This window comes from bacterium, from assembly GCA_026708015.1.
GTDB lineage: Bacteria > Actinomycetota > Acidimicrobiia > Acidimicrobiales > Bin134 > Poriferisocius.
This window is the reverse complement of the sequence record JAPOVT010000034.1, coordinates 1-52139: the sequence shown is the minus strand read 5'-3', so window position 1 is coordinate 52139 and position 52139 is coordinate 1. Positions and strand designations below refer to the sequence as shown.

54 protein-coding genes and 3 pseudogenes are annotated in these 52139 nt (G+C 64.5%); 31 read left to right on the top strand and 26 right to left on the bottom strand.

Features of this window, described 5'->3' with window-relative positions:
* Positions 1 to 129: type II toxin-antitoxin system prevent-host-death family antitoxin (locus tag OXG30_07735; GenBank protein MCY4134788.1), on the bottom strand; the 129-nt coding region annotated here is incomplete at its 3' end.
* Positions 130 to 198: 69 nt separating this feature from the next.
* On the opposite strand from OXG30_07735, the gene OXG30_07730 reads away from it, so the two are divergent.
* The 3 genes from OXG30_07730 (at position 199) to OXG30_07720 (ending at position 2734) form a co-directional block, all read left to right on the top strand.
* A complete protein-coding gene (locus OXG30_07730; protein ID MCY4134787.1) occupies positions 199 to 741 on the top strand; it encodes a hypothetical protein in 543 nt (180 codons plus the stop codon).
* A gap of 12 nt (positions 742 to 753) precedes the next feature.
* Positions 754 to 1200 carry a nucleic acid-binding protein gene (locus OXG30_07725; protein MCY4134786.1) on the top strand — a complete coding sequence of 149 codons (447 nt, stop codon included), beginning with the start codon at positions 754 to 756 and terminating at the stop codon, positions 1198 to 1200.
* A gap of 124 nt (positions 1201 to 1324) precedes the next feature.
* Positions 1325 to 2734, top strand: coding sequence for a magnesium chelatase (locus OXG30_07720; protein ID MCY4134785.1), 1410 nt, complete (start codon positions 1325 to 1327; stop codon positions 2732 to 2734).
* Positions 2735 to 2743: 9 nt separating this feature from the next.
* Here OXG30_07720 and OXG30_07715 read toward each other — a convergent pair whose 3' ends face one another.
* The gene (locus OXG30_07715; GenBank protein MCY4134784.1) at positions 2744 to 3973 is read right to left on the bottom strand and encodes a family 1 glycosylhydrolase; all 1230 of its coding nucleotides are present in this window, start codon (positions 3971 to 3973) and stop codon (positions 2744 to 2746) included.
* Positions 3974 to 4007: 34 nt separating this feature from the next.
* On the opposite strand from OXG30_07715, the gene OXG30_07710 reads away from it, so the two are divergent.
* The 4 genes from OXG30_07710 to OXG30_07695 all read left to right on the top strand — a co-directional run bounded on the left by OXG30_07710 (position 4008) and on the right by OXG30_07695 (position 7688).
* Complete coding sequence (locus tag OXG30_07710) at positions 4008 to 6107, top strand: hypothetical protein (protein MCY4134783.1); 2100 nt, start codon at positions 4008 to 4010, stop codon at positions 6105 to 6107.
* Positions 6108 to 6283: 176 nt separating this feature from the next.
* On the top strand, positions 6284 to 6601 hold the full coding sequence (locus tag OXG30_07705; protein ID MCY4134782.1) for a WhiB family transcriptional regulator: 318 nt from the start codon (positions 6284 to 6286) through the stop codon (positions 6599 to 6601).
* Positions 6602 to 6656: 55 nt separating this feature from the next.
* Positions 6657 to 6836, top strand: coding sequence for a twin-arginine translocase TatA/TatE family subunit (gene tatA / locus OXG30_07700; GenBank protein MCY4134781.1), 180 nt, complete (start codon positions 6657 to 6659; stop codon positions 6834 to 6836).
* Positions 6837 to 6848: 12 nt separating this feature from the next.
* Entirely contained in the window at positions 6849 to 7688 is an 840-nt protein-coding gene (locus OXG30_07695) for a sugar phosphate isomerase/epimerase (protein ID MCY4134780.1), read from the top strand.
* An 18-nt stretch (positions 7689 to 7706) separates the two neighbouring features.
* On the opposite strand, the gene OXG30_07690 is transcribed toward OXG30_07695, so the two are convergent.
* Entirely contained in the window at positions 7707 to 7916 is a 210-nt protein-coding gene (locus OXG30_07690; GenBank protein ID MCY4134779.1) for a WhiB family transcriptional regulator, read from the bottom strand.
* Positions 7917 to 8153: 237 nt separating this feature from the next.
* Between OXG30_07690 and OXG30_07685 the strand changes: the two genes are divergently transcribed.
* The 11 genes from OXG30_07685 to OXG30_07635 all read left to right on the top strand — a co-directional run bounded on the left by OXG30_07685 (position 8154) and on the right by OXG30_07635 (position 18891).
* Positions 8154 to 8447 (top strand): hypothetical protein, encoded by a 294-nt coding sequence (locus tag OXG30_07685; GenBank protein MCY4134778.1) that lies wholly within the window; start codon positions 8154 to 8156, stop codon positions 8445 to 8447.
* An 18-nt stretch (positions 8448 to 8465) separates the two neighbouring features.
* Positions 8466 to 10532: a polyphosphate kinase 1 gene (gene ppk1 / locus OXG30_07680; protein ID MCY4134777.1), complete on the top strand. Its 2067-nt coding sequence runs from the start codon at positions 8466 to 8468 to the stop codon at positions 10530 to 10532.
* 67 nt (positions 10533 to 10599) lie between these two features.
* Positions 10600 to 11028 carry an NUDIX hydrolase gene (locus OXG30_07675; GenBank protein MCY4134776.1) on the top strand — a complete coding sequence of 143 codons (429 nt, stop codon included), beginning with the start codon at positions 10600 to 10602 and terminating at the stop codon, positions 11026 to 11028.
* 140 nt (positions 11029 to 11168) lie between these two features.
* A complete protein-coding gene (locus OXG30_07670) occupies positions 11169 to 12140 on the top strand; it encodes a substrate-binding domain-containing protein (GenBank protein ID MCY4134775.1) in 972 nt (323 codons plus the stop codon).
* Positions 12137 to 13066 carry a phosphate ABC transporter permease subunit PstC gene (gene pstC / locus OXG30_07665; GenBank protein ID MCY4134774.1) on the top strand — a complete coding sequence of 310 codons (930 nt, stop codon included), beginning with the start codon at positions 12137 to 12139 and terminating at the stop codon, positions 13064 to 13066. The genes OXG30_07670 and pstC overlap by 4 nt, the downstream gene beginning before the upstream one ends.
* Positions 13066 to 14022, top strand: coding sequence for a phosphate ABC transporter permease PstA (gene pstA, locus OXG30_07660; GenBank protein MCY4134773.1), 957 nt, complete (start codon positions 13066 to 13068; stop codon positions 14020 to 14022). The genes pstC and pstA overlap by 1 nt, the downstream gene beginning before the upstream one ends.
* 24 nt (positions 14023 to 14046) lie before the next feature.
* Complete coding sequence (pstB, locus tag OXG30_07655) at positions 14047 to 14925, top strand: phosphate ABC transporter ATP-binding protein PstB (protein ID MCY4134772.1); 879 nt, start codon at positions 14047 to 14049, stop codon at positions 14923 to 14925.
* 20 nt (positions 14926 to 14945) lie between these two features.
* A complete protein-coding gene (phoU, locus tag OXG30_07650) occupies positions 14946 to 15665 on the top strand; it encodes a phosphate signaling complex protein PhoU (GenBank protein MCY4134771.1) in 720 nt (239 codons plus the stop codon).
* 46 nt (positions 15666 to 15711) lie between these two features.
* On the top strand, positions 15712 to 16863 hold the full coding sequence (locus OXG30_07645; GenBank protein ID MCY4134770.1) for an ATP-binding protein: 1152 nt from the start codon (positions 15712 to 15714) through the stop codon (positions 16861 to 16863).
* Positions 16860 to 17585 carry a response regulator transcription factor gene (locus tag OXG30_07640; GenBank protein MCY4134769.1) on the top strand — a complete coding sequence of 242 codons (726 nt, stop codon included), beginning with the start codon at positions 16860 to 16862 and terminating at the stop codon, positions 17583 to 17585. Before OXG30_07645 ends, OXG30_07640 begins: the two co-directional genes overlap by 4 nt.
* Before the next feature lie 10 nt (positions 17586 to 17595).
* Positions 17596 to 18891, top strand: a complete 1296-nt coding sequence (locus tag OXG30_07635; protein ID MCY4134768.1) for a hypothetical protein — start codon at positions 17596 to 17598, stop codon at positions 18889 to 18891.
* Here the strand turns inward: OXG30_07635 and OXG30_07630 are convergent.
* On the bottom strand, positions 18830 to 20008 hold the full coding sequence (locus tag OXG30_07630) for a zinc-dependent metalloprotease (GenBank protein ID MCY4134767.1): 1179 nt from the start codon (positions 20006 to 20008) through the stop codon (positions 18830 to 18832). The genes OXG30_07635 and OXG30_07630 overlap by 62 nt on opposite strands.
* A gap of 91 nt (positions 20009 to 20099) precedes the next feature.
* Between OXG30_07630 and OXG30_07625 the strand changes: the two genes are divergently transcribed.
* Together OXG30_07625 and OXG30_07620 are read left to right on the top strand one after the other, a co-directional pair.
* Positions 20100 to 20591 carry a molybdenum cofactor biosynthesis protein MoaE gene (locus OXG30_07625; protein MCY4134766.1) on the top strand — a complete coding sequence of 164 codons (492 nt, stop codon included), beginning with the start codon at positions 20100 to 20102 and terminating at the stop codon, positions 20589 to 20591.
* A 3-nt stretch (positions 20592 to 20594) separates the two neighbouring features.
* Positions 20595 to 21590, top strand: coding sequence for a rod shape-determining protein (locus OXG30_07620; GenBank protein MCY4134765.1), 996 nt, complete (start codon positions 20595 to 20597; stop codon positions 21588 to 21590).
* Between the two features lie 26 nt (positions 21591 to 21616).
* Here OXG30_07620 and OXG30_07615 read toward each other — a convergent pair whose 3' ends face one another.
* Positions 21617 to 22225 (bottom strand): HEAT repeat domain-containing protein, encoded by a 609-nt coding sequence (locus OXG30_07615; protein ID MCY4134764.1) that lies wholly within the window; start codon positions 22223 to 22225, stop codon positions 21617 to 21619.
* A complete protein-coding gene (locus tag OXG30_07610) occupies positions 22222 to 22509 on the bottom strand; it encodes a hypothetical protein (protein ID MCY4134763.1) in 288 nt (95 codons plus the stop codon). Before OXG30_07610 ends, OXG30_07615 begins: the two co-directional genes overlap by 4 nt.
* Before the next feature lie 78 nt (positions 22510 to 22587).
* Between OXG30_07610 and OXG30_07605 the strand changes: the two genes are divergently transcribed.
* From OXG30_07605 to OXG30_07595, 3 genes are read left to right on the top strand one after another with little or no spacing between them, the layout of a single operon-like run.
* Positions 22588 to 23640 carry a PDZ domain-containing protein gene (locus OXG30_07605; protein ID MCY4134762.1) on the top strand — a complete coding sequence of 351 codons (1053 nt, stop codon included), beginning with the start codon at positions 22588 to 22590 and terminating at the stop codon, positions 23638 to 23640.
* A gap of 19 nt (positions 23641 to 23659) precedes the next feature.
* The gene (locus tag OXG30_07600; protein MCY4134761.1) at positions 23660 to 24733 is read left to right on the top strand and encodes a hypothetical protein; all 1074 of its coding nucleotides are present in this window, start codon (positions 23660 to 23662) and stop codon (positions 24731 to 24733) included.
* 12 nt (positions 24734 to 24745) lie between these two features.
* The gene (locus OXG30_07595) at positions 24746 to 27754 is read left to right on the top strand and encodes a UPF0182 family protein (protein MCY4134760.1); all 3009 of its coding nucleotides are present in this window, start codon (positions 24746 to 24748) and stop codon (positions 27752 to 27754) included.
* Positions 27755 to 27768: 14 nt separating this feature from the next.
* On the opposite strand, the gene OXG30_07590 is transcribed toward OXG30_07595, so the two are convergent.
* From OXG30_07590 to OXG30_07545, 10 genes and pseudogenes are all read right to left on the bottom strand, one after another.
* Entirely contained in the window at positions 27769 to 28239 is a 471-nt protein-coding gene (locus OXG30_07590; protein ID MCY4134759.1) for a 2,4'-dihydroxyacetophenone dioxygenase family protein, read from the bottom strand.
* A gap of 42 nt (positions 28240 to 28281) precedes the next feature.
* On the bottom strand, positions 28282 to 28980 hold the full coding sequence (locus OXG30_07585) for a hypothetical protein (GenBank protein MCY4134758.1): 699 nt from the start codon (positions 28978 to 28980) through the stop codon (positions 28282 to 28284).
* A 19-nt stretch (positions 28981 to 28999) separates the two neighbouring features.
* The gene (locus tag OXG30_07580) at positions 29000 to 29935 is read right to left on the bottom strand and encodes an ABC transporter ATP-binding protein (protein MCY4134757.1); all 936 of its coding nucleotides are present in this window, start codon (positions 29933 to 29935) and stop codon (positions 29000 to 29002) included.
* The gene (locus tag OXG30_07575; protein MCY4134756.1) at positions 29932 to 30804 is read right to left on the bottom strand and encodes an ABC transporter permease subunit; all 873 of its coding nucleotides are present in this window, start codon (positions 30802 to 30804) and stop codon (positions 29932 to 29934) included. The genes OXG30_07580 and OXG30_07575 overlap by 4 nt, the downstream gene beginning before the upstream one ends.
* Positions 30801 to 31706 carry an ABC transporter ATP-binding protein gene (locus OXG30_07570; protein ID MCY4134755.1) on the bottom strand — a complete coding sequence of 302 codons (906 nt, stop codon included), beginning with the start codon at positions 31704 to 31706 and terminating at the stop codon, positions 30801 to 30803. The genes OXG30_07575 and OXG30_07570 overlap by 4 nt, the downstream gene beginning before the upstream one ends.
* 11 nt (positions 31707 to 31717) lie before the next feature.
* Positions 31718 to 32704 (bottom strand): ABC transporter ATP-binding protein, encoded by a 987-nt coding sequence (locus OXG30_07565; protein MCY4134754.1) that lies wholly within the window; start codon positions 32702 to 32704, stop codon positions 31718 to 31720.
* Between the two features lie 108 nt (positions 32705 to 32812).
* A pseudogene (locus OXG30_07560) lies at positions 32813 to 33793 on the bottom strand (ABC transporter ATP-binding protein).
* Entirely contained in the window at positions 33790 to 34698 is a 909-nt protein-coding gene (locus OXG30_07555; GenBank protein ID MCY4134753.1) for an ABC transporter permease, read from the bottom strand. The pseudogene OXG30_07560 and the gene OXG30_07555 overlap by 4 nt, the downstream one beginning before the upstream one ends.
* Before the next feature lie 50 nt (positions 34699 to 34748).
* On the bottom strand, positions 34749 to 35732 hold the full coding sequence (locus OXG30_07550) for an ABC transporter permease (GenBank protein ID MCY4134752.1): 984 nt from the start codon (positions 35730 to 35732) through the stop codon (positions 34749 to 34751).
* 11 nt (positions 35733 to 35743) lie between these two features.
* Entirely contained in the window at positions 35744 to 37429 is a 1686-nt protein-coding gene (locus OXG30_07545) for an ABC transporter family substrate-binding protein (GenBank protein ID MCY4134751.1), read from the bottom strand.
* 183 nt (positions 37430 to 37612) lie between these two features.
* On the opposite strand from OXG30_07545, the gene OXG30_07540 reads away from it, so the two are divergent.
* A complete protein-coding gene (locus tag OXG30_07540; GenBank protein MCY4134750.1) occupies positions 37613 to 37879 on the top strand; it encodes a hypothetical protein in 267 nt (88 codons plus the stop codon).
* Positions 37880 to 37979: 100 nt separating this feature from the next.
* A pseudogene (locus OXG30_07535) lies at positions 37980 to 38180 on the top strand (hypothetical protein).
* 12 nt (positions 38181 to 38192) lie between these two features.
* Here OXG30_07535 and OXG30_07530 read toward each other — a convergent pair.
* From OXG30_07530 to OXG30_07510, 5 genes and pseudogenes are all read right to left on the bottom strand, one after another.
* Positions 38193 to 38585 (bottom strand): PIN domain-containing protein, encoded by a 393-nt coding sequence (locus tag OXG30_07530; GenBank protein ID MCY4134749.1) that lies wholly within the window; start codon positions 38583 to 38585, stop codon positions 38193 to 38195.
* Positions 38582 to 38821 carry a hypothetical protein gene (locus tag OXG30_07525; protein ID MCY4134748.1) on the bottom strand — a complete coding sequence of 80 codons (240 nt, stop codon included), beginning with the start codon at positions 38819 to 38821 and terminating at the stop codon, positions 38582 to 38584. The genes OXG30_07530 and OXG30_07525 overlap by 4 nt, the downstream gene beginning before the upstream one ends.
* Before the next feature lie 181 nt (positions 38822 to 39002).
* Positions 39003 to 39209 (bottom strand): annotated as a pseudogene (locus tag OXG30_07520) (leucine zipper domain-containing protein).
* A gap of 133 nt (positions 39210 to 39342) precedes the next feature.
* Entirely contained in the window at positions 39343 to 39510 is a 168-nt protein-coding gene (locus OXG30_07515) for a hypothetical protein (GenBank protein MCY4134747.1), read from the bottom strand.
* Positions 39507 to 39749 carry a hypothetical protein gene (locus tag OXG30_07510; protein ID MCY4134746.1) on the bottom strand — a complete coding sequence of 81 codons (243 nt, stop codon included), beginning with the start codon at positions 39747 to 39749 and terminating at the stop codon, positions 39507 to 39509. The genes OXG30_07515 and OXG30_07510 overlap by 4 nt, the downstream gene beginning before the upstream one ends.
* Positions 39750 to 39911: 162 nt before the next feature.
* Here OXG30_07510 and OXG30_07505 point away from each other — a divergent pair, with 162 nt between their 5' ends.
* Together OXG30_07505 and OXG30_07500 are read left to right on the top strand one after the other, a co-directional pair.
* Positions 39912 to 40373: a PIN domain-containing protein gene (locus OXG30_07505; GenBank protein ID MCY4134745.1), complete on the top strand. Its 462-nt coding sequence runs from the start codon at positions 39912 to 39914 to the stop codon at positions 40371 to 40373.
* 19 nt (positions 40374 to 40392) lie between these two features.
* On the top strand, positions 40393 to 40530 hold the full coding sequence (locus OXG30_07500; GenBank protein MCY4134744.1) for a hypothetical protein: 138 nt from the start codon (positions 40393 to 40395) through the stop codon (positions 40528 to 40530).
* A gap of 72 nt (positions 40531 to 40602) precedes the next feature.
* On the opposite strand, the gene otsB is transcribed toward OXG30_07500, so the two are convergent.
* The 5 genes from otsB to OXG30_07475 form a co-directional block, all read right to left on the bottom strand.
* A complete protein-coding gene (gene otsB / locus OXG30_07495; GenBank protein ID MCY4134743.1) occupies positions 40603 to 43155 on the bottom strand; it encodes a trehalose-phosphatase in 2553 nt (850 codons plus the stop codon).
* Entirely contained in the window at positions 43152 to 44552 is a 1401-nt protein-coding gene (locus tag OXG30_07490; protein ID MCY4134742.1) for a trehalose-6-phosphate synthase, read from the bottom strand. Before OXG30_07490 ends, otsB begins: the two co-directional genes overlap by 4 nt.
* A 127-nt stretch (positions 44553 to 44679) precedes the next feature.
* A complete protein-coding gene (locus tag OXG30_07485) occupies positions 44680 to 46914 on the bottom strand; it encodes an arylsulfatase (protein ID MCY4134741.1) in 2235 nt (744 codons plus the stop codon).
* Positions 46915 to 46992: 78 nt separating this feature from the next.
* Positions 46993 to 47370, bottom strand: coding sequence for a PIN domain nuclease (locus OXG30_07480; protein ID MCY4134740.1), 378 nt, complete (start codon positions 47368 to 47370; stop codon positions 46993 to 46995).
* Positions 47367 to 47681, bottom strand: a complete 315-nt coding sequence (locus OXG30_07475; protein MCY4134739.1) for a hypothetical protein — start codon at positions 47679 to 47681, stop codon at positions 47367 to 47369. The genes OXG30_07480 and OXG30_07475 overlap by 4 nt, the downstream gene beginning before the upstream one ends.
* A gap of 135 nt (positions 47682 to 47816) precedes the next feature.
* Between OXG30_07475 and OXG30_07470 the strand changes: the two genes are divergently transcribed.
* The 4 genes from OXG30_07470 (at position 47817) to OXG30_07455 (ending at position 51964) form a co-directional block, all read left to right on the top strand.
* Complete coding sequence (locus OXG30_07470) at positions 47817 to 48986, top strand: pyridoxal phosphate-dependent aminotransferase (protein MCY4134738.1); 1170 nt, start codon at positions 47817 to 47819, stop codon at positions 48984 to 48986.
* A complete protein-coding gene (locus OXG30_07465; protein ID MCY4134737.1) occupies positions 48983 to 49747 on the top strand; it encodes a carbon-nitrogen family hydrolase in 765 nt (254 codons plus the stop codon). The genes OXG30_07470 and OXG30_07465 overlap by 4 nt, the downstream gene beginning before the upstream one ends.
* Before the next feature lie 6 nt (positions 49748 to 49753).
* Positions 49754 to 50914: an MFS transporter gene (locus OXG30_07460; protein ID MCY4134736.1), complete on the top strand. Its 1161-nt coding sequence runs from the start codon at positions 49754 to 49756 to the stop codon at positions 50912 to 50914.
* A 180-nt stretch (positions 50915 to 51094) separates the two neighbouring features.
* A complete protein-coding gene (locus OXG30_07455; GenBank protein MCY4134735.1) occupies positions 51095 to 51964 on the top strand; it encodes a hypothetical protein in 870 nt (289 codons plus the stop codon).
* Positions 51965 to 52139 lie beyond the last annotated feature (175 nt).

The following is a 52139-nucleotide window of genomic DNA, read 5'->3' as shown; positions in this document are numbered from 1 at the left end:
GGCAGGCCAGTCAACCGGCAAGTCTCCGGCGGCCACGACCAGCGGGGTTCCCGCCGGGGCGATGATGAACGGCTCGCCCTGAACCGCACCCTCAACCAGCTTCGAGAGGTGGGTCTTGGCCTCATGCATGTTGTGGTGAGTGGCATAGCAGAGAGTCGATTGGTAGACATCCGAAAATAGAAGGTCTAAGTTAGCCCTATGGATACACCGCGCCTTGGAGGCACCACCTTCGTAGACATCTACGACTTCAAGCGCGATTCCCACGCGGCCAAGTACGTGGTTGAGTTGGATTGCCGACCTGAGGCCGCTGAACGGCTCTTTTGGTTGATCAACGATCCTGCGCACGAACAACGGCTGGTTGACGCGGAGATGAACGGCATGCCCGCCCTGGCCGGAGTTGCCCGGTTTCTGGAAGACGACCCGATAATCGGTGAAGTCCTCGAAACCGACCCGGCCAGCCTCCGCTTTCGCCAGACCCTCGGCGTGGCCATCAAGTTGAAGATGGCCAAGCTGGGCTGGCAGACCACCGGCAAGAAAGGTGCCGTCAGGGGGTCCCGCCACTTCACCAAAGCCGAGCGCTATGCCCAAGAGGAGCTCGATGATGATGCTTACCGAGAGCGCGCCCTCGCTGCTATGGAACGTGTGAGGAACATGGGCAGCAAGCGCGAGCAGGAAGAAACCGGGCGCTACCTGATGGAGGCCTTGGCGGAGACGCGCCGCGCTGAAGGCCGCCCCTTCTAGCAAGGCCTTTTGGTGTTGCTCGTTCTGGACAGCGGCCCGCTGGGGCTGCTGAGCGATCCGAAGATGAGCCCACATTCACAGCAAGTTGACGATTGGGCTACGGATCGACTGAGGGCCGGAGATCGGCTGGCCGTTCCCGAAATAGCCGACTACGAGATCAGGAGGGAGTTGCTGCGAGCCGGCAAGAAACCCGGCATCGCTCGACTCGACGAGTTATGCGCTGGCTACCTCTATTTGCCGCTCACCACACCGGTGATGCACGCCGCCGCCATGCTGTGGGCCGATGCCTGCAATGCCGGTGGCCCAACCGCTCACCCTCACGCTCTCGACGGGGACGTGATCCTCGCCGCCCAAGCCAGGAGCGCCCAGGCTGCCTACGGCCGCGAGACCGTGGTGGCCACCTCCAACGTCGAGCACCTCGCCCGCTACACCGACGCCCGCCTCTGGTCCGACATCTGAGTAGGCGTCAGCTACCCGAAAATCACTGCGTCGTAGCGGTTGGCGGCTTCGACGGGTCCGGTGAGGCGCAGGTAGATGGTAACGCTCACACCGCCAAACAATCGCAAGCTAGGGTTCAACACCTATGTCGCAACCCTCCACGCTCGGAGAGCTCAAAGAAGCCGGCTGGCAATCCGTCTCGGTCAAGCACGAGATCCGCCGTAACGCGATCGCACGCATAAGAGCCGGCGAAGACTTGTTCCCCGGCATCTGGGGCTATGAAGACACCGTCATCCCCCAGATGGAGACCGCCCTGCTAGCCGGCCACGACGTCATTTTCCTCGGCGAACGCGGTCAGGCCAAGACCCGGATGATCCGCCTGGTGTTAGACCTGCTCGACGAGTGGCTCCCCATCGTGGCCGGCTCCGAGGTGAATGACGACCCCTACAACCCAGTCTCCAAGCACGCCAAAGACGTGATCGCCGCTGAGGGCGACGACACCCCTCTGTCCTGGGTACACCGCAGCGAGCGCTACGGCGAGAAGCTGGCCACGCCCGACACCTCCATCGCCGACCTCATCGGCGAGGTCGATCCCATCAAAGTGGCCGAGGGCCGCTACCTCTCCGATGAGCTCACCATCCACTACGGCCTGGTGCCCCGCACCAACCGGGGGGTGTTCGCTATCAACGAGCTGCCCGATCTGGCTGAGCGCATCCAGGTGGGCCTGCTGAATGTGCTGGAGGAACGCGACGTGCAGATCCGGGGCCACAAGATTCGCCTGCCCTTGGACATCTTGCTGTTCGCCTCGGCCAATCCCGAGGACTACACCAACCGGGGCCGCATCATCACCCCGCTGAAGGACCGCTTCGGCGCCCAGATCCGCACCCACTACCCCACTGACGTGGACATCGAGATGGACATCACCGAGCAGGAGGCCACGATGCCCGAGGCCGACATGCCGGTGGTGATGCCCGACTTCATGGGCGAGGTGCTGGTATATCTCAGCCAGCTGGCCCGCCAGAGCCCCCACATCAACCAGCGCTCGGGGGTGTCGGTGCGGCTGACCGTGTCCAACTATGAGACGCTGGCCGCCGCGGCCATCCGGCGGGCGCTGCGCACCGGCGAGGCCTCTGCTGTGCCCCGGGTGACCGACTTGGACGCTCTCGACCCCTCTACTTTGGGCAAGATCGAGATCGAGACCATCGACGACGGTCGGGACGGCGAGATCGTGGACAACCTCCGCAAAGAGGCGGTCCGCCTGACCTTCAGGGATGCGGTGGACCACGACGTGCAGCACGAGGTGGTTGAAGCCTTCGAAGAGGGCCGGGTAGTCAACGCGGGAGACGACATCTCCTCGGTCGACTACGCCGCTCTGGTGGAAGATGTGCCGGCCTTCTCCAGCGCTCTGGCCGCTCTGGGCTATGAACCCGGCGACCTGGAGAACCCGGCACTGGTGGCCAGCGGCATCGAGTTCGTGCTGGAGGGCCTCCACCTCTCCAAGCGACTCAACAAGGAATCGGTGGCTGGCGCGGCCGTGTACCGGGGCAGGACCTAGCGGCAGGACCTAGCCGTCTCTTTCGATCCCCCGGATGCGGTCGCGCAGTGTGAAGGCGGCATCTTTGGGATTGCGGTCCCGATCGAAGAGGCCGCGGGCTGATGACCTGCCCAGGTTCCACTGGTAGCCGTCTACCGCGGTGTCGGCGAAGAACCCCACCACATTGATCCCGTCGGCCTTTGCCGCGTCGACCTGATCTAGCGTCCGACCGAGGAGCTGGTCGCGCCAGGTCTCGTCGGTGGTGGACACGCCGGTACCGGCTACCGCCAACGGCAGATCGCCCAGCATGTCGGCCAGACGGGCCAGCGCCCGGCCCAGCTCCTCGGGTTCGGGGGCCAGCCCCGAGTCATCGCACCGAGCGGTGACCGGATACGGACCAAGTCGGCCGTGCTGGTCCACGGCCGTCGGAGCGTCGAAGCACATGCCCACCACGTCGAGGGCCTCTCGGAATTCCTCGCGGGCCACCACCGGCCGATCGGGCACTGCGATCTCTCCGTCGGTCAGCGCCGAGGTCCAGCTCTGCCACAGCAGGCGGTCCCACCAGCCCTGCCAGGCAAAAGTGTCGGCCCGCTGGTCGGCGGCGAACACGGTGTGGAGGCCGAACACCCCCATGATCGGCTGGCTCCCGCTGCGGAGCAGTCGACAGGCCTCGAACATGGCCTCAAGCCCGTGCTGGGCCGCCTCCACACCGTCGGCAACGCTGCGCCGTCCCGGAGGGCGCAGGGCCAGAATGCGGCTCCGCACCGCCCAGCCCACCGGGTCCTCCACCGGCACCCAACCGGCCACCCGGTCGGAGAACCACTCGCCGCAGCGGTCCACCCATCGGGCCCACCACAGCGTCCGCCCCTGCCGGGTGCTCCAACCGCCCTCGTCGTCGGCAAACCACCCCGGCAGCGTGGTGTTCTGAAGCACCAGCCAAACTTGCAGCCCGGCGTCGCGGGCCGCGGCCAGCATGTCCAGATATCGGTCCACGGCGTCGTGGTCCAGCTTGCCGGGCTCGGGCTCCACCCGGGCCCACTCCACCGGAAGCCGGCAATGGGTGAAACCCCACTCGGCCAACAGCTCCAAGTCGGCCCGGAAGTCGATGCCGAATCCGCACCCCTCACCTGATCGGGGTGCCCGCCCCTCTCGCTCCCACACCGACCAGTCCGCCGCGGGGCTCACTCCCTCCAACGACACTGAGTCCGCGGTCCACCCCCAGGCGAACTCGTCGGCTCTATCGCTCTGGGGATCAGCCACCCTGTTCAGGATATTGATAGGGTAGGTTGACGGGATGCTTCGGAGATGGCGAAGGGCTCGTCGTCGTTCAGCCCACCGGGTGGCCTACTCCCGCTGGGACGGATCCCAGACCGGGTTCGACTTCTCCACCTCCGACCTGTTCGCCCAGATGAACGACGATCTCCTCTACCACGGAGACGTGAATGCCGCCCTACGACGGCTTCTCCAGCAGGGCTTCGAGGTCGATGGCCAGCAGGTGCAGGGGCTGCGGGAGATGATGGAGCAGCTCCGCCGTCAGCGCCAGGAGCGCCTAGAGCAGCACGACCTCGGCGGGGTCTACGACGACATCGCCCAGGAGCTGCGCGACGTGGTCGATATGGAGCATGACGCCCTCGACGACCTGGCTTCCTCAGCAGCCGAGTCGGGTGACGAGCGCCGGGCGGCCATCACCGAAGAGACCGTGGACCAGCGCCGGTTCCAACTCGACATGCTGCCCCCCGACCTGGCCGGCCAGATCAAAGAACTGGAGAACTACCAGTTCACCTCATCGGAGGCCCAGCAGCGGTTTGACGACCTAGTGGAGCAGCTCCGCCAGCAGCTCATGCAGAATTACGTCAACCAGATGACCGACGGCATGAACAACCTCTCCCCTGAGGACTTGGCCCGGGCCAAGGACATGATGGCTGAGCTGAACAGCCTGCTGGAGAAGCGCCAGATGGCCAATGACCAGCTTCCCGCCGACATCACCGATCCAGCCGAGCGCAACCGGATGCTGGACGAGAGCCTCCAATCCGACTTCGACAGCTTCATGGAGCGCTTCGGCGACTTCTTCCCCGAGAACCCCCGCACGCTGACCGAGCTGCTGGAAGTGATGGCCCGGCGCATGGCGGCCATGTCGGCCATGATGGCGTCGATGACGCCCGAGCAGCGGGCGCAGCTCCAGGGCTTGGCCGAGCAGCTTTTGCAGGACATGGACCTGCGCTGGCAGGTGGATCAGCTGTCACAGAACCTCCAGGCCATGTTCCCCGATGCCGGCTGGGACCGGTCTTACGACTTCAGCGGAGCCGATCCGCTCGACTTCGCCTCGGCGGCCCAGATGATGCAGGAACTAGGCGATCTAGACCAGATCGACAACCTGCTGCGGGGGGCCAACAACCCCGGAGCGCTGGCTGAGGTGGACATCGACCGAGCCCGAGAGCTGCTGGGAGACGAGGCGGCCCAGAGCCTCGAGCAAATGGCCGATCTGGCCAAGCGGCTGGAAGAGGCCGGATTGATCGAGAACCGGGAGGGGCGTCTGGAGCTCACCCCCCGGGCGATCCGCCAGATCGGCCAAAACGCCCTTTCGGACCTCTTCAAGAAACTCCAGCAAGACCGAGTGGGCCAGCACACTATGGAGATGTTCGGCGGGGGCCACGAGCGGGAGTACCATACCAAGCCCTACGAGTTCGGCGATCCCTTCAACCTGGACATCGAGCGAACTATCCGCAACGCCATCCAGCGCACCGGGGGCGGCACCCCGGTGGGGCTGTCACCCGACGACTTCGAGGTTGAGCGCACCGAGAACATCGTGAGGTCGTCCACCGTGCTGATGCTCGACCTGTCGCTGTCGATGCCGATGAGGGACAACTTCCTGCCGGCCAAGAAGGTGGCCATGGCCCTCCACTCCCTCATCAGCTCGCAGTACCCCCGGGACTTCCTGGGCATCGTGGGATTCAGCGAGGTCGCCCGGGAGGTCAAGCCCGAGCAGCTTCCCGAGGTGTCGTGGGATTTCGTGTACGGCACCAACATGCAGCACGGGTTCATGCTGGCCCGCCAGATGCTGGCCCGACACAGCGGCACCAAACAGATCATCATGGTCACCGACGGGGAGCCCACCGCCCATGTGGACGATGACGGTAGGCCCTTCTTCTCCTACCCCCCGGCTCGGGTGACGGTGGAGAAGACCCTGGAGCAAGTGATGCGGGCCACCCGGGAGGGCATTCGCATCAACACGTTCATGTTGGACGCCACCTCCTACCTCACCAACTTCATCGAGCAGATCTCGAAGATGAACGGGGGACGGGCATTCTTCACCACGCCGGAGACCCTGGGCGATTACGTGCTGGTGGATTTCGTGGAGCACAAGCGCAAGCTTTTGGGCGGCCGCCCCCTCTAGGGCGGCCTGGGAAATTATTGGCGGATTGAGAAATTTCTTCTTGCGTTTGGCGCAGTTCCATGCCAAGGTTACGTTATTGAAATTACAAGCACGTTGTTTCCTATCCCCCGGCCGATCAGGCCGAAGGCGGGAGGCAGCGGGCAGGGGGCGACACTTTCCAATTCCAGGAGGGCGCAATGAAACTGGTGGAGACGACTGCGAAACCTTCGCAGACCGACGATGACGGACGGGCGTGGCAAGCGCTGGCCAACTGCCTGGGGGTGGACCCCGACCTGTTCTTTCCCGAGCGGGGGGCATCCACCCGTGAGGCCAAGGAGGTCTGCCGGGCCTGCGTTGTGCGCGAGGAGTGCTTGGAGTACGCCATTGTGAACGGCGAGAAGTTCGGTATTTGGGGTGGCATGAGCGAGCGGGAGCGGCGCCGGGTCCGCCGGGCCCGGGGACTCACCCGAGTTCGGGAGCCACTGAAAGCGGTGGCCGATACCTCTGGTGCCTGAGTCGAGCTGATTCCCGCGTGACGCACACCCCGCGGTTTCGGGGTAGCCTGAGCCTATGAATCTTGGCGCTACGGAGTTGATCATCGTGTTGGTCATCCTGCTCGTGCTGTTTGGCGGAGCCAAGCTTCCCAAGCTGGCCCGCTCGCTGGGCCGAGCCCAGAAAGAGTTCAAAGAGGGCGTCACCGAGGGCACGAAAACCGAAGAGAACACTGAAGAAAAGCCCAAAGACGCCTAGCATCCCCCCCTGATGTCAGAAAATACCTCTGATGAGCTGGTCATGTCGTTGGGCACGCTTTGTGTCAATCCCTTCGAGTTGTCTTTCGACCAGTTGGAGTCGTCTTTAGCTGCCACCGCTGACGCGGGCTACACCGGAATCAGCATTTGGCCCTTCGTACTGGGAATGGCTGGTGTCGACACGCCCTGGTTGGTCGACCGACTTCAAGAGCTTGAGCTAACCCATCCGGTGGCCGAAGCTACCTTTGGCTGGCTGAACCCCGACTGTGACGCGGCCGCGGCCGAGGTTGCCAATCTGAGCGAGTATGCCAACGCCGTGGGCAGCCGGGAATTGGTGGCGGTCACGATGGAGGCCACGCTGCCGCCCATGGACGATGTTGTGTCCCGCTTCTGCACCCTGTGCCAATCAGCAGCGGAAGCTGGGTTGAAAGTGAGCATGGAGTTTCTGCCCTGGACTGGCATACCCGACTTGGCCACCGCGTGGGAGATCATCGAGCGGGCCGACTGCGACAACAGCGGCATCATGGTCGACACATGGCATTGGTTCCGCCAACCCGGCGGCCCCAACCCCGATCTGCTGCGCCAGATTCCCGCCGAAAAGCTGCGGGTAGTTCAGCTCTGCGATGCTGCCGCTGAGCTGCCCGGCGACATGGACGTCGCCACCGAGACAATGACTGCCCGCCTGCTCCCCGGCGATGGTGCAGTCGACTTTGCCGAGGTCCTCGGTATCATCACCGGGTCTGGTGCCACTCCGATTTGGTTCCCCGAGGTTTTCAGCACCCCTCTGGCCGCGGCCGGTCCCCAGACCATGGCCCCCCAAGTGCTGGACGCTTCCCGATCAGTAATGCCATAGAGCCCGATTGGGGCGGCCTCACGCCGCGGCTTGGCGCAGCAACCGGCGGCGTTGTCGCTCGGAGCGCCCGCCCCACACTCCGTGCTTAATTCGGTTGCACAGCGCGTAGGCCAGGCAAGCATCCTGCACCAGGCACTCCTGGCAGATTCTCTTGGCTTTTTCCACCCCGAGCCCATCGCTCGGGAAGAAGACGTCGGGCGACTCATCGACGCACCTGCCGTAAGCCATCCAGCTCTCGCTCATGGGACCTCCATCGGTTACATGCCCCCGCATGTATGACGCCCCACCGCAGCCAAAAGTTCCCTCCGAAGAGGAATTTCAAGAGCTATCGGCCGTCCGGTCGTCATCATAGCGGTGGATTTGATGCCAGGGGAGTCGCCCAGGCGCTGAACGAAAGAGCGCATTCGGGATATAGCCGGGCGGCGGCTAGACTGGTACGGCCCCATTTCCCACAGGAGCAGCAAAATGACTGACACCATGGATGCCCTGCCCGAGCCGCCAGCAGGGAACGTCAAGGTGGTTTACATGGGACCAGTAGCGCCCCACTGGGACTTCATGTCCGATTTCGGCGATACCGGCCACATCGAGCAATTCAAGGCCCGGGCCGAGGCTCGCCTGTTGCTGCTCCCCCCCCACGATCCGCAGTTCCGCCGGAACCGGGAGCGGATCAACCGGGACGCCGAGCGGGAGAACCTGCTCATTGAGTGGGATTTGGGATACGACGAAGAGGAAGAGGAGAGCGAAGCGGACGAGGGGTAGACCCGTGAGCAGTGGGACATGATTGCGGAATCCATCGACACCGAGGCTGAGTCTGGTCGATTCATCAACCGCGAGCTGTCCTGGCTGGAATTCAACAGCCGCGTTCTGGCCCAAGCCGAGGATCCCTCGATACCCCTGTTGGAGCGGGTCAAGTTTTGCGGCATATGGAGCTCCAACCTCGATGAGTTCTTCCAGGTTCGGGTGGCCGGCCTCAAAGACCAGCTGGCCGGCCAGTTCACCGGCACCACGCCCGACGGGCGCACCGCGGCCCAGCAGCTCCACGAGATCCGCATCGAAGTGGACGACCAGATGGACCGGGCCGCCCGGTGCCTGGGCGGACTGACCGCCGAATTGGCCGACGCCGGCATCGAGATATTGAACTGGGACGACCTGGACGACGAGGACCGCAAGTTCCTCTCCGGCGAGTTCGACGACCGCATCTATCCGGTGCTCACCCCATTGGCGGTGGACCTCGGCCATCCGTTCCCCTATATCTCCAATCTGTCGTTGAGCTTGGGCGTGCTGATGATCGACCCGGCCGACGGCCACCAGCGGTTTGCCCGCCTCAAGGTCCCGGCCACTTTCGGACGCTTCATCCAGCTCCCCGACGAGCATCGGTTCGTGCCCGTCGAACAAGTGGTGGCCGCCCACCTCCCGACGCTGTTCCCAGGCATGGAGATCACCGAGACGGTGGCCTTCCGGGTGACCCGCAACGCCGACCTGGCCGTTGACGAGGGCGAGGCCCAAGACCTGCTGGCCGCGGTGGAGGTCGAACTTCGCCGCCGCCGGTTCCGCAGCGTGGTCCGCCTGGAGGTGGAGCACCTGGTGTCGTCGGAGATCCGCAACCTGCTCATCGAAGAGCTCGACATCGAGCGCGCCGACGTGTACGAGGTGGACACCCTGTTGGAGCTGTCCAGCCTGTGGGACCTGTTTGCCGTGGACCGGCCCGATCTCAAGAACCCGTCGTGGCAGCCGGTCAATCCCCTGCCTTCCAAGGCGCCGGGGGACCAGCCGATCGACCTGTTCGCCCGCATCCGCGAAGGCGACATCTTGGTCCACCACCCGTACGATTCCTTCACCGCCACCGTGCAGGAGTTCATCTGGCAGGCGGCCAACGATCCCAAGGTGTTGGCCATCAAGCTCACCTTGTACCGGACCTCGGGCGACAGCCCGATCGTGCGATCGCTCATTCGAGCAGCCGAGAGCGGCAAGCAGGTGGCGGTGGTGGTGGAGCTCAAGGCTCGCTTCGACGAGGAGGCCAACATCGAGTGGGCCCGCCGGTTGGAGCAGGCTGGCGTGCATGTGGCCTACGGGCTGGTGGGTCTCAAGGTCCACGCCAAGACTTGCCTAGTGGTTCGAGAGGAGGCCGACGGTGTGCGCCGCTACTGCCACATCGGCACCGGGAACTACAACTCCATCACCGCCCGGGTGTACACCGACTTGGGGCTGTTCACCGCCGATCCCGAAGTCGGGGTCGATCTGACTCAACTGTTCAATTCGCTCACCGGCTACGGCCGCGACATCCAATTCCGCCGCTTGGTGCCTGCGCCCCAGGGCCTGCGCCCGACGGTGACGGAGCTGATCCGCAATGAGGCGGCCCGCGGCTCCGAGGGTCGGATCATCATGAAGATGAACAGCCTGGCCGATGCCGAGATGGTCGAAGCCCTGTATGAGGCCTCCCAGGCCGGGGTGGAAATCGATCTGATTGTGCGGGCTATCTGCTGTCTGCGCCCCGGTGTGCCCGGAATGTCCGACACCATCAGGGTCCGCTCCCTCATCGGGCGCTACTTGGAGCACAGCCGCATCTACTACTTCGGCAACGGCGAGGACATTGGTGCCCCGGCCTACTACATAGGGTCGGCCGACCTCATGCCCCGGAACCTCAACCGCCGTATCGAGGCTCTGGTGGCGGTGGTCAACCCGGACCTGCGCTGTCGGCTTGACCAGGTGCTGGAGTTCAATCTCAGAGACGATGAATTGGCCTGGGATCTGAGGTCCGACGGCAGTTGGCAGCGAGTTCCCTCCAGCACGGGATTCGATGCCCACACCGCTTTCGAGCGCCTGGTGGCCGGCCCCGCGTCCTAACAGAGTGTTCTATTAGTCCCTGGGGTATCCGCAATTTCGGCGGGTTCACGCCCTACCGTTATATTTCGTGCGTTTCGGATCGGTAGCGGTCATCCTCGGCGGCGGAGGTCTAGTCACCCGCCACAACGACGGGGAGTTAGAAGTTCTGATGGTCCATCGACCCAAGCACCTCGACTGGTCGTTGCCCGCGGGCAAGCTTGATCCGGGTGAGACCTTGGCCGAGTGCGCGCTGCGCGAAGTACACGAGGAAACCGGCTATGTCTGTGAGTTGGGTAGAGAGCTGGGCATGGTTGACTACACCAATCGCCGGGGCCGGACCCGCCAGGTGCACTACTGGGAAATGGACGCGATTTCCGGAAGCTTCACTCCCAATCCCGAGGTGGACGCCATCGACTGGGTGCCGGTAGTGGAGTCGTTGAACTACTTCACCAACGAGCGCGACCTCAAGATGGTGAGCGCGTTCTTGGCCTTGGTGGGTGACAGCGTTTTGGCCTGATCGCGGCCTCTCCAAAGATTCCTTGCCTGTTCACCTTCCGTTCAGACAGGCGCGACTAGCCGGCAATCCCACTGGCCTACCGTCTTGGCCACTAAGTGGTGGGTTTCAAGGGAGAATGGTTGCGGCGTCTGAGATTCGTCATGCCAATCATTGGAATTGTGGCGGTGTTAGCTCTGGTAGCCGGGGCGTGCAGTCGCGGCAGTGGCCAAGGTGTCGGCAGCGGCATCACCGGACGGGTGACGATCTCGGGTTCTTCGACGGTGGAGCCGATTTCGGTGCGGGTGGCGGAGTTGTTCGAAGATGTGGAGTCCGGAGTGGCAGTGACGGTCGACGGCCCGGGCACCGGAGACGGATTCAAGCTGTTCTGCGCCGGGGAGACCGATATTTCCGATGCTTCTCGTCCGATCAAGGACAAGGAAATCGCCGAGTGCGCGGAAGCGGGAATCGAATTTGTCGAGTTGCGGGTGGCCATTGACGGCATCGCGGTCATGACCAACGAGAACAACCCTGTGGGTTGTGTGAGCTTTGCCGACATCTATGCGCTGGTGGGCCCCGAGTCCACCGGATTCAAGAGATGGACGGATGCGCAGGCTCTGGCCTCGGAGTTGGGATCGTCCTCCACGCTGCCCGATGGATCGCTGGACGTCTACGGCCCGGGCGAGGAGTCGGGCACATTCGACAGCTTCGTTGAGATCGTGCTGGAGCACATTGCCGACGAGCGAGGCCAGGACGCCACCACTCGGCCCGACTACAACGCCAATGCCGATGACAACGTGATCATTCAAGGGCTGCAATCCAGCGACAGCAGTCTCGGCTGGGTCGGGTATGCCTTTACCGCCAACGTTCAAGGCGTGAAGTTGCTAGACGTAGACGGTGGCGATGGTTGCAAGGCCGCAAGCCCTGGTGCAATCGCCACCGGGGAATATCCGGTGGCCCGGTCGCTCTACATCTACGTGAACAAGGCCAAGGCTGAAGCCAGTCCAGCGGTGACCTCCTTTGTGGACTTCTACTTGAGCGATGGGGGCTTGGGCACCGCGGTCAGCGACGTCAAGTACGTGAACCTCACTGAAGAAGACAGGATGGCATCTCGAGCTGAATGGTCAGCCCGATGACAGACACCGGGAGGCTCACCGTCGAATCCCTGAGGGCCAACCCTCGGCAGGCCCGCAAGGAGCAGGTGATTCGCTATTCGCTTGGAGCCACCGCGCTGGTGTCCATATTGATATCTGTGCTCATCATCTGGTCGCTGTTCTCTGAGGCTTGGACGTTCATGGTCGAAGTGAACTGGGGCTCGGTTTGGGACATCGGCTGGTTCCCCCGCCGGGGCATCTACGACATCAAAACCCTGCTGGTGGCCAGTTTTATCATCACCGGCATCGCCATGATCGTGGCCACTCCACTGGGATTGGGCGCGGCCATTTACCTGTCGGAATATGCCCGGCCGGGTATTCGCCGCACGCTCAAGCCCATCTTGGAGATTTTGGCCGGGATCCCCAGCGTGGTTCTCGGTTTCTTCGCCTTGGAGTGGATTGCCCCCAACGTGGTCAAGACCCTCTTCAACGGGCCGGCGGCTGGCTCGCTGCTCGCCTCGGGCATCGGAGTAGGGATCCTCATCATTCCACTGGTGGCGTCCATCTCCGAAGACGCCATGAATGCGGTGCCGATGTCGTTGCGGGAGGCATCATCTGGTTTGGGGGCTCGCAAGATGACCACCACCGTCCGGGTGGTGATCCCGGCCGCGATCTCCGGGCTGGTGGCCTCGTTCATCTTGGCCGTATCCCGAGCCTTGGGTGAGACCATGGTGGTATTTCTGGCCGGGGGTGCATCCCAGACCGCCACCTACACCGACAGCGCTCTAGACGGAAGCCTCCCCATGACGGCGGCCATGGCCTCACTGGCCCGGGGCACCGACAACGTGGTGGGCGAAGGTCTCACCTTCCAGAGCCTCTTCTTTGTGGGCCTCGTGTTATTTGTGATGACCTTCGGGTTGAACATCGTGGCCAACCGGTTCGTCCAGCGGGTGCGGGAGCAGTACTGATGGCGGTCGGCAAGCTGGTTGGCCCTCGCACCAGCAAAATGATGGTGCAGGCCATGGAGCGTCGGGCATGGGACATCAGAGGCCGGGTGTTCCAGGCCACCTTGTTGCTTACCTTGGCGATCTCGCTCTTCATTCTCGGCGTGCTGATTGTGGACGTCGTAGTGGATGCCTGGGGCGTGCTCACTGGCCGCCCCGGCGGGTTCTTGAACGGGACCATGCGGTCGGTCTCGCACGACCACAAGCTGGGGGTTCACCAGGCTTTGGTGGGCACATTCTGGATCGCGGTGTTTGTGGCCGTGCTGGCCTTCCCATTCGGCATTGGCGCGGCCATCTGGTTGGAGGAGTACGCCCCCAAAAGTCGGTTCACCCGGTTCATCGAGTTGAACATACGCAATCTCGCTGGGGTTCCTTCGATCGTGTACGGCTTGCTCGGCTTGTTCTTGTTCGTGAAGAGCATGGGCGATCTCACCGGCGGCAAGTCCATCGCGTCGGCAGGCATCACCCTGGCCATCTTGGTGCTGCCCATCGTGATCATCACCGCTCAGGAGGCCATCCGGGCGGTCCCGCAAGGACTCAAAGAGGGGGCCTACGGTGTGGGCGCCACCAAGTGGACCATGATCCGCAGCCAGGTGCTGCCCTACGCAGCACCGGGCATATTGACCGGGACGCTGCTGTCCATGTCCCGGGGTATCGGCGAAGCCGCCCCGATTCTCCTTGTCGGCGCGGTCACCGGTCGCCTGGGCACAGATCCGGCATTCCTGGACTTCAGCGCTATCAACGCCGAGCACTTCATGGCCATGCCCGTGATCATCGTGGAGTGGGTGCAGAACTCGGGCCGCGATCCGGGCTTCGCCGAAGCCGCCGCCGCTGCCATCGTGGTGCTGCTGGTATTCGTTATCCTGATGAATGCGGCGGCCATCTTGATGCGGAACCACTTCGAAAAGAAGAGAGGGTGATTCGTGACAGCAGTCTCTGGAAGTATGGCCACTGAAATGGCAGAGCAGGAAGCCTCTCCCCGTCTCGGTTTGGACCTGGACCGAATTGGGCAAGCCGCTGCTCTCGACACCGCCGGTGCCCCGGTTTTCGAGGTAGAAGACCTCAACGTGTTTTACGGTGACTTTCTTGCCGTTCAGGGAGCCACCTTCACGGTGTACGAGCACGAGATCACCGCCATGATCGGCCCTTCGGGCTGTGGCAAGACCACGGTGCTGCGCTGCTTCAACCGGATGAATGATCTCATCCCCATCGCCCGCGTCGAGGGCCGGGTGGACTTCCGCAACGTGTCCATTTACGACTCCCGGGTTGATCCGGTGGAGGTCCGCCGTCGCATTGGCATGGTGTTCCAAAAGCCCAACCCGTTCCCCAAGTCGATCTACGACAACATCGCTTTCGGCCCCCGGGTCACCGGGATGGCCAAAAAGAAGGGCGATTTGGATGAGATCGTGGAGCGGTCGCTGGGTCGGGCTGCTCTGTGGGACGAGGTGAAGGACCGGCTGAAGGACTCTGCTCTGGGGCTGTCCGGCGGACAGCAGCAGCGCCTGTGCATTGCCCGGGCCATCGCCGTCGATCCCGATGTGCTGCTGATGGACGAGCCGTGCTCAGCTCTCGACCCCATCGCCACCACCCGCATCGAGGACCTGATGCAGGAGATCAAGGACGACTACACCATCGTGATCGTCACCCACAACATGCAGCAGGCCGCCCGGATCAGCAATCGCACGGCGTTCTTCACTGCTCAACTCGATTCCACCACCGACCAGCGGTGCGGGTTGCTGGTGGAATACGACCGCACCGAGACCATCTTCTCGAATCCCTCCGACGAGCGGACCGAGAACTACGTCACCGGGCGGTTCGGCTGAGCTCTGGTCCGGAGCCCGAGGTGGGAGAGCTGCGCAAGTCCTTCCACGAGGAACTGGACGAGATCCAGGCGGGCATCGTACGCATGGCCGCGCTGGTCACCGAGGCCGTTCCCCGGGCCACCGAGTCGCTGCTGGAATCCAACTTGGAGCTGGCCCAGCAGCTCATCACCTCAGATGACGAGCTCGACTATCTGTCGGTACACCTCGAAGAGCGATGCCATCAGGTGCTGGCCCTTCAGTCGCCCATGGCCGGCGACCTGCGGGCCCTCAGCACCGCTCTTCGGCTGAACGCCGAGTTGGAGCGGTCGGGCGATTTGGCGGTCAACATTGCCAAGGCCACCCGGCGCATTTACGGCACCCACTACGACGCCACCCTTCGGGGCTTGCTGGTGAGGATGAGTGAGGAGGCGTGCCGGCTGGTGCGACTGGCCATCGACTCCTATGTCGACCGCAACGCTGGGTTGGCCGCGGCCCTCGACGACATCGACGACCAACTAGACGGCCTGAACCGCGACTGCGTTCAGGCCGTGTTCCAAGCCCACAACGACGGCACCATCGATCTTCAAGCCGCCGTTCAGCTCTGTCTGATCAGCCGGTACTACGAGCGCATCGGCGACCATGCGGTCAACATCGGGGAGCGGGTGGTGTACATGGTCACGGGATGGCTTCCCGAGCACACCGGGTCGGCCCGATTGAAGGACCGACAGCACTACCAACCCGAAGATACCGAAGAGGAGTGATCATGGCGTTGCTGATCGCCTCTAGCCCGCGGCAAGGGGTGTTCGGATGATCGTCGCCCTCGTTGTGGTGGCCGCCGCGGTGGGCTTGGTCGTAGTCGGGGCGGTGGCGTGGCGTGAGCACCGGCACTTTGTCGACGCCGAGGAGAGCAGACGCCGCGACGACGAAATACACCGTCGCCAAGAGGACGAGGTTGCGGAAAGCGAGACCCGACTGCGTCTGTCATTGGATGCCATCACCCAAGGGGTGGTGATGGCCGATGCCGACGGCACCGTGTTGTATCGCAATCCCTACTCCCAGCCGTTCACTGAAGCTCGCCACGGGGAGGCACTCGTGGAGGCTGCGGTGTCCGAGCTGCTGGCCGAAGCGGCCCAAGGCCGGGCGGTTGAGCGAGAAGTCGAGCTGTTCGGCCCGCCTCGCCAATGCCTTTTCGTCAGTGCCATGCCGTTGCGGTTCGAGGGCAAGGACTACGGATCGGTGGCCCTCATCGACGACATCACCGAGCCCCAGCGGCTGGATGCCATGCGCCGGGATTTTGTGGCCAACATCAGCCACGAGCTCAGAACCCCGATGGGCGCACTCAGCTTGCTGGCCGAAACGCTGGCTGGAGAGACCGATCTCGAGGTGGCCTCCCGGTTGGCGGTGAGGGTACAGGCGGAGGCCATCCGGCTGTCCGACATCATGGACGACTTGCTGGAGCTCAGCCGGATCGAGAGCAACAAGGCCTCGGAGCGGGCACCGGTTGCCATCCAGCATGTGATCAGCGACGCCCTCTCCCGGGCCAAGCCCACCGCAGAAGAGAAGGACGTTCCCATCGAAACTGCTCTCCCCGCGCTGGATTTGGTGGTCCGGGCAGACCGCCGCCAACTCACCTCTGCGGTGTTCAACCTGTTGGACAACGCGGTCAAATACTCCGAGGCCACTCGCCCGGTCAGGGTCACAACCCGGTTGGAAGGCAATTGGGTTGAGGTGGAGGTGCGCGACCAGGGATACGGCATTCCGCTGCGCCACCAAGAGCGGATCTTCGAGCGCTTTTATCAGGTGGACCGCTCCCGAGGGCAGACCGATGGCGGCGTTGGGCTGGGCCTGGCCATCGTGCGCCATGTGGCCACCAACCATGGGGGCGAGGTCCGGGTGGAGTCCACGGAGGGGGAGGGCTCTTCGTTCACGCTGTCAGTGCCCATCGGAGCACAAGCATGAGCGGGTCGGCCAGGGTCCTCATCGTCGAAGACGAGGAGTCCTTTGTCGAGGCGCTGACCGTGGGCCTGACCCGCGAGGGATTCACCGTGAATGTCGCCCGCGACGGCAAAGAGGCCCTCGATCTGTTCAACTCCTACTCCCCTGACATCGTGTTGCTCGACGTGATGCTGCCTTTGGTGTCCGGGGTTGATGTCTGCCGCCAGATCCGGGCCCGCTCCCAGGTGCCCATCATCATGGTCACGGCCAAGGGCGAGGAGATCGACGCGGTGGTGGGTTTGGAGGTGGGGGCCGACGACTACGTGACAAAGCCCTATCGACTGCGCGAGCTGATTTCCCGAATGCGGTCGCTGCTACGGCGAGCCCGATGGAGGGCGGAGAGCAACACATTTCGGGGAGGGGTCATCGAAGTGGGCGATGTGGCGGTCGACCCCGAGCGCCATGAGGTATTCGTGCGGGGGCAGCCGATCGAGCTGCCGCTGAAGGAATTCGACCTGTTGGAGCTGCTGTTGACCAACGCGGGGCGGGTGTTGACCCGGGATGCGCTGATCGACCAGGTATGGGGCAGCGACTATGTGGGCGACACCAAGACGCTGGACGTCCACGTCAAGCGGCTTCGGTCCAAGATTGAGAACGACCCCTCCAACCCCTGCCGTATTGTGACCATCCGCGGTCTGGGCTACAAGTACGCCACCGGCCTCCCGGCAGAGTCCGCGCCGCCATAGTCTCTCTAGTGTGATCAATACCCCGTTCTTGCGGCTGGTACGGGTTCATGCCCTCGGGGCCGCGGGCGATGCCATGGTCACCGTCGCCTTGGCCGGGTCGCTCTTCTTTTCAATCGACCCCAGCGCGGCCCGGTTCCGGGTGACCCTCTATCTGCTATTGACGATGGCCCCGTTTGCGGTGGTCGGGCCGCTGATAGGGCCGGCCCTGGACCGCTTCCGGGGCGGGCGCCGTCCCATGATCTTCGCCATCAACGCGGGTCGGGCATTCTTCGCATTCCTGATGATCTCCAATATGGACTCGCTGCTGCTGTTCCCCCTGTCCTTCGCCATGTTGATCCTCCAGAAGAGCTATGGGGTGGCCAAAGCCTCCATGGTGCCCCTCATACTGCGGAATGAAGAGCAATTCGTCGGAGGCAATGCCCGATTGGCGCTGGTGGGCAGTGTTTGCGGGTTCATCGGAGCGGCTCCGGCGTTGTTGGCCAACTGGCTGGGAGGGCCTTCGTGGGCGGTGGGGATGGCCATGGTGGTTTACATCCTGTGCGCCCTGTCCTGCCTATCGCTTCCCCCCGGCCGAGTGGCGCCCAAATCTTCTGGTGACGACGAGTCGAGCAAGCTCCGCACCGTGGGCATCCGCAAGGCCGCGTCGGCCACCGGCACTCTGCGGGGCATCGTCGGGTTCACGACCTTTTTGGCCGCGTTCGCCCTGCGAGGCGGAGCCGACGACGTGAACCTCTCCGGGATGGGCAAGGCATTCGGAGCCGGCATCCGCCACGCCCTGCAAGGCGATGTGGCTTCTGACGCCAGCCCCGCGTGGAAGCTGGGGCTGGTGGCCGCCGCCTTAGTCTGCGGGTTCTTGGTCGGCTCGCTTCTGGCCCCCAAACTGCGGGACCGGATTCGCGAGGAGGTGATCATCGCCAGCGCGCTGTTGGCCCTGTTCCTGGTCGGCCTGGTGGCCGCGTGGGGCGGGGGCTACGGATCAACCCTGCTGCTTGCCCTCGGAGTGGGCGTCACCGCCAGTGCCGGCAAGCTCTCCTTCGACTCCATAGTGCAGCGCGACGCCGAGGGCGCCGACCACGGCCGCTCGTTCGCCATATTTGAGACCCGCTTCCAGATCTTCTGGGTGGTGGGCGCGCTCATCCCCGTGGTCATCCCCATTTCTGCCCGCATCGGCTTCATCCTCATTGCGGTTGCCGCCGCGGCCGCCGCGGTGTTCTTCTGGCTGCGGCCCGCGCCGAGCGGTCCGTCTAATCAGGCAGGTCGATCCGGGCCAGCCACAGGCCCGGAGCATCAACCTCAGCGGGCGTAGGCAGTTCTCTCTCCGATTGCCACAGCCGAGCCAGACCATCGGTTCCCGCCCGCTCCAACACGCCGCTGGCGAAGGCCGATCCGCGGTCGTACTGGTCTTGGGTGAGTTCGAGACCGAACATCCTCTCAATGAAGCGATCGGCCTGGTCGGCCGTCACCCGCCGCCGTCTCAGCGCTTCGCTCAGGCGTTGGTAGGAGCCGATGAGCCCGCGTCCGATGCTGTCCATGGTCCAGTCGACATAGCCGGCGATCACTGTGACCAACGCCGTGATCTGCGGCAGCAGAATCCGCTGGGCCGGTGATTGGATAGCCCCCAGGATGATCTCGGGATCGCCCAGCACCGACTGGATGTCGCCCATGGACTCGGGATTGGCGAAGTCCAGTTCGCTCAGCCGGCTCTCCAGCGCCGCCGGATCGGCCTCGAAGCCGCGGACGTAGTCGGCCAGCAGCTCATCGAGGCGCCGGCTCACATGGGGGATCGAGAGCACTGCATGGTGGGTCAGCTCGCTCAGACACACCCAAAGCCGCAGGTCGGAGGCATCCAGGCTCCACTCGTCGGCCAAGGCGTCCATGTTGGCCGGTACCACCATCAGCGTCGAGCCGCCCCGGGGAATGGGTAGGTCGTACTGGCCCATGCTCCGACGGGCGAGGTTGCCCACCATGCTGCCCGCGGTCATGCTGAGCATGACCGGGCCGATCATCTTCATGATCTGGCCGAACATGGCCTGGGCGGGGTCGAAAGAGGCCTCTTCCGCACCCACCCGGCCCGACACGTCTCCGATGGGCTCCAGCAGATGCTGATAGGCCTCCAGCGTGGCAGTGGCCCATTGTGTGCGGTTCACCGGCACGATCGTGGCCGCCTGGCCGTCGCGGGTGGTGGACAAGCCGGTGGCGTTGGCCACCTGGAGCTCCGCCACCCGCCCCAACTCCTCTAGCGCGATGCGGTCGGACGGGTCGACATTGGGCTCAGACTGTCCTTCGGTGGCCACTGCCACCGCGAACTGGCGCGCCGTCTCCCAAGTGGAGGAGGCCTGCTGGGAGAAGAGCTTGCCCAGGTCACCGAAAATCGGCATTCCCTTGAAGGGGTTGAACTCCTCAGGTGAGTCGGGATCGCTCACGCTGTGAGGTTACCGCCATTTCCTGAATTTCCGATTGGTTGACCGTTGATCGGAGTGATTCGATGGGAGCGTCGCGGTTTACACTCAGTCTGTGAACCCGCCTGAAGCCGCTGAGACGTGGGTTGGACTGAGCGATGCCCCGCTGCCGTTGGACCAGGTATATGCATGGGTGGGGCGACCCGACTGCGGTGGCATCGTGGTGTTCAGCGGGACGGCCCGCGACCACTCCGAGGGCCGGCCGGGGGTGACCGTGCTGGAATACGAAGCCTACGAAGAGCAGGTGGTCCCCCGCTTGGAGGCGCTGGTCGACGAAGCCCGGGTCCGGTGGCCGGATATCGGTCGGGTGGCGCTCCTGCATCGCGTGGGCCGGGTGGAGATCGGCGATTCGGCGGTGGTGGCCGCGGTCTCCGCCCCCCACCGCGAAGAGGCGTTTGCCGCCGCCCGATTCTGTATCGACGCTCTGAAGGCCACAATCCCCATTTGGAAGAAGGAGGCTTGGCAAGGAGGCGAGAGCTGGGGCTTGGAGGCTCAGCACATCTCAGACGCCGAGACCCTCCTTCCTTCGGGCGAGTCGGTCAGCTGATCCATGGCTCGAGACCTGGCTATCGATCTGGGCACGGCCAACACTCTGGTGTATGCCCGTGGCCAGGGGATCATCCTGAATGAGCCCTCGGTCATCGCGTTGAACCGCAGGTCCAACGAAGTGCTGGCCATGGGGCGCGAAGCGTGGCAGATGATCGGTCGGACGCCCGCCCACATCGTTGCCGTGCGCCCGCTGCGCAAAGGGGCCATCACCGATTTCGAGGTGACCCAGCGCATGATCCGCCTGTTGCTGATGGACGCAGGCGTCAATCGGTTCAGCCGGCCCAAGGTGGTGATCTGCGTGCCCTCGGCGATCACCGCGGTGGAGCGCCGGGCGGTGGTCGAGGCCGCCCGACGAGCAGGAGCGGCCGAGACCCGGCTCATCGAGCAGCCCTTGGCCGCGGCCATCGGGGCGTCGCTGCCCATCCACGAGCCCATCGGCAACATGGTGGTGGACATCGGAGGAGGGACCAGCGAGACGGCGCTGATCTCCATGGGCGGGGTGATCTCCCTCAAGGCCATTCGAGTGGGCTCATTCGATATCGACGCCGCCATCCAGTCCTACGTGCGCCGGGAATTCGGCATCGCCATCGGAGAGCGCACCGCCGAAGAGGTGAAGATCACCATAGGTTCGGCGGCCTACGTACCCGGCGAGTGCAGTGCCGAGGTTCGAGGCCGCAATCTCATGAACGGCCTGCCGGAGACCGTCGTCTTGTCGCCCTTCGAGGTGCGCACCGCGATTGCTGAGGTAGTGACCGCCGTGGTGGACGCCGTGGTGGACTGCTTGGTGGAAGCACCGCCTGAGCTGTCTCAAGACGTGATCACCCGCGGTATTCACTTGGTGGGCGGCGGTTCGCTCTTGCGGGGCTTGGCCGACCGGCTGTCTCAGGCCGCCGAGGTCCCGGTCAGCCTGGTCGACGCTCCACTGGAGTCGGTGGTAATGGGAGCAGGCCGCTGCCTGGAGTCCTTCGAGGATGTCCAGGCGATGTTCATGGAGTGATTTGGGTTCATGGAGTGATTTGGGGCCTAGTCGGGGTTGGCTAGCAACTCGGCGGCGTCTCTTGTCTGCCAATCCCGATCCTGGGAGGCCCGATGGAGGGCCGCTTCCACATTGGGACCGTCAAAGGGAGCTAGGGCCAGCACCGCCCGGCGGCGCACGGCCACCCGGTCGGTGGTGGCCGCCAGTATGGCGTCGAGTCCCTCTGGGTGGCCGATGGCCCCGAGCGCAGCGACGGCTGCCTCCCGCACCAAGGGGTTTGAGTGGCCGGTGGCCAACTCCCCCAACCGGGCCACGGTGTCGAGATCTACCGAGCCTCGCTCTCCGCAAGCCCAGGCGGCAGTCTCCATCACTTCGTCGCACGGATCGTCCAAGAGGAGAGCGGGCGTCACCGTCGGGCGCCCAACAGTCAATGCGGCGGCTCGCAGCCGCACCTTCGGAGACGGGTCGTCCAGCGCGTCCTGCAACTCGGCGTCGGTCAGCGCTCCCATCCGGTCCAAGGCGCCGAGAGCCGATGCCCGCACACTGGGGTCTTCGCTGTTTGTAGCGGCCCTCGCCGTGTTCACATCGCCAACGTGACCGGCGATGACCGCATCGCGTCGGCGCAGTTCTTGGGGGTTTTCTTTGGGTTCGGTCACACCAGCGTTTCCAACGCGATCGTGAAGCCGATGAAGAAGAGCCCCACCACCATGGTCAGGCCTGCTCCCATCAAAAAGACCACAAACAACAGGCCGACACCGGCCCGCAACCGCTGCCACCATCGAAACCGGGCCCCTTCTCCATAGTCGGCCCGATAGGAGGCCAACACATCCCGCTCGGCCCGGGCCTCGCGCCATGCCAACCACTTGCGCTGCCACCCGCTCTTCAGCGTTGCCCAAGTATCGTCGGAGAGGGAAACCCGAATGCGCGACCAGTTGACCACAGAGTCCTCCAGGATAGTTCCACCCACCGAAGATCGAGTGCCGCTGTGACCCGCGACTCCGCATCTTCTACTGAGCCAGTGCCAGTACCGGTGCCGCGTGCTGAGGCGTCGTCGTGGTGGCGGCGCAACGTGGCCTGGCTGGTGCCGGTGGGCGTGGTTCTCTTACTGATGTTGATCACCTCGTTGGTGTTCACATTCTGGCGAACCGATCAAGTGGCAGTGCGCCCCGGATCGGTGGAAGAAGTGCCGTCGCGAGTGACGGTGTCGGGCACCGACATCTACCCGCCCAACAGCGAGATTTCCCTGGTCACCGTGCTGGTCAGCCAGCGACTGACCATCTGGCAGCGGATCGGGGCTGAATTCGAGTCAGGGGTTGACATAGAGCCCGAGCGAACCTTTATTGGCGACGGCACCCGCAGTGAGCTTCGCCGGCTCAACGAGATGAGGATGGAGACCTCCCAGCACACAGCCGTCGTGGTGGCGCTGGAGCACTTGGGTTACGAGATCCCCCGCCACGCCTCGGGGGTCATCGTGTCTGAGACCCTGGCAGGGGCGCCCGCCGCGGAAGTCTTGGAACGAGGCGACGTGATCGTGGGCATCGACGGCGTTCCGGTAGGCGATTTGAGGGACTTGGCCGAAATATTGGCCCTTCGCGAAGCAGGGCAGATGGTGGAGTTGGACGTGGAGCGGGCCGACGACGGCACAGTGAAGTCGGTGATGCTAGAACTCATCGAGTCTTCCGACGAGCCCGGCCGAGCGCTTATCGGCGTGGGGGCGCGAGAGCGAACCGACTTGGGTGAGCTACCGGTGGAGATAGAGGTCGACAGCGGAACGATCGGCGGGCCGTCGGCCGGGTTGGCCCTTACCATCGGCATCATCGACCTCCTGACTCCCGGAGAGCTCACCGGCGGACAGCAGGTGGCGGCCACCGGCACGATCTCATTTGACGGCTCGGTGGGTGCCATCGGCGAGGTGGACCAGAAGGCCATCGCGGCGGACAGGGCCGGTGTCGACCTGTTCTTGGTCCCTGTTCCCAACCTGGGCGACGCCCTCGACCACGTCAGCGGCGACATGCGGGTTGTGGGTGTGGGGACCCTCCAAGAGGCGTTGGACGCATTGGCTGAGGTCTGAGAACACTACGATTTCGGCAATGGCCGAGCACTCTTCTGCTGAGACTCCCTTTGAGCGGATTAACCCTGATCAGGTGTCCGGCCACAGCTTTGCCGTCACCCGCAAGGGTTTCGACAAGGGGCAGGTGCAGGCCTACTTGGTGTCAGTGGGCAACCAGATCAAAGCCGGCCAGCAGCAGATACGAGACCTTCGAGAGCAGGTTACCCAGGCAGAGGATGAGCCCGAGGGGGAATCCGAGTTCAGCTCAGATGGCGTCAAGCTGCTCGACAGCGATGTGGAGGCATCTCGGCGGCAGACCCAGACCGAGGCCGGAGAGATGGCCACCCGGGCTCGTCGGCTGGCTGAACAGCTCCAGATCACGGTGGCGGAGCTGCGATCTCAGCAAGAACTCTCGGGGGCCGAAGAGCTCGCCGAACTGTTGGAGCAGGCGTACGAGCTGGCCCAAGCGGTGGCCGGGATGCTTCAGGAAGCCCGAGATCAGGCAGAGGCCGAAGTCGAGCACGGCCGGGATCAAGGAAGGGAGATCGTGGAGCAGGCCAAGGCTCTCCGGCTCACTGTGCTGCGGGACATGGCCCGCCGCCGCCAAGCGGCCCGAGCCCAAGTCGAGCGGCTTCGCGCCGGGCGCGACAAGCTCATTTCGATTTTGAGCGAGGCCCGCTCCTCCATCGACCAGTCCATTGATTCGGCCAAGCTGTCGTTGGCCGAGGCCAAAGTCTTGGCCGATGCTGCCGCCCGCCGAGTAGAGGACGAGACCCAGCCCACCGACTTGGCCCTGCTCTCAGAGCTGGACGACGCCGAGAAGGTGGGAATGATCCCCGAACCCGACTCGACTTCCGACACACCGGCCCAACCGGTGCCCGCCGCGGAGCGGGAGGTGAATGAAGATCTCGGAGTCCAAGAAGGCGTGACTCTGCTGTCCCCCACCGACCGCGATCCGGTCGAGGCTGCGGCCGAGCACCCCGCGGTAGTCGGCGCAGACGAAAGCCATGACGTTGACATCATTTTCGCCCGACTTCGTTCCCAGAGTGGCCAGCCTCAAGAAGATCGCGAAACCGCGCCGGACGCTGCCGAAGCTCCAGTCGGCAAGGACTAACCTCCACTCGATATGCGAAATCCCGGAGATGTGTTCAGGCCGCGCCCGCCATCTCGGCCGCGCTTCTCGCGGCGGTCCAAGATCATCGCCGCGCTCATCCTGGTGGTATTGCTGGCCGCCATCTTGTCGTTGCGGGGCACGGCCCGCATGTGGACCGACTACCTGTGGTTCGACTCTCTCGGTCACGGGGATGTCTGGACCGAGATCTTGGTCTACAAGATCGTCTTGTCGGTCATCTTCATCGCCGCCTTCTTCCTCCTCATGTACTCCAACCTGGCAATTGCCGACCGGTTGGCGCCCCAAACCCGCCCGCCGGGTCCTGAAGAGGAGCTGATACGCCACTATCACGACGCGGTTGGCCATCGCCGGCGGCTGGTAAGCGTGGTGATTGCCATCTTGTTCGCCCTTATCGTGGGCGGCAGCACCGGGGGAGAGTGGCAGAAGGCCATGCTGTTCTTCAACAGCGTGGATTTCGGTGTCGATGATCCTCAGTTCGACCGTGACATCGGCTTCTACGTTTTCCAACTGCCGTTCATCCAGTTCCTAATCAGCTGGTTCTTCCGGGCCCTCATCATCGTGGCCGTCATCACCGCCATTGCCCATTACGTGAACGGCGGCATCCGGGTGCAGACCACCGGGCAGCGGGTGACTCCTCAGGTGAAGGTCCACCTGTCGGTTCTGCTGGCTTTGATCGCCCTGGTTCGGGCCGTGGGCTACTACTACGACCGGTTCGGCCTCAACTTCTCCTCTCGGGGACCGGTGGACGGCGCCACCTTCACCGACGTCAACGCCCAGTTGCCCGCCATCAACCTGCTGCTGCTGATCTCGGTGCTGTCCGCCGTCTTGCTGGTTATCAACATATGGCAGCGGGGCTGGGTGCTGCCGGTGACCGCGGTGGGCTTGTGGATGGTGGTGGCCATCGTCATGGGCGCGATATATCCCGCCATCATCCAGCGATTCCAGGTTGAGCCGGAGGAGTCCAAGAAAGAGGCGCAATACATCTCTCGCAACATTAAGGCCACCCGCCACGCCTTGGGATTCGACAAAGTTCCCGGTGACGAGAACACCAAGGACAACGTCGACACCCGCGAGTTTCGTTTCGACACCACGATCACCCCCGAGGAGCTGGCGGCCAGTCCCAGTGTGCGCAATATTCGGCTTCTGGATCCCGATGTGGTGCCCAACGCCTTCCAAGTGGAGCAATCCGAGCGCACGTTTTATTCCTTCAACGGCGAAGTCGATGTGGACCGCTATGTGATCGACGACCAGATAACCGAGGTGGTGATCGGCGCCCGCCAGCTCAACGTGGCCGACATCCCCCAGCAGTCTTGGGAGGGTCGTCACGTCCAGTACACCCATGGGTACGGCGTGGCGGTGGCGCCGGTGAACTCGGTTACCACCCAGGGTTCTCCCGATTTTGTGGTTGGCAACGTCCCGGTGGAGCCCAGCGCCGAGCTCACCCGGCCCCAGCTCTACATAGGCGAGAACCTCACCGGCTACGCCATCGTCGGGGCCTCGATTTCCGAGGTGGACTACACCCAGGACAACGAGACCGTTACCTTCGAATACGACGGTGAGGACGGTGTGGGCATCGGGAGCTTCTTCCGCCAAGCGGCATTCGCCCTGCGCTTCGGCGACATCAACCCGCTGATCTCCGGTTTCGTTCAGGACGATTCCCGGATCATCTTCAATAGGGATCTGCGTCTCCGAGTGCAGAACCTGGCCCCGTTCTTGGAGTTGGACGCCGATCCCTATCCGGTGGTCTCAGACGGGCGGGTGTTCTACATCGTGGACGCCTACACCACCAGCGACCGGTATCCCTACGGCCAGCGACCGGACGTGAGCGACCTGTCGGCGGATAGCGGGCTGCGCAAGCGGTTCAACTATGTACGCAACTCCGTCAAGGTGGTGGTGGACGCCTTCGACGGCACCACCACCTTCTACGTGATCGACCCTGACGATCCCATAATCCAGGCTTGGAGGAAGATCTTCCCCGGGCTGTTCCAAGACTTCGACCAGATGCCCGCCGACCTTCAGGACCACCTGCGCTACCCCGAGGACCTGTTCCGGGTGCAGACCTCAATGTGGGCCCGCTATTTCATCGACGAAGACGAGCCAGAGACCTTCTACGCCAACTCGGTGACGTGGGCAGTAGCCCAGGATCCGGGCACCCGGATCACCGCCCGGACGTTCTTGGACGAGGTGACCGAGGCCATCGCCGCCGAGGAGACGGCCACGGCCACGGCCACCCGTCAGCTTGAGCGGAGAATCCGGCCGTTCTACCAACTCCTCCAGCTTCCCGAAGAGGACGACGTGGACTTCGTGATCTTCCGGACCTTTGTCCCCATATCAGGAGCGGGTGACGAGGAAGATGAGCGCAAGGAATTGACCGCGTTCATGGTTGCCAAGAGCGACTTCGATGCCAATGAGGACGAAAACGAGTACGGCCAATTGGTGGTGTACACCGTGCCGGGCACCAGCATTCCCGGCCCCAGCATCGTGGACGCCAAGATCCAGGCCGACACTGAGATTGCCGATGCCTTTACCCAGCTGAACCAGCAGGGCTCCACCGTGCTCCAGGGGAATCTACTGATGATTCCGGTGGGCGACTCGCTGCTGTTCGTGCGCCCCGTGTATGTGCAGGCCACCGGGGCGACCGAGTTGCCCCAGGTGAAGCAGGTGATCGCCGGTATTGGAAACGACGACGATTTCGTGCTCCGCATCCGCCCGACCTTGGATGAGGCATTGGCCGCTCTCTCTGATCCCGACGGGTTCTCGGTGCTCCCCACTCAGCCGGCGACTCCAGAACAGGGCGACGCTCAGCCCGCACCCACCGCCGCGCCGTCGCCTTCAGAAGCAGAGCCCACCGACGCTGAGCCCATCGACGCAGACAGCCGTCGAGCCCTGACCGAGCTCATCTCCGAGTTGCGGACAACCCAAGACTCCATTGACGAGGACCGCCGCCGCCTCGACGGTCTCATCGAGGAGTTGGAGTCTTTGCTGAACTCCTCCGGCGGCTGAGCACCAAGAAGCGGCTACTCCACCAGGATGTTGTTGGGCCGGGGGGTGCCCTGGGCTTCGAGCATGAAGTAATAGCCCATCAGCACGGTTTGGCCGTCGGTGATGCTCTCGATGTTGCCGTCGGCGTCCATGTTCAGGTTGGCGCCCCAAATGGCGAAGAAAACCTCGGTGGTCTCGGTGTTGTCGTCGGGGGTGTACAGGGTGTGGATCGAGCCGGCTGGCTCATAGAGGAACGACCCGGCCCGGTTCAGGAAATCGCTCTCTTTGTAGCCCCAGGCCCCGGCGCTGGTGTAGGCGAACACCTGACCGGTGTGCTTGTGGGTCTGCACCGAGTAGCCCGGCGGGAACTGGTTCTTGATCACCCACAGCCCCTCGCTCTCTTTGATTTGGAGCACCTTGAGCCCGATGCCGTCTTCGCCGTAGGCCCAGGGGAGATCGTCTTCGCCGATGTGCTGGGCGGTGGGGGCAACCATCATGTCGAGCATGGAGGAATCTTACGCCCCTGCCTTGCTACCCGCCCTAGCCCCTTAGTCGATCTCGGTACGGGTGAGGCGCCACGAGGTGTAGATCATCCCGGCTAGGCCGACGGCCAGTGGAACGATATACGACGCCAGCGTGGAGCGGTCGGCCAGCCGCATGCTCACGTCAGTGGCGTCGGAGAGGATGCTCATGGGGTAGCTGCGCACCGACAAACGGGCGAACCAGTCACCCAATCGGGACAGAAGCAGCTCCCAGATGGCGATATAGCCCAAGCCGACCAGCAGCGACCGTTTGAATCGAAGCCCGAGAGCCAAGAAAAGCCCGGAGTAGGCGAACACCGCCAGTGCGGTCGCCACCGCGGTGGCGACCAGGAGATCGCTGACGCCGGTAATGGCCGCGGCCACGGTCATCACCGCCACCACAATGAGACCAACCACGCTGATCACCGCCGCGAAAGCTGCGGTGGCGACGGTGTGGCGGGGAACCGGCCGCAGCCACACGTACACCAGGGTGCGGTCTTCCACCAGATTTCCCAGCGCGGCCGAGCCCAGTGCCAAGGCGATGAACGGGGCGAAGATGTTGGTGCCGAACGTGCCCATGCTCCTGGTGGCGACTTCCACCGGGTCGTCGGCTGCTCGGGCCACGAATGCAAGAAGGATGGCCACGCCGCTCAGCCCGGCCAATGCCAGCAGCCGGCCAGTGCTGATTTGGCTGCGAATCACGACCCGGTAGATGTGGGTGTTCACTGGTTCTCCCAATGCGTTGTCACTGGCCCACCAGGTATCGGAAGACGCTTTCCAAGTCGTCATCGAGCGGGCGCAGCTCCAGCAGCGAGGCATCTTGATCGCGGGCTGCTGGGGCTACTGCTCGGCGGAAGGCGGCCGGATCGGTTGTGTCCACCACCACGGCCTCGGTCCCTTCCAATCGGCACCCAGAAATAACGCCGCGGTCTAACAGAGCAATGGCCAGCGCTCGGGGCTGATCGGTGCGGATGCTGATGCGCAGCGGCCGGTCGTCCATCAGGTTGCGGATCTCGCGGAAGTCGCCCTCGGCGGCCAGGCGCCCCTGGGCGATCACCAGCACCCGAGAGCCAAACCGCTCCACCTCATCGAGAACGTGGCTGGACACGATCACGCATTTGCCTTCCGACCCCAGCCGGTGGAATAGCTGGATCATTTCCCGCCTCTGTCGGGGATCGAGGCCGGTGAGGGGCTCGTCGAGGGCGATCACCAGAGGATCGTGGACAATGGCCTGGGCCAACTTGATGCGCTGGCGCATGCCCTTGGAATAGGTGGACAGCTTTCGGGGATCGTCGGGATCGAGCTCCACCGTCTGGATAGCTCTGCGGGCCGCCTCTACCGGGTTGTCAACGTGGTGCAATTGGGCGGCCAGTTCCACAAACTCTCGACCGCTCAGGTAGTCGAGCAGCGATTCCTGCTGGGGGGCCATGCCGATACGGCCCAGAACGGCGACATCGGCGCGGGGGTTCAGACCCAGCACGGTCACTGAACCGTTGGAGGGCTTGGCCAAGCCGCACATCATCCGCAGCATGGTGGACTTGCCCGCACCGTTGGGGCCCAGCAGGGCGGTAACCCCGGCGCCGATGGAGAAGCTCACGTCGGAAACCGCCACCAAGTCGCCGAACCACTTGGACACGCTGGTGGCCTGCACCATGGGTGGAGGCGCGGCCAGTTGGCTCATCCGTTAACCTCGATCCGCTGATAGCGCCAGCGGGCGAAGACACTGAAGGCAACGATGAGCCCGATGAGGGTCAGGTATATCGCCCAAGTATCCACTTGATTGAGAGGTGGCCCCTCGGGGTCGACTTGTCCAAAAATGCGGAAGACGGCCTCGAAGGGCAGGCCGATCAAGTTGAATAGCGCATAGGAGTCGCCCAGTTCAGCGCCCTGGGCAAGCCCGTCGCCTACTGCCGAGCTGGCCAGCAGACCGACAAAGATGCCCACGCTGGCCAGAGCACGCCGGCTGGTGAGGCTGGACATCGCCAGCGACAGTGCAGTCCAGAAAACGGCCACAGCAGTGCCCGACGCCAAGATTCGGCCAAGTTCTATCAGCCATCCGGTCACCCCGTTTGGCCCTGCGTCAGCCAGCGTGTAGGCGATCAGCATCAGCAGCGGGGGCCCCAGGGTCATCGTGCCCAAGACAGCCGCGACGGCCGCGAACTTGGCCGCCAGATAGGTGTCCCGATTCAGCGGCGACGCCAAGTACAGCCCCAGCATGCCGCTCCGTCGATCGGTGCATACCGCCTCTGGGGCGACGAATGCCGTGAACAGAAAGAGAGCACCAGTGATGAACCCGTAGTAGTCGGCGGTGGAATCAAGCCCCAGTTCTTCGCCTCGAGGGAGGAAGGCGGCGATACCGATGAACACGATGGCGGGTATGAACGCGATCAGCAGAGTGAGTGCAGGGAGAACCTTCTGCCAATTGGACCGCTTCAGGCCCAGCACCCGCTGCACGGTGTGGTAGCTCAAGTTCATCATGGCCCGCCGAGTGCCGTGGCGTAGCCCGCCGTAGGCCAGATATCCCCGATCGTGGATGCGGGCCTCGGTCATTGGGAGGCCTCGATGAACACGTCTTCGAGCGTGGTACGGCGGGGCTCCAGCCGACGCAGCCCCAGGTCCAGATCGGCTACCAGATCCCGAATCAGATCGGCCGCGGAGTCGACACCGGTCACCGTGAGGATGTGGCCGTCGACGGCTGCCTCTGCGCCCCGAGCAGTCAACGCCGCCGCCAGAGGTTGGGGATCGGAGTCCAGCTCCACTTTGATTCCGGCGGTAACCGACCCCATCTCTTGGAGACTGCCGCTGTGGCCCACCACACCATTGGTCAAGATCACCACCGAGTCGCACACCCGCTCCACTTCCTCCAACAGGTGCGAAGACAACAGGATGTCGATACCGAATTCGCTGCCCACTCGGCGGATGAGGGCCAGCATGTCATCGCGCTGCACCGGGTCGAGGCCGTCGGTGGGCTCGTCGAGCAGCAGCAGGTCGGGATCGTGGGCCAGAGCCTGGGCCATTTTCACCCGCTGGCGCTGGCCGGTGGACATGGTGCCGACGGGGCGGAACCGCTCCTCGCCCAGCCCCACCTGCCACAGGGCGTCGCTGGCCCGCTCGGTGGCCGCCCGTCGGGGCAGGCCGTGGAGTTGGGCAACGTGGCGCACCAGGTCGGCGGCCTGCACGTCGCCGGGCAAGTCGTGGTGCTCGGGGGCGTAGCCCAGCCGGGCTCGCAGTTCAGGCCCGCTCTGGTCGGGGTCGACTCCCAGCACATTGAGCGTGCCGCCTTGGCGAGGGCGCAGCCCCAGCACCAGCCCCATGAACGTGCTCTTGCCGGCGCCGTTGGGCCCCAGAAGCCCGGTGATGCCCCGCCCAATCTCGCAGTCCAGCCCTTGGAGAACGTGATTCGATCCGTAGCTCTTCTGCACTCCTCGAGCGGAGATCACGATGTCGGACACTGGGCGAAACCCTATCGGTGCTCTGACCCTGTTAGGTCGTCGGGGGTGGGGAAGTGGCAGGCCACCGGGTGTCCTACCCCCAAGTCCAACAACTCCGGGTCGTATTCGGCGCAAATCGACTGGGCTTTCCAGCACCGGGTGCGGAATCGGCAGCCCGATGGAGGGTCTGCCGGATTGGGCGCATCGCCCTCGAGCACTATTCGCCGCCGCTGGCGCTCTCGGGGCGGATTGGGGACGGGTACCGCCGACAGCAGTGCCTGGGTGTAGGGGTGGGCGGGAAGCTCGTAGACCTCCTGCGCGGTGCCGATTTCCACGATCCGTCCCAGGTACATGACCGCAACCCGATCAGAAATGTGGTGGACCACCGACAAGTCATGGGCCACAAACAGGAAGGTGAGGTCCAGCTTCTCCTGAAGGTCTTCCAGCAGATTCAGAACCCCGGCCTGCACGCTCACATCCAGGGCCGATACCGGCTCGTCCAGAATCAACAGATCGGGCGAGAGAGCCAGGGCCCGAGCGATGCCTATGCGCTGGCGCTGCCCCCCAGAGAATTCGTGGGGGTAGCGATTGCCGTGTTCGGGGTTCAGGCCCACCAGTTCCAATAGTTCTGCTACCCGATCGCGGATGTCGTTGTCCGTGCGATGGACCCGGAGGGGTTCGGAGATGATCGACGAGACCGTCATCCGGGGGTCCAGTGAAGCCATTGGATCTTGGAAGACGATCTGCATGGCCCGGCGACGGTTCCGCATCTGCCGCCGGTCCAGCGATGCCAAATCCGCTCCGTCGAAAATCACCGATCCCGATGTGGGCTCAGTGAGCCGGAGGATGCAGCGGGCCACGGTGGACTTTCCCGAGCCGGACTCGCCGACCAGCCCCAATGTCTCCCCCTTGTCGATGTGCAGCGACACTCCGTTGACGGCCTGGACCGTGCCCACCACCTTTCGTCGGGGGCCCTTGGCTCGAATGGGAAAGTCCTTGAACAGTTCCCTCACCAGCAAGAGGGCGGTGTCAGACGGCGTGTATTGGGGATGCCGGGGGAATGTTCGGCCGAGCGGCTCAAGCTGAATCTCCACCGCAGTCGCAGGCTCGGCCCGCGCTTGGAATTCATCGGTGCGGATGCAGGCCGAGGACTGTCCGTGCTCACCTACCGCCTTCAGATCGGGCACCTCTTGGGTGCAGGTATCGGTAGACCAGTCGCAGCGGGGTGCGAAGGCGCAGCCCGGCGGTGGGGCCAGCATCGATGGCGTGGTGCCGTCAATGGGGGTGAGCCGCCGGTTCACCGCCGAGTCCAGTCGGGGAATCGAGGCCAACAGCCCGGCGGTGTAGGGGTGGGTTGGCCGGGCGAACACCGGGTCTACCGGGCCGGTCTCGGCCAGCCGCCCGGCGTACATAACCGCCAGTCGGTGGGCGGTTCTGGCCACTATGCCGAGGTCATGGGTGATGATGACCAAAGCTGAGCCCGTGGCCTGGCGGGCCCGCTCCAGCACTTCCAGCACCTGGGCCTGGATGGTGACGTCGAGGGCGGTAGTGGGCTCATCCGCGATCAGCAGATCGGGGTCGTTAGCGATGGCCATGGCGATCATGGCCCGCTGGCGCATCCCTCCCGACAGCTCGTGGGGATAGGAGTCCACCCGCTGGGGAGCATTGGGGATGCCCACCAGATCGAGCAGCTCGACTGCTTTCGACCGGGCGATGGCCGCCTTGGTCCGCTGGTGGATGCGAACCCCTTCGGCGATCTGGGCTCCGACGGTCATAACCGGGTTCAGCGAGGTCATCGGATCTTGAAACACCATGGAGATGGCCGAACCCCGAAGTCGCTCGAGTTCCTTGTCGGTCATGGCCAGCACGTCGCGGCCTCGATAGAAAACCGATCCGCTCACCTGTGCGTTGGGTGGCAGCAGCCCCAATGCCGCCATCACGCTCACCGACTTGCCCGAGCCCGACTCGCCACCAATGGCCAGCACTTCGTTCTCATAGACGTCCCAGCTCACCCCCCGCACCGCTTGCACGTTTCCGTCGGGAGTGGGGAATGTCACCTCCAGGTTCCGCACCGACAGCACCGGGGCCTCTGCTCTGGTCTCGGTCATCGCCTCTGCTCCCGGCGGGGGTCGAGCGCGTCGCGCAGGCCGTCGCCCACGAAGTTCACGCACAGCACCAGCAGCACCAGCACCGCCCCCGGCAGATAGAACAGCCACCACCGGGTGCGGGCGGCGTCGCGGCCCTCGTCCACCAGCGATCCCAGCGAAACCTCGGGGGGCTGGATGCCGAAGCCCAAGAAGGCCAGCGCTGTCTCCAACAGGATGGCAGTGGCCACCGTGAGGGTGGCGTACACGATGATCGAGCTCATGGCGTTGGGGATGAGGTGGCGGAAGATGATGCGGGTATTCGACGCGCCCAGGGCCTCGGCCGCTTCGATGTACTCCTTCTCCCGAATGGAGAACACCTCGCCCCGCACCACCCGGGCTAGCGGCGCCCACAGGAAAAGGCCGATCACCACGGCCACGAACATGAGGGAGCTGCCCCCGCTGGCCCGAGTGCGGGTGCCCAACACCATGAGCACCGGAAGCAGGGGAAGGATGAGCAGAAAGTCCACCAATAGCCCCAGAGCGCTGTCCACCCGGCCCCGGAACCACCCTTGCACTGCACCCAGAACCGACCCCAGCACGGTGGCGATTCCCGCCACCACCAAGCTGACGTGGACCGATATTCGCAAACCCCGCATCGACTGGGCGAACATGTCGTGGCCGATGGTGTCGGTGCCGAACCAGTGGTCGGCCGACGGCCCTTGCGATAAATCGGGCGACAGGTCTTTGTAGCCCCAGCCGGTGAGCGGCTCGGCCAAGTAGCTGAACAGATAGGCCACCATCAGCACGACGGCCGCGGCCACGGCCAGCCGGTGGGCGAGAAAGCGGCGAAGCACCAGCCGCCATTGAGAGCGGGCCTCCGTCTCGACTGGGGCGTCGGCGAACACGTTGGCGGGAATGTCAGCCATCTCGCACCCGCGGATCCAGGAAGCCGTAGGTGCTCCGATTCGGGACGGATTCAGCCATCTCGCACCCTCGGATCCAGAAGGCCATAAGTCAGATCGGTCAGCAGGTTCACGATGATTACCGAGATGCCCACTGCCAACAGCCACCCCTGGGTCACGGCTACATCGCCGTTGAGCAGGGAGTCGAGGAACAGGCGGCCCATGCCCTTCCAGTTGAACACCACCTCGGTGACCACGGTGCCGCCGATGAGGGTGCCGAAGGTGAGCCCGGTGTAGCTCACTACGGGCAGCAGGGCGTTGCGCAGGGCATGGTGGGTGATGACTCGCCGCCGGGGGACCCCTTTGGCTCGGGCGGTTCGGATGTAGTCGCTCTCCAGCACATCGAGCATGGCCGAGCGCTGGAACCGGCTGGTGGCGGCCAGTTGGATGGCGATGAGGGTGAGCGCGGGGAGGATGATGTGCCCGGCCCGGTCGGCCCACGTGCCCCAGAAATCGGCATCGAGCCGGGGCGATTGCTCGCCGATGGTGAAGAAGATCCGCCGGCCCCACCAGTCGTTGAACCGGATGCCCAAGTCTTTGAGCAACGCTCCGAGCCAGAAAACGGGCATGGCGAAGAAGAGGAAGGCGAAGAAGGTGGAGATGTTGTCGAACTTCCCGTACTGGCGCATCGCGCTCACCACCCCTACCGCCACGCCCAGGATCACCGATATGACGGTGGCGGCGATGACCAATCGCAAGGTGACCGGTATGGCCTCGCCCAGCAAGGTGGTGACCGGTCGGCCGTTGTCGGTGGAGGTGCCCATGTCGCCGGTGGCCAGATCGCCGAGCCAGCGGCCGTAGCGCTCGATGAGGGGCTTGTCGAGGCCCAGGCTCGCTTCCAGCCGATCGATCTGCTCGGCTCCTCCAGGCTGCGACAACAAGAAGACCCGTTGCTCGGCGATGGGGTCGACCGTGGCGACCAGCAGGAAGGCCACCAGGGTGGCGAAGAATAGGACGACGACCGAGATCAGCAGCTTGCGTGTCGCGTATCCGAGCACTTATGGAAAAACTAGTTAGCCAGTGCCCATTCCTCCAGATTCCAGGTGAAGCTTTCCAGGGTGGGGTTGTCTTGGATGTTCTGGAGATTGTCGTTCCAGGCCAAGAAGAAGGGGAGTTGGTACACCGGGGTGTTGGGGAGGGTTTCCCACATGAGGGCGTCGGCCTGATTCAACAGTTCGGCCTGGCGGTCGGCGTCGAGTGTGAAGGTGGCCTCGGTCAGCAGGTCGTTGACCCGGTCGTCGTCGTAGGCCCCGGGATTGCTGTCGCTGCCGGTTCCGAACACCTGAAGGGCCGATGTGGCCGGCAGAGGTCCGCCCACCCAGGCGAAGATCACCAAGTCGAAGTCTCCGGGCGGACCGGGCGGGTCGTTGGTTGAGCCGAACACCGGTCCGAATATCTCACCGCCGGGCAAGTTGTCGATGGTGATTCTGATCCCGGCTTCAGCCAGCTGGTTCTGCACCAGCTCTTGGAACTGCTCCCGGCGATCATTGCCGCCGGTGGTGCGGATGCGCAGGCTTAGCTGCCGGCCGTCTTTGGCGTACACGTCGCCGTCGAGCACCCATCCGGCGGCTTCCAGAACGGCGCGGGCCGCGGCCACATCCCGCTGTTGGAACTCAGCCGGAGTGTTGTCTTGATACTGGGCTTGGCCGTTCATGTAGATCCGGTTGCCCAGCGGTTGAGCCGACTCCGAGAACGGCCGCATGAGCGCGGTCACGATCAGCTCTCGATCGAGCGCCAATGCGATGGCCTGGCGCGCCTCCAAAGGAACGGTGGCAGTGTTGAACGTGATGTGCTCCCAGGTGGGGCCGAAGGTGATAGAGGATTCCACTCCGCCTATTCCGTTGATCTGTTGCACTAAGTCCACTTGGGGTTGCGGATAGATCACGTCTACTTCGCCGTTTTCCAGCGCGAGGGGCAGGTTGCCCACATCGCTGATGAACCGGAAGGTGACCTCGTCGATATGGGGACCTTCGCCGAACCAGGTGGGGTTGGCCACCAGTGTCAGATCGCTGCCCGGGTTGTACTCGTCCACCACATAGGGACCGGCGCCCACACCTGGATCGGTGCGGAAGCCGTCGCTCCAGTCCCGGCCCAGGTGGGCGGGCGGGAACGGTCCGGAGAACAGCAGGATGTATTCCACGAAGGGCTGGCCCTCGGGCCAACTCAGACGGACGGCCTTGTCGTCCACCACCTCCAAGGTTGCGCTGTCGAAGCCCTGAGTGGCAGCGCAGTCATCTTGGGGGTCGTTGCAGTTCTCGAAATAAAACACCATGTCGTCGGAGCTCACCGGGGTTCCGTCGCTCCACATGGCGTCAGCTCGCAGCCGGTACTCCACCACCAGGGGATCCTCTTGGATGATGGTGGGTAGGGTTTCGCAGAAGTACGGCTCGAAGGAGAAATCGGGGCGGGTCCGCGTGCAGGTGGGGTAGATGGCCCGGGTGATTTGGCGACCGGCCAGGAGGTTGTCGCCGGCAGTCAAGTTGTTGAAGTTGGTGATCTCCTGCTCCAGACCGACGACCACGCTGGTGGGCTGCTCTTCTTCCGGGCTGGGGTCTTCGGCTTGTGTCGGGGCCGCGGCAGGCTCTTCATCTGTGGCCGGGGCCGCTGTGGGCCCTGAGGCATCCGGTGGAGGCGAGTCGTCGTCGTTGCCACAGGCAGCGGCTAGCAGGACTAGTGCCAGCAGGGCCGCGACCACTCGCGAATATCGATCGATTTTCGTGTGCTTTGTCATAGCAAGGTCAATTATGGCTGGCCTGATAGCCCCAGGGGCAAAGAACCCCGTTCGCGGAATGTCGCTAGGGTCGATAGCATGGGAGCGTAGGGAACATATCCGGGTGTCCGGCGGTTGTAACCTCAACCGGTAGCGAAGGAGAGAGCAGTGACATTGGAAACCGTCCGCAACCCAGCGGCCCTCATCGAGATCACCGAGTTGGTGGATCGGTTGCTGGACGCCATCGATGGAGAGCTCACCAGCCGCTCCCGGGTGGTGGACGGACTGTTGGACCTGCGTCTTGCCGCTGCTGATCTTCCCGAAGTGGTCGCCCAAGTCGATGATTGCCTAGCCACGCTTCCCGGCAATACCACGGTGACCAACCTGTGGTGGATGGAGACATTGGCCGACCTCCGCACCGCCGCTTCTAACTGATCCCCTGATTGGCGGCAGCTCGGCTGCACCGGAGATATAGGAGGGATACGTTCGCGGGGCAGCAGGAGGTGGCGAGATGAGTGAATCCTCTTCGGCGGTGGTGAAGGGCATCGGCGAGGCCGGCACCATCGCATCCACCCCTGCGGCGATCAACGCCATCGCCGACGCGCTGTCGCCCCTCGGTATCAACGACGTAGAGATGCCGGCCACGCCCGAACGGATCTGGGAGCTGGTCTCCGGGTCGCAGTCACAGGAACCGCCTAGCAGCCGTTGGAGCCTGAGAGGCCTATTGCGGCGTTGACGCCGAGCGGGCTCAGACTTGCCGGCCCAATACCTCCAGGCTGTGCTGGGCCGCGCACTCCGCCAGTCTGGTGTCGAATGTGGCGATGGCGCGGGCGTTGTGGATGAGGGCGGTGTCGAGGACGATGGCGTCGGGCAACTGCAGCCCGGTTTCGACCCGCAGCGCCGCCCATCGTTCTGGAGCATCTGCTTCGACGTCGGTAACGACAAATGAGGCGCGAAGCCCGTCTGCTGCGCCATCGAGCATGTCGAGTCGGGCTGGCGCCACGAGGCATTCGGCCAGGGTAACTGGGTGCAGAAGTGCGTCTTCTTCGCCAATGCCCTGATTGATCGCCACCGCTCGGCGGTGATGTCCATCGCTGGGGTCGCGCAATGCCACGACCCAACTGGCGTCGGCAACGATCATGCGGGCCAATCCTGGGATCGGTCATAGAGCGCCGAAGAGCCGGGCAGGGAGCCTTCTAGCATCGCCCGGGCGCTAGCACGAGAAGTCGGCGTGCGACCGCTTTGAATCCAGTCCAGCATGATGAGCTTTATGAGCCCGGCTCGGGGCGCACCCGGCCATTTTCGGGACGCCTCATCGAGGACTTCGGTGATCTCGTCAGTCTCGGTCACCGAATGGCGAGGCCGGGTTGTTGGCATACTCAAGAGTGTAGCACTTAGTGCAGCACCAACTGCCTATCGGATTTCGTCGGGGATGGGGGGTGCTTCGATGGCGGGGTCGAAGCACCCCCGGGGGGCGGGCCCGGAGGCCCGGCTTGGGGGCCTCCGGGGGCTGGGGGTTAGCTGGGGCCGTGACAGTGGCGTAGGCGTGGTAGGCGCTGGTGCGCCGCGGCGACCGGCGCGGCCTTGACGACCGGTCCACAAGACCGGCCTCGCCTTCGGCCTGCCAGCGCCGTCACCACTTGGCCACCGTGGCCCGCGACAAGCCCATCTGGGCGGCCACATGGGCCTGGGGCATCCCCGCCTCCACCCGCTGGACGATCAACAACCTCCCAGTGGGCGTGAAACGTGCATTAGCGTGCGACATCGAGCCTCCCTTGCTCTGTGCGGCAGTTCACAACCACCACACTGGCATCGGAGGCTCACCCAATAGCGGAGCTACCCGCCCGAGCTAACAACCTCTATGGGCACTACACCCAGCCCCGGCAAGCCGCGGGGTCTCAGTTGTTGTCGATGACAGGGTTGAAGGGGGTGCCGTCAGAAAGGCGGTAGGTGTTGAAGCCTCTGCGGTCCAACGTGAGGATGTCCGATACAGCGAGCCGCTCGGCTAGCAGTACCAAAGTGGCATCGGCAAAGTCCATGGGGGTGTCGACTAGCCAGATGCTCACGAGCGCCAGTTATGGGCGCGTATCTCCGATTGCCAGCCTTCCTGGGGCGCGTCGGCGGTATCGGCTTGGATCGAGCCCCGGAGCAGGCCGACGCGGTCGCCGAGGGGGCGGGCTGTGACCGCTTCGCGCAACGCCTCCCGTACGACTTCTGAGACCGAAGTGCCCAGCAACTCGGCACGACGGGCAGCAGCGTCCCACAACTCGGTCTCGACTCGCACCGCCATCAACTTCATACCCATACCCTCCTAGTGTACAACGTATGTATAACAACAGGCCCGCTGCCGATCTCCCCGACTGTACGTCCACGCTAGCATGTGTGAATGAGATTGAAATAGATTGAAAAATAATATTGTCGCGTTAGGCGGAGTGGTTCGTTAGAGCGGGGTTGATGAGCCCCTCTCGTGATTCTGCTTGATACGCACGTCCTCGTTTGGTGTGCCACCGGGGACACAAGGAAGATGAGCGGCGAGCGCATGGATGAGATCGATGCTGCGATGCTGAGCGGAGAGGCGGCGGTTTCCGCGGTCACGTTTTGGGAGTTGGAGCACATCCGGCGCAAGCCCAGCAGGAACATGGCCCGATTGCCGCGGACCGCGAGTCTGAGATTGCGGCTCCTCTCCGATGGCCGGGGGGAGATCGCTCCAACCGGGGACATCATGGTCAAGGCCGTAGAACTGGGAGACGACGGGTTTCACAAGGACCCCATGGACCGGATCATCGTGGCCACCGCGCTCCGGACTGGCTATAACTTTGCCACAGCAGATGCCCAGATCCTGGCCTGGGCCGATCGTACCGACCAGTTGGACGTCTTCGATCTAACCAGCAAGCCTATCGACCTCATCGACCCGTGGGCGGATGGGTAATCGGGACATCAGGATGACAATGGCGTTTCGCCTACTTTGGCGGCCGTCAGCCCGCAAGCGGCGTGACGAGGCCGAACCCGGCGAGCTGACGCTTGCCGACACTGACTTCGCCCGCTTCCCCGAAGCCCGCTGGGTGAACCCTCTCGTAGACCAGTAGCAACGCAAGCCCCCGGCAGCCTCTGCCCGGAACACTTGGTGATGCGGTTGGGGCAGATCCCTTAGACCGCCACTATGTCGATAGGGCTATGGCGGCGTTGATGAGGCCGAGGTGGGAGTAGGCCTGGGGGTGGTTGCCCAATAGGCGCTCGTTGGCCGGGTCGTACTGCTCGGGGAGCAGACCGGTGGGTCCGCAGAGGTCGAGGTAGCGGTCGAACAGGGCTCGGGCGTCTTCTAGCTGGCCGATCAGAACGTAGGCCTCGATCAGCCACGACGCGCAGATCAGAAAACCGCCCTCGGTGCCGGGTAACCCGTCGTCGTGGCGATAGCGATACACCGTCTGGCCGTCGCGCAGCTCACTCTCCACTGCTTTGAGAGTGGACACGAACCGGGAGTCGCTAGGGGGCAACAGCCCGCTCAGGCCGATCCACAGGAGGCTGGCGTCGAGGTCGCCCGACCCGTAGGCGGTGGTGTAGGAGCGGCGCTGCTCGCTCCACCCGTTCAAGATCACGTCGGCGGCAATCTGGTGGCGAAGGGGTCGCCAATACGGGGCCAGCTCGGGGTCGATGCGCTCAGCGATCTTGATAGCCCGGTCCACCGCCATCCAGCACATGACTCTGGAATGGACATGGTGGCGGGGCGGGCGGCGCTCCTCCCAGATGCCGTGGTCGGGCTCGTGCCATCGGGTGGCTACCGCCCCCACCACCGCCTTGACCACCTCCCAGTGCCGGTCGGTGAGGGTTACCTCGGCGTCGCACAGCCGCCAGGCCAGATCGACCACCGGGCCGAACACGTCGAGCTGCACCTGGTGTTCGGCGGCGTTGCCTATCCGCACCGGGCGGCTCCCGGCGTATCCGGCCAACTCGGGCAGCACCGCCTCGGGCAGGGCTTCGTCGCCTACCAGCGGATACACCGGCCGAAGCTGCTCGGGGCTGGGCAGATGCTCCACCCGGTCGAGAATCCAATCGAGCAGATCTCCGGCCTCCTGGCTGCTTCCCAAGGCCAACAGGGCGGCTGCGCTCATGGCGGCGTCTCGGGGCCAGCAGTAGCGGTAGTCCCAATTTCGGACTCCGCCCATCACCTCGGGCAGGCTGGTGGTGGCCGCGGCCAGCATTGCTCCCGAGGGCTGGTGGCACAGTGCTTTGAGCACCAGCGCCGACCGCTCCACCTCCTCGGAGGCAACCGATGGAAGAGTCAGGCCCTTGGCCCAACTCTGCCAATGGGATGCGGTGGCGTTGCGGCGGTCGGACTCGGTGACGTCGGATTGGTGGGGGTGCCCGTGGACGCCGAGGCGCAACACCATCTCCAGCGGCGTGCCGTCGAGCTGGACGTCGGCGATGGCCGTCTGGTGGGGGCCGTCTTCGATGATCTCCCAGCGCACCCCGGGCGACAGCAGGATCATGGTCTCAGCTGCTCCCGCCACCTCTAGGCCATTTTCGATGGCGTGCAGGCCGGTGGGGGCTCGTCCGAAGTCCAAGCGGGGAGCGAACTCGATGCGAATCCGGCCCGTGCCCACGATGGCCCGGATCAAATTGGTGCGCCCAGCCGGCTGGAAGGGGCGCTGGTCGGAGCAGTCCAGATAGTCGGTCACCGTCACATCCGACCATCGGGTCTCAGCGATCATGGTGCCGTTGAGATAGCGGTGGGAGATGGGCGGGCTGTCGTCATGGCGGCTGATGGAGAAGTGCCCGGCTCTGGTGCCCCCCAGCAGTTCGGCGAACACCGCCGGTGAGTCGGCTCGGGGGTGGCACATCCAATTCACCGAGGCGTCGGAGGTGACCAGCGCCACTGTCCGCTGGTCGCTGAGCAGGCTGTGGCGCTCGATGGGAAGGGCGTGCTCACCAACCAGCCAGGCGCGCCGGCGCTCGGCCAATAGAGCCAGCATCTGGGCCACTGACTGGGGGTCGTGTAGGCGGCCCCGGGCCAGGGTCGGCTCCGGCCCCACCTTCAGACCGAGGTCGGGGCCCGTCAGCCGGGTGAAGGCGTCCTCGTCGGTGACATCGTCGCCGGCGAAGATCACCGCCTCGGCCGAAACGTCGGTTCTCAGCCGGTCGAGGGCGTCGCCCTTGTTGAGGTCCAGCACCGACAGCTCCACCACCATCTTGCCGGTCTTGAGGTGAACGCCATCCCGGGAGCCCGGTCCGCTCAGCACGTCTTTCACCGCGACGGCAGCGATCTCGGGTTCGGCCTTGCGATAGTGGAACGCGACTCCGGCTGGCTTGGGCTCGACGATGAACCCGTGGTCGCGCCGGGCGATGTCGTTCAGCTCCCCCAGTACCCGGTCGCGCAGGTCCCGCTGCTCGGGGGACAGGTCGTCGGAGAAGCCGACGTCGAACTCGGTGCCGTGGCTGCCCACCAGGTGGATCTCCTCAGGCAGTCGGCTCAGCGCAGCCAGATCCCGCAGCGCCCTTCCGGAGATCACCGCCACATGGGTGTCGGGCATGGCGGCCAACTGGCGCAGGGCGGCCACCGATTCCCGGAGGGGCCGGGCCTCGTCGGGGTTGTCGATGATGGGGGCCAGGGTGCCGTCGTAGTCGCAGGCCACCAGCAGCACCGGCACTCGGGCCAGCTCTCGCAGCCGAGCGTCCACTTCTTCGGCCGCCATGATGGGGCTGACCTCGTTCATTCGCAGGCCTCCAGGCGGGCCAGGAAGCGCTCGGCCCAGCGCTGAGCGGTATTGGACCGGACAAGTCGTCTCATCGTCCGCATGGCTGGCTCGGTTTCGGCATGGGGGCGGTGGGCAGCGGCCTCCATGGCGGTTTTCAGTCCTTCGATGTCATGGGGGTTGATCAGCTCGGCGGTTCGCAGCTCTTGGGCCGCCCCGGTGAATTCCGACAGCACCAGCACTCCGGTGTTGTCGGGGCGGGAGGCCACGTATTCCTTGGCCACGAGGTTCATGCCGTCGCGCAGCGGGGTCACCAGCATGATGTCGGCGATCAGGTACATGGCCACCAGTTCTTCGATGGGCTGGCTCTGGTGCAGGTAGTGGACCACCGGTCGGCCCATCACCCCGAAGTTTCCGTTGACGTCGCCCACCATCTGCTCCACCTCTCGGCGGACCTCGGCGTAGCCGGTGACCTGCGAGCGGCTGGGCTCGGCGATCTGCACCAATACGCAGTCGTCCACCGAGAGCCGCCCCTCGGCCAACAGCTCCCGGAAGGCTCGCAACCGCACCTCGATGCCCTTGGTGTAGTCGAGGCGGTCCACTCCCAGCAGCACCGTTCGGGGAGAGCCCAGGGATTGGCGGATCTCCTCCGACCGGGCCTGCACCGCGGGATCGGCGGCCAAACCGGCGATCCGGTCGGTGTCGATGCCGATGGGAAAGGCCCCCACTTGGCTGGTTCGTCCGTTGTGCTGAATCACTCTTCCGGTGGTTTTGGCTCCGGTTATTCGGTTCACTGCCCGGCAGAAGTTGTCGGCGCTCAGCGGGGTTTGCAGGCCGATCAAATCCGCCCCCAGCAAGCCGTCGATTATCTCGGCCCGCCACGGCAGCCGGATGTATAGCTCGCGGGCTGGGAACGGGATGTGGAGGAAGAACCCGATCCGCAGATCGGGCCGGGCTGCCCGCAGCATTCTGGGCACCAGCAGCAGGTGGTAGTCGTGAATCCACACGGTGGCGCCGGGGGCGGCCAGGTCGGCCACGGTGGCGGCGTAGCGCTGGTTGACGGTGCGATAGGCATCCCACCAGGTGCGGTGGTACTCGGGAGGCACCAGGGCGTCGTGGAACAGCGGCCAGAGGGTGGCGTTAGAAAACCCCTCGTAGAACAGCTGAAGCTCGCCCTGGCTCACGCCCACGGGATGGCACTGGAAGCCGTCCACCTCGAACGGCTCGGTGCCCGGTCCGGGAACGCCGGTCCAGCCCGCCCACACCGCGTTGGGATTGCCCGACATCACTGGGCGCAGGGCCGATACCAGTCCACCGGGGCTGGGAACCCACTTGGCCGTCTCGCCCTCCCACACCCGCCTCACCGGGAGCCGATTGGCCGCAACCACGAAGCTCCACTTCTGGTTGCCTGTGGCCACGAGGCCAAAATATCGCGCCATGCCTTGGCACCCGGTGTTGGTATCTTGATCAGCCATGCGGCCCCGGCCTGGTGGGCCGAGTCCGGTTGTGATCAACCTCGTGCCGGGCCGGGGTCGCTCTTTGCTCTCAGTCGATCACCATCAACTGATCGGGCAGCTCGCGGTCGTCTGCAACGTCGATCACCACTTGGCTGAGGGTCCCGGTGAAGGGGAATTGGCCGGCGGTCCGAGGGCTGGGAGACGGCGCTCTAGTGAAGCCCACGCTGATGCCCACCGCGTGGATGTGGGTGTTGTGGGTGACGGGCATGGCCACCGAGGCGGCTTCTTCGCCGTTTACCAATAGCCGGCCGGTGCCGGCGTAGCTGCCGGTGCGCTCGAAGGCGGCGGTGACGGTGACCGGCCCGGTGGGCAGCGCCTCTGGGGTCTCGGCCACATAGTGGTCCCAGGCCATGTTGTAATCCCATACCAGCCTATCGTCCTGGATGAACAGGGAGAATCCCGAGGCCACGTCCCCGCAGGCCAACAGCGTGCCGTCGTCGCCATCGGCCCGGGTCAGCTCCGCGGTGATCTCGTAGGACACGTTCTTGAGGTCGGGGCAGCCGTCGCTGGGGATGTAGGCCCCCGGGTAGTACACGAACCGGGAGCGGCTGGTGATGGGCCGGGGCTTGGGCACGTGGAACCGCTCCAGGATGCGGTCGTCTAGGGGAAGCACCTGATAGGACCGGGCCGCCTCCCACCACCGGTCGATGAGCTCGGTCAGCCGCTCAGGCTCGGTCTCAGCCAAGTCTTGGGCTTCCGAGAAGTCCTGATCCAGGTGGTATAGCTCCCAGCGGTCGTCGTCGAAGCTCTCCCCCTGGATGTGGCGGGTCACCGCCTTCCATCCGTCGGCCCACATGGCCCGATGGCCCAGCATCTCGAAGTACTGCTCGGCCTTGGCGGTGGGCGCGTCGGCATCGGCGAAGGAATACACCATGCTGGTGCCCTCCATGGGCATCTGGTGCACGCCGCCCACCTCGGCGGGCGACTCCAGGCCGATGGCCTCCAGCAGCGTGGGGGTGATGTCGCTCACATGGTGGTACTGGGTGCGCACCGAGCCATGGTCGGCAATCCCGTCGGCCCAGGAGATGATGAGCGGGTCGCGCACCCCGCCGGCATGGGTGTTCTGCTTGTACCACTTCAGCGGGGTATTGCCGGCCATAGCCCATCCCATGGGGTATGCCATCCAGGAGTTGGGTCCGCCGATCTCGTCGATATCGGCCAGCTGTTGGTGGATGGGCCGGGGCTCGAGACCGTTGATGAAGCGCATGCTGTTCTCGTGGCCCGACGGTCCGCCCTCTTGGGTGGCCCCGTTGTCGGACAGCAAAACGAACACCGTGTTGGTGGCCTGGCCGATTTCATGCAGCCTGGCGACGAGCCGGCCGAGGTGCTCGTCGGTATGGGTGAGCATCCCGGCATAGGCCTGCTGCATCCGGGTGGCCAGCCGCTGCTCGTCGGCGCTCAGCTCTTCCCACTCGGGAACGCCGGGGTTGAACGGGGGCAGGTCGGTGTCGGCCGGGATGATGCCGATGTCTTTCTGGCGGTTGTACCGCTCTTGGCGGATGGCGCCCCAGCCGGCGTCGTAGCGGCCGTTGTAGTGGTTTATGTAGGGCTTGGGGACGTGGATCGGGTAATGGCCGGTGCCGAAGCACAAATAGAGGAAGAACGGTCGCTCGGGCCACGCCGAGGTTTGGGCGGTGACCATGGCGATGGCCTGGTCCACCAGATCCTCGGTGACGTGGTAGTCGGGCTGGTCGGGCCGGTCGATGTGGTGGTTGTCGGCCACCAGATCGGGGTCCCATTGGTTCGTGGCACCGTCTAAGAAGCCGTAGTAGCGATCGAATCCCCGCTGGAGGGGCCACTGGTCGAAGGGGCCGGCGGGGGTGGTGTCTTCGATGGGGGCCAGGTGCCACTTGCCCACCGCGAAGGTGGAGTAGCCCGCAGGTCGGAGCATTTCGGCCAGCGTGGCCGCCCGGGCGGAGATGCGCCCGGTGCAGCCGGGGAATCCGGTGTCCCAGTTGCTCACCACCGCCATGCCCACAGAGTGGTGGTTGCGGCCGGTGAGCAGGCATGCCCGGGTGGGCGAGCAGATGGCGGTGGTGTGGAAGTTGTTGTAGCGCAGGCCAGTGGCGGCGAGGGCGTCCATGGTGGGGGTGTCGACTTCGGAGCCGAAGCAGCCCAGGTCGGCGAATCCGACGTCGTCGAGGACGACCATGACGATGTTGGGGCTGTCGGGGGGTGGGGTTACTGGATCGGGCCACCAGGGGGTTGATTCAGCCACCGTGTTTCCGACGACGCCGCCGTATGTCTGAGCATCAGAAGTCATGCGGTGTTGCTAGCACATCCAGCTCACCACCCACCGCCCTACCCATTCGCCTCCACGATCTCCTTAGAGAGGGGAGGCTCAGAGTGGAATGATATCGATCCTGCGTTGGCTGGCGGCTACGAGCCTAAACAGGTCGTCGGGGTCGGAGGTGATGATCTCATCGCCGTGATCGGCCATGGCCACCAAGGCGGCGTCGATGGCGTCGGAAAGGTCGCTGCGGGCGAGCAGCAATCCGGCTTGCCGCCCCAGCTCTTCATTCAGCGGGACAGTCTCCACCATTCGCAAAGCCCGAGCCAGCCGAGCTTGATCTCGTCCCCCTCGCCACACCTGGGCAATGACACCGCCGTGGGTCCTCAGTGGGATACCTGATTGCCGGGCGCCCTTCACCAACCGTTCCACCGGCTGGTAGCCGCTCTCTATGGCAATGAACGCGCCCGCATCGAGGAGGACGCTCATTCGGCTTGCTGAGCCAGGAGCCGTTGCCGCTCGGCCAGCCATCTCTCGCCCTTCTGCCTCCAGTACGCCGCCGCCTCTAGGTCGCGCTGTCTCTGCTCCGCTATCTCTTCGTCGGTGATGGGACCATGCAAGGCTTCGAATTCCGCGATCAGCTCGTCGAGTGCCACCAGTCGGTCGTCCCTGGCCAGTTGCTCTGCCATGGCCTGTGAGATCCACTCGCTCACCGACCGACAGACGCCTGCCTGGACGGCTGATTTGGCGTGGTTGAGAAGGTCTAATTCCACCGTGATGGTGATTCGTTCCTTCGGCATTCAATCATCATACTTTTATATGATGAAGATGCAATAGGTCTGGCTCTTGTCACCCCAAAACAAAAGCACATCGCCCTCCAAGACACGCCTGAGGTTTTGGCAAGGGGAGGGGGAGGGGGTCCCAAGTAGGCTTCTTTGGTGCCTGAACGGGTGTTGAACGAGCGGTTGGTGGAGTTTGGGACGACGATTTTCGCCGAGATGTCGGCGCTGGCTCTGGCCACGGGGGCCATCAACTTGGGGCAGGGGTTTCCCGACACCGATGGGCCCCAGGAGGTGGCCGATGCCGCGGTGGCCGCCATTCGGGCGGGCCACAACCAATATCCGCCGGGGTTGGGGATTGCCGATCTGCGGTTGGCGGTGGCCGAGCACCAGAAGCGGTTCTACGACCTGGACTTCGACCCCGACACCGAGGTGCTCATCACCGCCGGGGCCACCGAGGCCATTGCCGCGGTCATGCTGTCGCTGTTGGAGCCCGGTGACGAGGTGGTGCTGTTCGAGCCTTACTACGACTCCCACATCGCCGGCATTGCCATGGCCGGGGCCCAGCGGCGGCTGGTGACCCTGCGGCCTCCCCACTACCGGTTCGATCCCGACGAGCTGGCTGCGGCCATTGGTCCCCGCACCCGGATGATCGTGGTGAATTCGCCCCACAATCCCACCGGCAAGGTGTTCGACCGGGGGGAGTTGGAGCTGATCGCCGAGCTGTGCCGCCGCCACGACCTGCTGGCGGTGACCGACGAGGTGTACGAGCACTTGGCCTACGACGGCGAGCACATTCCCATGGCCACGCTGCCGGGGATGCGGGAGCGCACGATCACCGTGTCGTCGGGGGGCAAGACGTTTTCGTTCACCGGGTGGAAGATCGGCTGGGTGTGCGCGGTGCCCGAGCTGCGCGATGCGGTGACTGCTGCCAAACAGTTCTTGACCTTCGTGAACGGGGCGCCGTTCCAACACGCCATTGCGGTAGGGCTACGGCTGGGCGACGCCTACTTCGACGGTTTGCGGGCCGGCCTGATGGCCCGGCGTGATCAGCTCACCGACGGGCTGGCTGCCGCCGGGTTCGAGGTGTACCGCCCGGCGGGCACCTACTTCGTGACCGCCGATGTGCGCCCGCTGGGCTTTGACGACGGCATGGCCCTATGCCGCAGGCTGCCTGAGCTGTGCGGCGTGGTGGCCGTGCCCAGCGTGGTGTTCTACGACAACGAGGACGAGGGGCGCCACCTAGTGCGGTTCGCCTTCTGCAAGCGCCCCGAAGTGCTGGATGAGGCGGTGGAGCGTCTGGCCAAGCTGGGGAGCGGCTCATGAAAGTCGCCGCTGTCCAGCACGACATCGTGTGGGAGGACCCTGAAGCGAACTTCGAGCGATTGGGCCCCAAGGTGGCGCAGGCCGCGGCCGACGGGGCTCGATTGGTGGTGCTGTCTGAGATGTACTCCACCGGGTTCTCCATGGCCTCCGACCGGGTGGCTGAGGCTCCCGACGGCCCCAGCGTTGGCTTCTTGGCCGATCAGGCCGCCGCCCACGGCGTGTGGGTATGCGGATCGGTGCCGGTGAGCGACCCATCGAAGGCCGAATTGCCTTTCAACCGGTTCGTGCTGGCTAGCCCCGAAGGAGAAGCAGCGGTCTACGACAAGATCCACCCGTTCTCCTACGGTGGCGAGCACGAGCGCTACGCCGCGGGGGCCGACCGGCTAACTGTGACCATCGAAGGGGTGGGGATCACCCCGTTTGTGTGCTACGACCTGCGGTTTTCCGACGAGTTTTGGACTCTGGCCCACAACACCGACTGCTACGTGGTGGTGGCCAACTGGCCCGCGCCCCGTCGGGCCCACTGGTCGGCGCTGCTGGTGGCCCGGGCCATTGAAAACCAGGCCTACGTGGTAGGGGTGAATCGGGTGGGAACCGGGGGCGGCATCGACTATCAGGGCGACTCGGTGGTGATCGATCCATTTGGGATCGAGGTGGCCAGCGCCCCCGAGGGCGAGGAGGCGGTGCTATACGCCGACATCGACCTCGCCCGGTTGGAAGAGGTCCGGTCCCGTTATCCGTTCTTGGAAGACCGCCGATAGCCAACAGTGACTGCCCAGTCCCAACCATTGCTGACGGCCCGATTCGTGGTGCTGTGTTTGTGCGGGGTGTTCTACTTCATGGCCCTGGGACTGGTATACCCGGTGCTGCCCGGCTTTGTGGAGAACGACTTGGGCGGGGGACCGGTGGCGGTAGGGCTGGCTGTCGGCGGTTTCGGGCTGTCGGCTGCGGTGGCCCGCCCGCTGATCGGCCCGCTGGGGGACTCCAAGGGCCGGCGCTTCGTGGTGGTGTGGGGGTGCGTGCTGGCCGGAGTCGGCATCCTCGGCAACCTGTGGGTTTCCTCGGTAGCGGTGGCCGTGCTGTTTCGATTACTCACCGGGCTGGGTGAGGCAGCCTATTTCGTGGGCATCGCCGCGGCCGCCCAAGACATGGCCCCGGAGCATCGCCGGGGCGAGGCCACCTCGTACTTCTCGGTCACGGTGTACTCCGGGCTGGCCGTGGGACCGATCATCGGCGAGCAGTTGGAGGCCGCGGTCAGCTCTGACGCGGTGTGGGTGCTGGGGGGTGTGCTTTGCGCCGTAGGCACCTTTTTGGGCGCGGTCTCGACGCCCGGCCGTCCCGAAGGAGCACCATCGGGATGGCCCACCTCGTTCATCCACTGGCCCGCCCTCCGCCCGGCCTTGCTGCTGGGGCTGGGGTTGTTGGGCTACTCCGGGTTCCTGGCCTTCATCAAGCTGCACGTGGACGACATCGGATTCGCCCACTCCGGAGCAGTGTTTGCCACCTTTGCGGTGATGGTGATCAGTCTGCGGATTCTGCTGGCCCGCCTGCCCGACCGTCTGGGGCCGCAGCGCACCAGCACCGTGTCGTACGTGTGCTCGGCCACCGGTTTGTGGATTGTCGCCTTCTGGCAGCAGGTGCCCGGCGTGTTCATCGGCACCGCCATTTTGGCCATGGGCCAGACGTTCCTGTTTCCTGCCCTGTTCGTCATGGCCATACAGTCGGCCCCGATCAACCGGCGCAGCCAGGCCATCGGCACCTTCAGCGTCGCCTTCGACTTGGCTATCGGCCTGGGCGGCCTGATCCTGGGCGGCGTGGTGGAGGTGTCGTCGTATTCCATGGCTTTCTTCGCCGGCGGATCGCTGTCGCTGGTGGCCCTGGTGGTGAGCCGAACGGTTGTGCGGCCCCAGCTGAGGGCGTCCTTTTGACCCTGTCCATTGCTGCTGCCTGTTGACACTGCCTATTGACACCCGAAGGCTGGCGTAGGAGAGTTGCCCCCTTCCCCCTGAGCCTCCCCTTTCTCGCGCGCGACGCGCCCCCGAAGGCCGAAGGGAAGTTCAATGCGAGGCTCTGTGCTATTGGCCTCGGCTGCTGCATGTCTTTTGACCGTGTCCGTTGCCGGGACGGCTACCGGTTGGCAGCAGTCGGACGAAGGCACGTCGGTGGCGACCGAAAACGGCGAGGTGGAGATCGGGGTATGGATCGAGGTGGACGTGCCCGGGGCGTTTGAGCCCACCCCGAATCCGGCCGACCCCTCAAGGTCGCTGTGCTACTTCCAGCAGGGCAACTTCACCGAGCTCAACGCGTGGTTGGATAACGGCTACGTGGTCGCTCCCAACCCCGATGAGGTGTATGTCTTCAAGCTCTGCGAAACCGACGACGAAACGCAACTCGTCACGTTTTGGGTGTACCAGCCTGCGCCGCCGCCAGAGCCTCCGCCACCCACATTCCAGGAAACCACCCGGCTGCGCAATGAGGCCTGGGGTCGCCTGGCCATCCCCGAGCCGACCACGCTGACGGCTCCCGCTGAGATCGCCATTGTCCAACTCCCCACTTACGTGTGGGTTTCGGCCGCCGATCGCACGCCGGTGTCTGAGACGGTTACCACCACGCTGGATGGCCATGAGTTGAGCCTCACCGCCACCGCTTCTCCCCGTCGGCTGGGCTTTCTGCGGATTGACATGGGCGACGGAAACACGCTGTGGTGCGACGCTGGCGATGTGGCGGCTTTCGACCACTCCCGGGACCCGCTGGATCAGCCTTCCAACTGCTTCCACTACTACCGGCATTCGTCGGTCAGGAGGTCTGACCTCCGCTATCAGGTGGCGCTCACCGCCTACTGGGAGGTCTCGGTGGTGTGCGTGTTCAACGGCGGACCCTGCACCAATACGCCCCCCGCCGTTCCCACCCAGGCGCTTGCCGCACCGCCTCACCCCATTGGCGTCGCCGAGATCCAAGCCCTCGCCAGCCCCGGTTAGCCCCGCCGTTCAAACGACTCGCCTGACTCCCTGGGCGACCGCTGGGCTGTCACCACCGAACCATGGAAAACCAGGTGACAGCCCGGCGGCAAGGGGGTAGAGTAATCAGTCCACTCGACGCGGGGTGGAGCAGTCTGGTAGCTCGTCGGGCTCATAACCCGAAGGTCGCGGGTTC

Bases quoted from the DNA above. Each gene is read 5' to 3' on its own strand.
- OXG30_07730 (MCY4134787.1), top strand. From the start codon at position 199: ATGGATACACCGCGCCTTGGAGGCACCACCTTCGTAGACATCTACGAC.
- OXG30_07720 (MCY4134785.1), top strand. From the start codon at position 1,325: ATGTCGCAACCCTCCACGCTCGGAGAGCTCAAAGAAGCCGGCTGGCAA.
- OXG30_07710 (MCY4134783.1), top strand. From the start codon at position 4,008: ATGCTTCGGAGATGGCGAAGGGCTCGTCGTCGTTCAGCCCACCGGGTG.
- OXG30_07705 (MCY4134782.1), top strand. From the start codon at position 6,284: ATGAAACTGGTGGAGACGACTGCGAAACCTTCGCAGACCGACGATGAC.
- tatA (MCY4134781.1), top strand. From the start codon at position 6,657: ATGAATCTTGGCGCTACGGAGTTGATCATCGTGTTGGTCATCCTGCTC.
- OXG30_07695 (MCY4134780.1), top strand. From the start codon at position 6,849: ATGTCAGAAAATACCTCTGATGAGCTGGTCATGTCGTTGGGCACGCTT.
- OXG30_07690 (MCY4134779.1), bottom strand. From the start codon at position 7,916: ATGGCTTACGGCAGGTGCGTCGATGAGTCGCCCGACGTCTTCTTCCCG.
- OXG30_07685 (MCY4134778.1), top strand. From the start codon at position 8,154: ATGACTGACACCATGGATGCCCTGCCCGAGCCGCCAGCAGGGAACGTC.
- ppk1 (MCY4134777.1), top strand. From the start codon at position 8,466: ATGATTGCGGAATCCATCGACACCGAGGCTGAGTCTGGTCGATTCATC.
- OXG30_07670 (MCY4134775.1), top strand. From the start codon at position 11,169: ATGCCAATCATTGGAATTGTGGCGGTGTTAGCTCTGGTAGCCGGGGCG.
- pstC (MCY4134774.1), top strand. From the start codon at position 12,137: ATGACAGACACCGGGAGGCTCACCGTCGAATCCCTGAGGGCCAACCCT.
- pstA (MCY4134773.1), top strand. From the start codon at position 13,066: ATGGCGGTCGGCAAGCTGGTTGGCCCTCGCACCAGCAAAATGATGGTG.
- pstB (MCY4134772.1), top strand. From the start codon at position 14,047: ATGGCCACTGAAATGGCAGAGCAGGAAGCCTCTCCCCGTCTCGGTTTG.
- OXG30_07645 (MCY4134770.1), top strand. From the start codon at position 15,712: ATGATCGTCGCCCTCGTTGTGGTGGCCGCCGCGGTGGGCTTGGTCGTA.
- OXG30_07640 (MCY4134769.1), top strand. From the start codon at position 16,860: ATGAGCGGGTCGGCCAGGGTCCTCATCGTCGAAGACGAGGAGTCCTTT.
- OXG30_07620 (MCY4134765.1), top strand. From the start codon at position 20,595: ATGGCTCGAGACCTGGCTATCGATCTGGGCACGGCCAACACTCTGGTG.
- OXG30_07600 (MCY4134761.1), top strand. From the start codon at position 23,660: ATGGCCGAGCACTCTTCTGCTGAGACTCCCTTTGAGCGGATTAACCCT.
- OXG30_07595 (MCY4134760.1), top strand. From the start codon at position 24,746: ATGCGAAATCCCGGAGATGTGTTCAGGCCGCGCCCGCCATCTCGGCCG.
- OXG30_07590 (MCY4134759.1), bottom strand. From the start codon at position 28,239: ATGCTCGACATGATGGTTGCCCCCACCGCCCAGCACATCGGCGAAGAC.
- OXG30_07580 (MCY4134757.1), bottom strand. From the start codon at position 29,935: ATGAGCCAACTGGCCGCGCCTCCACCCATGGTGCAGGCCACCAGCGTG.
- OXG30_07575 (MCY4134756.1), bottom strand. From the start codon at position 30,804: ATGACCGAGGCCCGCATCCACGATCGGGGATATCTGGCCTACGGCGGG.
- OXG30_07555 (MCY4134753.1), bottom strand. From the start codon at position 34,698: ATGGCTGACATTCCCGCCAACGTGTTCGCCGACGCCCCAGTCGAGACG.
- OXG30_07530 (MCY4134749.1), bottom strand. From the start codon at position 38,585: ATGATCGTTGCCGACGCCAGTTGGGTCGTGGCATTGCGCGACCCCAGC.
- OXG30_07525 (MCY4134748.1), bottom strand. From the start codon at position 38,821: ATGCCAACAACCCGGCCTCGCCATTCGGTGACCGAGACTGACGAGATC.
- OXG30_07510 (MCY4134746.1), bottom strand. From the start codon at position 39,749: ATGGGTATGAAGTTGATGGCGGTGCGAGTCGAGACCGAGTTGTGGGAC.
- OXG30_07500 (MCY4134744.1), top strand. From the start codon at position 40,393: ATGGCGTTTCGCCTACTTTGGCGGCCGTCAGCCCGCAAGCGGCGTGAC.
- otsB (MCY4134743.1), bottom strand. From the start codon at position 43,155: ATGAACGAGGTCAGCCCCATCATGGCGGCCGAAGAAGTGGACGCTCGG.
- OXG30_07485 (MCY4134741.1), bottom strand. From the start codon at position 46,914: ATGACTTCTGATGCTCAGACATACGGCGGCGTCGTCGGAAACACGGTG.
- OXG30_07480 (MCY4134740.1), bottom strand. From the start codon at position 47,370: ATGAGCGTCCTCCTCGATGCGGGCGCGTTCATTGCCATAGAGAGCGGC.
- OXG30_07475 (MCY4134739.1), bottom strand. From the start codon at position 47,681: ATGCCGAAGGAACGAATCACCATCACGGTGGAATTAGACCTTCTCAAC.
- OXG30_07465 (MCY4134737.1), top strand. From the start codon at position 48,983: ATGAAAGTCGCCGCTGTCCAGCACGACATCGTGTGGGAGGACCCTGAA.